This is a genomic window from Streptomyces massasporeus (assembly GCF_014648995.1).
In the GTDB taxonomy this organism is placed as follows: Bacteria; Actinomycetota; Actinomycetes; order Streptomycetales; family Streptomycetaceae; genus Streptomyces; species Streptomyces massasporeus.
The window spans coordinates 113,373-168,492 of sequence record NZ_BMSE01000017.1 but is presented as its reverse complement, the minus strand read 5'-3'; the positions used below and the strand labels follow the sequence as shown (position 1 = coordinate 168,492).

Here is a 55,120-nt window from a genome sequence, read left to right as displayed (position 1 = left end):
GCTGCGAGCAGCGCGAGGTCCCGGCGGGCGACGTGATCGCCTCGTTCGGCAGCCCGTCCGACGAGGTGTACCTCCTCGCGCACGGCAGGGTGGAGAAGGTCGGCACGGGCCCGTACGGGGACGACGAGTCCCTCGGCGTCCTCGCCGACGGCGCCTACTTCGGCGAGGACGCCCTGCTGAACGAGGACGCGATCTGGGAGTACACGGCCCGCGCCCTCACCGCGTGCACCGTGCTGGTGCTGCCCCGCCAGGAGTTCGCGCAGATCGCGGAGCGCTCGGACACCCTGCGCGAACACCTCCAGCAGCGCCGCTCGATCCCCTCGCAGCGCTCCAACAAGTACGGCGAGAAGGAGATCGACCTCTCCGCCGGCCACTCCGGCGAGCCGGACATCCCGCACACCTTCGTCGACTACGAGGCCCGGCCCCGTGAGTACGAACTGAGCGTCGCCCAGACCGTGCTGCGCATCCACTCGCGCGTGGCCGACCTGTACAACCAGCCCATGAACCAGACTGAGCAGCAGATCCGGCTGACGGTCGAGGCGCTGAAGGAGCGCCAGGAGCACGAGCTCGTCAACAACCGCGACTTCGGGCTCCTGCACAACTGCGAGTACGACCAGCGGATCCAGCCGCACGACGGCGTGCCCGGCCCGGACGACTTGGACGAGCTGCTCAGCAGGCGCCGCGGCACCAGGATGCTCCTCGCCCACCCGCGCGCCATCGCCGCGTTCGGCCGCGAGCTCAACAAGCGCGGACTGGTCCCCGAGACCGTCGACATGGCCGGCAACCGCATCCCGACCTGGCGCGGTGTGCCGATCTTCCCGTGCAACAAGATCCCGGTCTCGGACGCCCGGACGACGTCGATCATCGCCCTGCGTACCGGCGAGGCCGACCAGGGCGTCATCGGTCTGCGCGCCTCGGGCATCCCGGACGAGATCGAGCCGAGCCTGTCGGTGCGCTTCATGGGCATCAACGAACAGGCCATCATCAAATACCTGGTCACGGCCTACTACTCCGCCGCGGTGCTGGTACCGGACGCGCTCGGCGTCCTGGAGAACGTCGAGATCGGCCGCTGGCGGTGACACTTCCGGTGCGTCGGCCGTGTCCCCGCCCGTCAGGGCGGGTACATCCTCGGGGTACGCGCCCAACGGCAGCGGAAGCGCCACCGTCCGCTCATTCTCCGAGGCGGTCCCATGGGTGAGTCCCTCACGGCGTCCAGGACGGAGACGACGCTGCCCGCACCCTGCGGGCAGCGCGGCACCGAGCCCGGGCAGAAGGCCGGGGCACCGGAAAGGCGGGGGCCCACCGGGACGCAGCGGGACGGCGGGGCCGCACCGGCCGAAGGGCACGAGGCGGTCATGCTGCTGGAGCGGGCCCGGGCGGAGGTCGATCCGGTGCTGCGGGCCGCGCTCGGCTCACTGCCCGGCCCGATGCGGCGGATCGCGCTCTACCACTTCGGCTGGGAGCAGTCCGACGGCAGTCCGGCGGAGGGCGGCTCCGGCAAGGCGATCCGGCCCGCGCTGGTCCTGGCCGCGGCGGCCGCCCTCGGCGGACCAGAGGCGCGGGCAGGGGCAGCCCGGGCCGCCGCCGCGGTGGAACTGGTCCACAACTTCACGCTGCTGCACGACGACGTGATGGACCGGGACGCCACCCGTCGCCACCGCCCCACCGCGTGGACCGTGTTCGGCGACGCCGACGCCATCCTCGCCGGGGACACCCTCCAGGCGCTGGCCCTGCGGCTGCTCGCCCAGGACCCGCACCCGGCGTCCGTGGCCGCCGCCGCCCGGCTGGCGGACTGCGTCATCGAACTGTGTGCGGGGCAGCACGCGGACACGGCCCTGGAGCGGTGCGCCCCCACGGAGGTCACGCTCGACGGGGTGCTCGCCATGGCGGAGGGCAAGACGGGCGCCCTGCTCGGAAGCGCCTGCGCGATCGGCGGGCTGTACGCGGGCGCCTCGGACGAGGAAGTGGCGGCGCTGGACGCGTTCGGCCGGGAAGCCGGGCTCGCCTTCCAGCTCATCGACGACGTCATCGGCATATGGGGTGACCCGAGCCGCACCGGAAAGCCCGTCGGTGCCGACCTGGCCGCCCGGAAGAAGTCGCTGCCGGTGGTGGCGGCCTTCGCCTCCGGCACACCGGCGGCGGCCGAACTCGCCGGACTGTACGCGCGACCCGGCGAGAAGGGGGACCTGGACCACATCGCCCTGACCGTGGAGCGCGCGGGCGGCCGCGACTGGGCGCAGTGCCAGGCGGCCGACCGGATGGCCCGGGCGATGCAGCAGCTGGCCCGAGCGGTGCCGGACCCGGAGGCGGCGGGCGGTCTGCTGGCGCTCGCCGAGTTCGTGACACGGCGGACCAGTTGACGGCCGGCGCCGGCCGGCCGGCAGCAGTCGACGACCGGCCATGGCAGGCCGCTGATCGCCGGCGTCTGTGACGACCTTCGGGTGACCGAAGGGCACAACCCCGGAGCGCCGGGGCCGTGCGGCTCCTGACCCCGCACGGCCACCGGCCTCCGGTCGGCGGGTCCCGCACTGCCCCACGGTGTGCGGGGCCCGCCCCCTTCCCCTACCGGCTCCCTGCGGATCCGTCGGCTTTGGGCACATGTTCGACTGAATCCCGCCAAGATCCTGCCCGCATCCCTCCGCGGGGGCCGACGCCCCTACGATCAACGCCCGTCGGGTCGAGCGAAGGGGCGGGGCATGGGTGTGGCCATCCGGACGGCGGGCGAAGGGGACAGGGAGCTGATCGTCCGGCTTCTGGACGACGCGTTCCAGGACGACCCCGTGAGCGGCTGGGTTTTCCCGGGCGCGGCGGACCGCCGTGCCAAGCACCCCGCGCTCATGGCCGCCTTCACCGACATCGTGCTCGCGGCGGGCCGCATCGATGTCACGGAGGACGGCTCGGCCTGCGCGCTGTGGCTTCCCGTGCCCGCCGACGAGGGCCATGACGAAGGCGACGCCGGGGACGACGAAGGTCCGGCCCAGGTTCGCGAGGCCGTCGACCCGGACAACGAGCGCATCGAGGCGATCGGCCGGCTGACGGCCGCCGTGCACCCCGCCGGGCGAGCCCACGAGTACCTGTGGATGATCGGTGTGGCACCCGGCCGCCAGGGCGAGGGGCTGGGTACCGCGCTCATCGAGGCCGTCCTCGACCGCTGCGACCGCGAGGGACTGCCCGCCTACCTGGAGGCCAGCAACGTCCGCAGCCGAGCGCTGTACGAGCGCCTGGGCTTCGAACCCGCGGCACCGGCCCTCGACCTGCCGGACGGCCCGGCGATGTGGCCCATGTGGCGCGAACCCAGGCCGCACCTGCCCGCCTAGGCCGTGCCCGCAAAGTGCCCGGCTCTGCCCCCGATCCACCCCCTGTCCCTGCTCCCGATCCCAGCCCCTGCCCCCCGAACCAGCCCCGGGTCCCGCCTCGCAACAGCCCTCCGCGCGGCGGCCGTCGAAACCGGCTCTAGGCCCCGCTCGCCTCGCCCGCCCGGCCCTCCTCCGGCAGCACCGTCGCGACGATCCGCTCCACCAGCCCGTCCGGCACGCCCACCCCGGGCAGGGCGCCGTCCAGCACGCCCGGCAGCGTCAGATGCTCCAGGAGCAGTCCGAGCATGGCCAGGTACAGCACGGCGACGGACTCGTCCCCGCCGGGCAGCCCGGCCGTGCGGTGGAACTCCATGGCCTCCTCCAGGTCCCCGCGCACCGACTTGGTGTACGAGGCGAGCAGTTCGGGGCGCCGGGTGGCCTCGAGGCGTAGCTCCATGAGGGCGAGGTAGCCCGTGCGGTCGCGGGTCGCTCGGGACATGAGGTCGTGCATGAAGGCCGTGACCAGCGAACGGTCCCTCGGCCGGGTCATGAGGTCGGCGACCACGTCGGGGTCGGGCGCGAGCCGTACGTGCAGCCGGGTATCGATCTGGCGGAGCAGGTCGGCGCGTCCGGTGAAGTAGTTGGAGGCGGTGCCCACGGGCACGCCGGCCTCCGCGTCCACCGCGCGGAACGTCAGCCCGCGCGCCCCCTCGCGCGCTAGCACCTCGACACCGGCGTCGACGAGCGCGGCCCGGCGCCCGGGGTTGCTGACCATGCGGAATCCCTTCTCCTACTTTCGGCGGGTCGCCTTAAGCCCTTGCAACCACTACAGGGGGAGTACTACAAATGAAGTCGTTGCAGCGACACCCTACGAAAAGAGACCGGCTTGCGAAAGCTCACGTACTACATCGCCTGCTCCATCGACGGCTTCATCGGTGACCCGAGCGGTGATGGAACGGCGATGATCCGCTTCCTCGACGAGGAGTTCCTCGACTTCTTCCGGCAGGAGTACCCCGAGGCTGTGCCCACCCATGGTCGCCGGGCCCTCGGCATGGACGACCTGCCGAACAAGCGGTTCGACACGATCATCCAGGGGCGCGGCAGCTACGACCTCGCCCTGAAGGAAGGCATCACCAGCCCCTACGCCCACCTGCGCGAATACGTCGCCTCCAGCACCCTGACGGAGTCGCCGGACCCGAACGTCGAGATCATCGCGGACGACCTGGTCGGGAAGGTCCGCGAACTGAAGGCGGAGGAGGGCGAGTTCGGCATCTACCTGTGCGGCGGATCCACGGTCGCCGGTGAACTGCTCGACGAGGTCGACGAGCTCGTCATCAAGACCTACCCGATGGTGTACGGCGCGGGCATGCCGATGTTCGGCTCCGGCGTCACGATCGCGGACTTCGCCCTGGAGTCGGTGCGCACGTTCGGCAACGGCGCACTGGTGCGCACGTACAGCAGGAAGCGCTGAGCTTCCGACCGGCCTACTCTGAGGTCATGGGCAGCGAACAACACGTCTGTCCCACCTGCGGACAGCCAGTGGAAACAGTCGTCCGGCGCCACAAGACGCTGGGCACATGGGTCCCGCTCTGGGTGGCGGGCCCGTGCCACAACCCCGAGTGCGGGGCTTACGACGCGGAAGGCGCCCCCGGCGGCGATACCGGCCACGCCCGCGATACCGGCCACGGCGGCAGCGGTGATGGCGGCCAGGGCGCCCGGCCCCCGGAACGCGACCGGCCCGCCGGCGCCACCAGCCCACCTGCCACGGGCCCGCCCGAACCGGCCCCGGGAGAAACCGCCGCGAAAAAACCCTGAGCCCGTGTCGAGATGCGCGGCCCGGCTCCGACGTTCCCTGTGAAGAGCCGCCCACCAGGGCGGTGAGAGCCGAAGGAGCGGACTCATGAAGTACCTGGTCATGGTGCAGGGCACGCAGGCGGACTACGAAGCCATGCGCGGCAAGGCGTCGGCGGACTCCCCGGCCTGGAGCGAGGAGGAGCTGCAGACCATGTTCGCCTACATGGGCGCCATCAACGACGACCTGTCCGAGAGCGGCGAGTTCGTCGACGGGCAGGGCCTGGCCGAGCCGGCACAGGCCCGGCACGTCACCCTCGGTGACGACGGCAAGGCCGTGATCACCGACGGGCCGTACAGCGAGACCAAGGAGCTGCTGGCCGGCTACTGGGTCCTGGAGTGCGAGAGCCTGGAGCGGGTCACGGAGATCGCCGACCGCGTCGCCCGCTGCCCCCAGCCGGCCGGCGCCCGACTACCCGGTCGTGATCCGCCCGATCATGGACGGTTCCGGGGACATCTGACAACCGCCCGATGCCGACGGACACGCTGGTGCGAAGCACACCCGAGATCGAGGACCTGCTGCGCGGCAACGCGCCGCAGGTACTCGGCGCGCTGGTCAGACGGTACGGGCACTTCGACGCCGCCGAGGACGCCGTACAGGAGGCGCTGCTCGCGGCCGCCGGGCAGTGGCCCGAAGCGGGCGTGCCCGGCAATCCGCGCGGCTGGCTGATCAAGGTCGCCTCGCGGCGGCTCACCGACGCCCTGCGCAGCGATCAGGCCCGTCGTCAGCGCGAGGAGCGGGCGGCAGCGCTCACGCCCCGCGACGCCTTCACGGCGCCGCCGCCCGGAGAGCGGGCACCCCGCGAGGACGACACGCTCTCGCTGCTGTTCCTGTGCTGCCACCCGGACCTTTCGCCGCCCGCGCAGATCGCGCTCACGCTGCGGGCCGTGGGCGGGCTGACCACGGCGGAGATCGCCCGGGCCTGTCTCGTCCCGGAGACGACCATGGCGCAGCGCGTCAGCCGGGCCAAGCAGAAGGTGCGGGGCGTGCGCTTCGGCCGCCCGGACCGCTGGGAACAACGGCTGCCGTCCGTCCTGCAGACCCTCTACCTGATCTTCAACGAGGGTTACACGGCCACCTCCGGCGCCACCCTGCAACGCCGCGACCTCGCGGGCGAGGCCGTGCGGTTGACCCGCACGGTCCACCGGCTGCTGCCCTGCGACTGCGAGGTGACCGGTCTGCTCGCGCTGATGCTGCTCACCGACGCCCGGCGCGAGGCGCGCAGCGGCCCGCACGGCGAGCTGATCCCCCTCGACGAGCAGGACCGCGACCGCTGGGACCGCGCCGCGATCGAGGAGGGTGTCGCGCTCATCACCCGGGCCCTGTCCCGGGGCCGGCCGGGGCCGTTCCAACTACGGGCCGCGATCGCCGCCGTGCACGACGAGGCATCCTCGCCCGAGGCGACCGACTGGGCCGAGATCCTCGGCCTGTACGACGTCCTCGTCGGCCTGGTCCCCGGCCCGGTCGAGCGCCTCAATCGAGCCGTCGCCGTCGCCATGGTCCACGGTCCGCGCGCGGGCCTGACCGAAGTGGATTCCCTGGCCGACGAGTTGAAGGGCCACCGCCTGGACGCCGTACGGGGTCATCTCCTGGAGCGCGCGGGCGAGCCCGAAGCCGCCCGGGCCGCCTACGAGTCGGCGGCCGCGCAGACCCTCAGCCTGCCCGAGCAACGCTATCTCCGGTCCCGGGCGGCGCGGTTGGGCGACTAGCGTGTACGGCATGGGCATACCGGGGGAGCGGCGCCGCACCGTGGGGCGTCTGGTCGTGGTCGTGTGGGCGCTGGTCGTGGCCGTAGCAGGCGGGCTGACGCTGTGGATGCAGGACTCGACGCAGCCACCGGGCCCGTACGTCTGGGAACAAACGGACCCCGGCGACGCGCAGCATCTGCCGCCCTGCCCGACACCCCGGGCCTGCGCGTACGCCACCACCCCCTAGGGGGCTCGGAGATGTGTCAGGAACTCCCTAACCGCCCCGCCCGCCCGTCGCCGGGTCGCGGGTCGTCAGGCAGTACGTGCCGCCCGCCGGGTCGCGCATGACCGTCCAGCCGGGGAATGCGGCCACGAAGGCGGCCCCGAGCTCCTCGTGCCGTGCCCGGGTCGCCGGGACGTCCGCGCAGGCGAGGTCGAGGTGGGCGGAGGCCGGGCGTTCCTCGGCGAGGCGTTGCAGGAGCAGACGGACCGGCAGGCCGGGCGGCGGCTCGACCACGTGGAACTCCGCACGGGAGCCCGGCCGCGACTCCCAGCCGTCGAGCAGCGCGCTCCAGAAGGCGACTTCCCTGTCGAAGGCCGGGGCCGGGACGTCCACGCACACCTGGTCGAGCCGGCTGCCCCGCACCACACCCGGCCGCGACGACTGCCCACGCCACGGGTCCGCGCAGAACAACTGCCCGCCGGGCGAGCGCAGCACGACGAGCGACCCCAGATCGGCCACCACGCCCGCACCGAGCCGCACCGCCGTGGCGGCGAACTCCGGTACGTCGTCCACACAGAAGTCGATGTGCGCACCCCCGGAATCCGGACCGACCGCCTGCACCTTCAGGCACGCGTCGGCGCCGTCGGGCAGCAGGGTGACGAACTCGTCGTGTTCTCCGCGCAGTTCGGACAGGCGGGTGTCCGTGACGGCCGTCCAGAAGTCGCAGGCGGCGCCGAAGGCCTCACGCGGGCGGTCGATGAAGGCGTACGTCCAGCTGATCCTCATGGGCGCGATCGTAGAGGGGCCGCGTGACCGCCACCTGCGTGAACCTTGACCTGCCCTTGCCGCACCGTTCCACGTCCATTGGCCTGCGCTTGTTTGCATTCAGGAATGGACCACATCACGTTCCTCGTGGCGGTCGTCATCGTCACGGCGCTCGCCTTCGACTTCACCAACGGATTCCACGACACGGCGAACGCGATGGCCACGTCCATCGCCACCGGCGCGCTCGCACCCCGTACTGCGGTCCTGATCAGCGGTGTCCTCAACGTCGTCGGTGCCTTCCTGTCCACGGAGGTCGCCAAGACCATCTCGGGCGGCATCGTGGACGACACCCTCGTCTCTCCGGGCATGATCTTCGCGGGACTGGTCGGCGCGATCCTGTGGAATCTGCTGACCTGGCTGGTCGGCCTGCCCTCAAGCTCCTCGCACGCCCTGTTCGGCGGTCTGATCGGGGCCGTGTGGGTCGGGGCGGGCAGCCAGGGCGTCAACTTCGAGAAGGTCGTGGAGAAGGTGCTGGTGCCCGCGGTGGCCTCGCCGATCGTGGCGGGTGTCGCCGCGCTGATCGCCACCTACCTCGCCTACCGGCTCACCGACCGGGCCCGTGAGGACTCCGTCACCAAGGGGTTCCGCATCGGCCAGATCGCCTCGGCCTCGCTGGTCTCCCTGGCCCACGGCACGAACGACGCGCAGAAGACCATGGGCGTCATCACCCTCACCCTGATCTCGGCCGGCGCGCTCGGCCACCACGCCGACCCGCCGCTGTGGGTCATCGCGTCCGCGGGCCTCGCCATCGGCCTGGGCACCTACCTGGGCGGCTGGCGCATCATCCGCACCATGGGCAAGGGCCTCACCGAGATCCAGTCGCCGCAGGGCTTCGCGGCCGAGACCGCCTCCACGACCGTCATCCTGACCTCCGCCCACCTCGGATTCGCCCTGTCCACCACGCAGGTGGCCTCGGGCAGCATCCTCGGCGCGGGGCTCGGCCGACGGCTCGCGGAGGTCCGCTGGGGCGTCGCGGGCCGTATGGCGGTCGCCTGGATGGTCACCCTGCCCGCCGCCGCGCTGGTCGGGGGTCTGGCCGCCGCCGTCGTGCAGAACGGCGGGGACCTCGGCACGGCGGTCGTCGCGCTGGTCGGCGCGGCCCTCGCGGCCGGCATCGTGGTGATCTCGCGCCGCAACCCGGTGCACGCGCACAACGTCAACGACGCGCACGAGGTCAGCGTCAGCACCGAGCCGCCGGCCAAGGTCGGCGCGGCCGCCTGAACGACGGGAGCAGGACATGCATCTGGACTGGACCGCACTCGGCGAGGTCGCCACGGTGAGCGTCGGCGTCACGGTCGCCGTGGTCGTCGTCTTCGCCCTCGGCCTCGCCCGCCTGGAGGGCGCCCGCGCACAGCAGGGCGGCACCTCCGCCCTCGGCCTCGGCCAGGCCACCCTGTGCTTCCTCGCCTGCGCGGCCGTGGTGGCGTACGGGATCTACCTGATCGTCCCTCAGCTCCACTGAGAGCGCGCACGACGAAGGGGCCCGACCGGTTCGCGGTCGGGCCCCTTCACCGTACGAAGGCGATCAGGCCTTCTTGGTCTCCCAGAAGATCTTGTCGATCTGGGCGATGTAGTCCAGCGCCTTCTGACCGGTCGCCGGGTCGGTCGAGCCCTTGGCGGCCGAGAGGGCCTTCAGGGCGTCGTTGACCAGCTGGTGCAGCTCCGGGTACTTCTCGAAGTGCGGGGGCTTGAAGTAGTCGCTCCAGAGCACCGAGACGTGGTGCTTCGCGAGCTCGGCGCGCTGCTCCTTGATGACGGTGGCGCGCGCCTGGAAGTGCGGGTCGTCGTTGGCGGCCATCTTCTCCTGCACGGCCTTCACCGACTCCGCCTCGATGCGGGCCTGGGCGGGGTCGTACACACCGCAGGGAAGGTCGCAGTGGGCACTGACCTTGACCTTGGGGGCAAACAGGCGGGAAAGCATGGAGCATTCCTTCCTCGTGATCGTCTTCTCACAGGGGACATTACTCCGTGAGGGACGGCTTTTCGCGGGTGCCCCCATGGGCTTAGGACAAAAGTCCGGGGTGAGACTGAGACTGGTGGAGGAAGAACCGGGGAGGTGCCGGGTGATGCCGGAGCTGTCGCAGGAGTCCGAGCGGGGGAGGCCGGCCCCGCCCTTCGGGGTGGCCGAGGTGACCGGGCCGTCCATGGTGCCCACGCTGTACCACGGGGACCGGCTCCTGGTGCATTACGGCGCCCGGGTCAGGCCCGGGGACGTCGTCGTGCTGCGGCACCCCTTCCAGCAGGACCTGCTGGTCGTCAAGCGGGTCGCCCAGCGGCGCGAGAGCGGCTGGTGGGTGCTCGGGGACAACGCGTACGCCGGCGGCGACAGCACCGACTACGGCGTCGTGCCCGACGACCTGGTACTGGGGCGGGTCCGGTTCCGCTACCGGCCGCGCAGGTCGGACGGGCGGTCGCCCTGGGCGCTGCTCGGCTGGGCGCTGTCGGCGGCCAGGCCCGTCTTCTCGGGCAGGTCGGGCCGGGCGGCCTCCAGGCGTTTGCGGGCGCGGTAGGCGGCCACGTTGGCCCGGGTCGCGCAGCGGTCGGAGCAGTAGCGCCGGGAGCGGTTGGTGGAGGTGTCGAGATAGGCGTTGCGGCAGGGCGCGGCCTCGCACAGGCCGAGACGGTCCGCGCCGTGCTCGGTCAGGTGGAACGCCAGGCCCATCGCCGCGATCGCCGCGTAGCCCGCGGTGGCGTTCGACGGGTGGTCCGCCAGGTGCATGTGCCACAGGGGGCGGCCGTCGTCGTCACGGAAGTCGTGCCCCGAGATCTGCGGGCTCACCGGGAACTCCAGCAGCAGCGAGTTCAGCAGGTCGACGGCGAGCCTCTCGTCGCCCGAGTCGGCGGCCTCGAAGACCGCGCGCAGCCGGGCCCGGACCGCGCGGAAGCGGGTCACGTCCGCGTCGGTGGCGCGGCGGGCCGCCGACTGGCTGGGCCCGAACAGATCGCGGACGGCCTCGACCGACGTCAGGGCGTCCTTGCCCCGGGCCGGTTCCTCGGTGTTGACGAGGCGCACGGCGTAGTCCGAGTAATAGGCCAGTTCCACTTGTAGTCCTTACGGAGGGGCTTTTTCGTCGGGGGTGTGCATTTGTAACAGCTGATGGTGCTTCCAGGGTATTACGAGGGAGGGGCTCGATGACGGACGCCGACATCACGACGGCCACCGCCGACTGGCACGCCTGGCAGGAGAGCTGGGACCGGCAGCACCGCCCCGCGCGTCCTCGACCTCGCCTGCGGCACGGGCAGCATCACCGCCCGGCTGCTCGCCCGCTTCCCGGACGCCACCAGCACCGGTGTCGACCTCGACCCGGCGCTCCTCGCCATCGCCGAGGGCACCTTCGCGGGCGACGACCGGGTCCGTCTGGTCACCGCCGACCTCAAGGACCCCGACTGGCCGGCGAAGCTGCCGTACGACGCGTACGACGCGTACGACGCCGTCCTGACCGCGACGGCCCTGCACTGGCTGCACCGGGAACCCCTCGCGGACCTCTACGGCCAGGTCGCGGGACTCGTCCGCGCCGGCGGTGTCTTCATGAACGCGGACCACATGATCGACGAGACGACGCCCCGGATCAACGCGGCGGAGCGGGCGCAGCGGCACACCCGCATGGATCAGGCCAAGCGGGACGGCATCCTCGACTGGGCCGGGTGGTGGCAGCTCGCGGCGAAGGACCCCGTTCCCGCCGAACCCACGGCCCGGCGTTACGAGATCTACGGCGAGCATGCGGAGGGCGACCTGCCCTCGGTCCAGTGGCACGCGCGCGTGCTGCGCGAGAAGGGGTTCGGCGAGGCCAGGCCCGTGTGGTGCTCGCCCTCGGACACCCTGCTGCTGGCCGTGAAGCAGCGCGCACGAAGGGGGCGGTACGGAGATTCCGTACCGCCCCCTCGCCGTGCGTACCGTCAGAGCACCTTGGACAGGAACGACTTCGTCCGCTCGTGCTGCGGGTTCGTCAGCACCTCGCGCGGGTGACCGGATTCGACCACCACACCGCCGTCCATGAAGACGAGGCTGTCGCCCACCTCGCGGGCGAAGCCCATCTCGTGGGTGACGACGATCATCGTCATGCCGGACTCGGCCAGGTCGCGCATGACGTCCAGGACGTCACCCACCAGCTCCGGGTCCAGCGCCGAGGTCGGCTCGTCGAACAGCATCAGCTTTGGGTCCATGGCCAGCGCCCGGGCGATGGCGACGCGCTGCTGCTGACCGCCGGAGAGCTGGGAGGGGTAGTTGCCCGCCTTGTCGGCCAGGCCCACCCGGTCCAGCAGCTCCAGGGCGCGCTCGCGGGCCTTGCCCCTGCTCACGCCCTTGACCTGGACCGGCGCCTCCATGACGTTCTCCACGGACGTCATGTGCGGGAACAGGTTGAAGCGCTGGAAGACCATGCCGATGTCCCGGCGCTTGACCGCGACCTCGCTGTCCTTCAGCTCGTAGAGCTTGTCGCCCTTCTGCCGGTAGCCGACCAGATCGCCGTCGACGTACAGACGACCGGCGTTGATCTTCTCCAGGTGGTTGATGCACCTCAGGAAGGTCGACTTGCCGGAGCCGGAGGGGCCGATGAGGCAGAACACCTCGCCGGACTTCACCTCCAGGTCGATCCCCTTGAGGACCTCTACGGGACCGAAGGACTTGTGAACGCCCTCGGCCTTGACCATGGCGGTCATGCGGTGCCTCCCGTCGACGCCGAGCGGTTGGACAGGGACAGCAGGTTCGCCTTGATCTTCTGGAACGGCGTGGCCGGCAGCGACCGGCTCGAACCACGCGCGTAGTACCGCTCCAGGTAGTACTGGCCGATGCTGAAGATCGACGTCATCAGCAGGTACCAGGCCGCCGCCAGGAACAGCATCTCGGCCGGCGCGCCGGAGGTCTGGCCGATGTCCTGAGCCGCGCGCAGCAGCTCGGGGTACTGGACGACCGAGACCAGCGAGGTCGTCTTCAGCATGTTGATGACCTCGTTGCCCGTCGGCGGCACGATCACGCGCATCGCCTGCGGGATGACGATCCGGCGCAGCGTCTTGGAATGGCTCATGCCCAGCGCGTGCGACGCCTCGGTCTGGCCCTCGTCGACCGAGAGCAGACCGGCCCGGCAGATCTCCGCCATGTACGCGGCCTCGTTGAGGCCGAGGCCCAGCAGTGCCGTCAGGAACGGGGTCATGAAGTCCGACCACTCGTCCTTGTAGAACGGCCCGAGGTTGATGTACTCGAAGACCAGGCCCAGGTTGAACCAGACGATCAGCTGCACCAGGACCGGGGTGCCGCGGAAGAACCAGATGTAGAACCACGCGATCGACGAGGTCACCGGGTTCTTCGACAGGCGCATCACGGCGAGCATGACGCCGCCGACGATGCCGATCACCATGGACAGCACGGTCAGCAGGAGCGTCTTGCCGACGCCGTCCAGGATGCGGTCGTCGAAGAAGTAGTCCGGGATCGCGCCCCAGTTGATCTTTCCCTGGGAGAACGCGTAGACGACCCCGACCAGCAGGGCGATGGCGACGACGGCGGAGACGTACCGCCCGTAGTGCCGGACCGGGATGGCCTTGATGGCCTCCGGTCCGGCCGGGGGCGTGTCGGCCGGCGTCTTGTCGATGTCAACAGTCACGGGTGTTGCCTTTCAGTGCCGCTGCGCTGCGGTCACTTGCCGCCGTTGATGGTGGCCGCGTCGATGGAGCCGTCCGTGACGCCCCACTTCTTCATGATCTTCTCGTACTCGCCGTTCTTGATGAGCGCGTCGAGTGCGGCCTTGAGGGCGTCCCGCAGCTCCGTCTGGTTCTTGGCGACCGCGATGCCGTACGGGGCGGCCTCGACCTGCTCGCCGACCAGCTGGAAGTCCTTGCCGCCGCCGGAGGTCTTCACCGCGTACGCGGCGACCGGGAAGTCGGACGAGCCGGCGTCGGCGCCGCCGGCGCGCAGACGGGTCTGGGCCTGCTGGTCGTTGTCGAAGGCCTCGATGGCGATCTTCTTGCCGGCCGGGCACTTCTTCGACTCGGCCTTGGCGAGGTCCTCGGAGACCGTGCCGCGCTGCAGCACGATCTTCTTGCCGCACAGGTCCGACCAGGTCTTGATGCCCTGGTCGTCGCCCTTCTTGGTGTAGATCGACACACCGGCGGTGAAGTAGTCCACGAAGTCGACGCCTTCGCCGACCTTCTTGCCGGTGTCGGAGTCGATGCCCTCCTGGCGGTCCTTGGTGTCGGTCATCGCGGACATGGCGAGGTCGTACCGCTTGGAGCGCAGACCCGTGATCAGCGTGTCGAACGTACCGTTCTCGAACTGGAAGTCGACCCCGAGCTGCTTGCCCATGGCGGCGGCGAGGTCCGGGTCGATGCCGACGACCTTGCCGGAGCCGTCCTTGAACTCGACCGGGGCGTAGGCGATGTCGGAGCCGACCTTGATGACACCCTTGTCGCGGATGGCCTGCGGCAGCTTGTCGGCGAGCGGGGCCGAGGCCGCGGTGTCGCTCGAGCCGGTGTCCTTGGTCTGGTCACCGCATCCGGTGAGCATCAGCGCGCCTGCGACCGCGATCGCACCGACCGCTGCTAGCCGGGAGTGCGCGGCGGTCGTACGACGGGTGGAGCTTGCGGTCATGGTGGGTTCCTCCGGCGGATGGGTGGAGTTGCCGATGGGGCGGGCCGCCGCCGATGGGTTCGGCACGGCCGCGGCACGCCGAAGGGTTCGGCAGTGCCGTGGGTCGACGAGAGCACACCTCTTCGAGTGTCGCGACCTCGTGTGATTACGGCATCTTGCCATTCGGACTGCGCGATTCTGGGGGCCAGCCATGTCAAAATCGGATAACGGGCGACCCCCGAACCGCACCACTCCGGTACATCACGGCCGGACCTTCTATAGGAATCACCCCTTCCGGCAGGAAGATCTTCGGTAAATCCCGGGATTTCCATACGGGGGCCGCAGGCTTCGCCGATGCTTGAGTGGTTGTGGCTCGTTTGTCCAGGTCTTGTCCCGATTTTGGACGAAGCGTCGGGGCGACGTCATGTGACCTTCGCGTTATGGACTCGTCCCCGATGCCGTCCGTCCGGTAAGAAGGGTCTTTACACCCCTCATCCGGGGCTCAGGGCGCGTGTGCGGCGCGCCCGTCGCGTACGCGCCCGTACGTATACACGTACCAGCACGACATGGGCCTACGCGGTGCCCGCCCACCCCTCACCAGGAGTGGCCACCCTCAAAACAATGAAGATTTAAGGGGTAAAACGAAGTGGCAGCGGAGATCGTCAATCCTCGCAGCGAGAGCAAGACCGGCGATACGGAGCACGAGGGCAGTGCGGAGCCCCTCGACTCCTTCGACCCGGCGTTCGCGCTGCACCGCGGCGGCAAGATGGCTGTGCAGGCCACCGTGCCGGTCCGTGACAAGGACGACCTGTCCCTGGCGTACACGCCCGGCGTCGCGAAGGTGTGCAGCGCGATCGCGGAGCAGCCGGAGCTCGTGCACGATTACACGTGGAAGTCGTCGGTCGTGGCCGTCGTGACGGACGGTACGGCCGTGCTGGGCCTCGGTGACATCGGGCCCGAAGCCTCCCTCCCGGTGATGGAGGGCAAGGCGATCCTTTTCAAGCAGTTCGGTGGCGTGGACGCTGTTCCGATCGCCCTGGCCTGCACGGACGTCGACGAGATCGTCGAGACCGTGGTGCGGCTCGCGCCGTCGTTCGGCGGCGTCAATCTGGAGGACATCTCGGCACCCCGGTGCTTCGAGGTCGAGCGCAAGCTCCAGGAGCGGCTGGACATCCCGGTCTTCCACGACGACCAGCACGGGACGGCCGTGGTGACGCTGGCCGCCCTGCGGAACGCCGCGCGGCTGAGCGGGCGGGCGCTGGGGGAGCTGCGGGCCGTCATCTCCGGCGCCGGTGCGGCGGGTGTCGCCATCGCCAAGATGCTGGTCGAGGCCGGGATCGGGGATGTCGCGGTGGCCGACCGCAAGGGTGTCGTGTCGGCGGACCGGGACGACCTCACGCCGGTGAAGCAGGATCTGGCCGGGTTCACGAACAAGGCCGGGATCACCGGGTCGCTGGAAGCGGCGCTGGAGGGAGCCGATGTGTTCATCGGCGTCTCCGGCGGCACGGTCGCGGAGTCCGCGGTGGCGACGATGGCCAAGGGCGCGTTCGTCTTCGCCATGGCGAACCCGAACCCCGAGGTGCATCCCGAGGTCGCGCACAAGTACGCGGCGGTCGTCGCGACCGGCCGGTCGGACTTCCCGAACCAGATCAACAACGTGCTGGCGTTCCCCGGGATCTTCGCGGGGGCGCTGCAGGTGCGGGCCTCCCGTATCACCGAGGGGATGAAGCTGGCCGCCGCGGAGGCGCTGGCCGCTGTGGTCGGAGACGATCTCGCGGCCGACTACGTCATTCCGTCGCCGTTCGACGAGCGGGTCGCGCCGGCGGTCACGGCCGCGGTGGCGGCGGCTGCTCGGGCCGAGGGTGTGGCGCGGCGCTGAGGCCGACCTGACGTTGGTGTGATGTGGCCCCGCCCGGGATCGGGCGGGGCCACATTTTTGCGTTCGGGTGGGGCTGTTCGGGTGGTGCGTCTGCCTGCGGCGGGCTGTGGGGGTGCGCGTCTTCGCCTGACCGTTGGGTGTGGGGCGGGGCCGCGCCGGGGGGTGTCCGTCCTCGGAACGGCGCGATGGACCCTCATGCCGACTGACTGGCGTTGACGCGCCAACCGCTGCGGGCGGACCCCCCGACACGGCCCCTTCTCGCCGTACGCGGGTGCGGGCGCGTCCGGCTTCGCGTCATAGGCGGTGGCCCCAGCAACACCGGTGCCCACCTGGCAAGAGGGCGTGTCTCACAGGGGTGGATGGTTCCTTCGGTTCCTCGGGGAACCTATCGTCAAGGTCATGTTCGCTGTCTACGCCGCCCGAATCGACCGCGACCAGCCGCTGTCCGGCCTGGAGTTGGGAGAGCGTCCCGCTCCCGAGGCCCGTCCCGGCTGGAGTACCGTCACGGTCAAGGCCGCCTCCCTCAACCACCACGACCTCTGGTCCCTGCGTGGCGTGGGCCTCGCAGAGGACAAGCTGCCGATGATCCTCGGCTGTGACGCCGCCGGCGTCGACGAGGACGGCAACGAAGTCGTCCTGCACTCCGTGATCGGACAGAGCGGGCACGGGGTCGGCCCGAAGGAACCCCGTTCCATCCTCACCGAGCGCTACCAGGGCACCTTCGCCGAGCAGGTCGCCGTGCCGACCTGGAACATCCTGCCCAAGCCCAAGGAGCTCTCCTTCGCGGAAGCGGCCTGTCTGCCGACGGCGTGGCTGACCGCGTACCGGATGCTGTTCACCAACGCGGGGGTACGGCCCGGGGACTCCGTGCTGGTGCAGGGCGCCGGTGGCGGTGTCGCCACGGCGGCGATCGTGCTGGGGAAGGCCGCGGGGCTCCGGGTCTTCGCCACCAGCCGGGACGAGGCCAAGCGGAAGCGGGCCCTGGAGCTCGGGGCCGTGGAGGCGCTGGAGTCCGGGGCGCGGCTGCCGCAGCGGGTCGACGCCGTGATCGAGACCGTCGGGGCCGCCACCTGGTCCCATTCCGTGAAGTCGCTGAAGCCCGGCGGCACGCTGGTCATCTCCGGTGCCACCAGTGGCGACCGGCCCTCCCACGCCGAGCTGACCCGGATCTTCTTCCTGGAGCTCAAGGTCGTCGGGTCCACGATGGGCACCAAGGACGAGCTGGAGGACCTGCTCGCGTTCTGTGCCGCCACCGGGGTGCGGCCCGTCATCGACGAGATCATGCCGATGGACCGGGCGCGAGAGGGCTTCGAACGGCTGGCTTCGGGTGAGCAGTTCGGGAAGGTCGTGCTGACGAATCCCTGAGTCCTCCTGAATCTTGCGACGACGGTCGGTCCCGGGTGGGCCGGCCGTTTTCGTGTGTCAACTGCGGTTGACGCGAGCAGGGTGTCAACGTAGGTTGACGCTATGACCGAAGCAACCGATCTGGCCGAACGTGCCGGTGACCGTGATCCACGGGTCGGCCTACGGGCCGTCGCCGCACTGCGTCGGCTGCTGGAGCAGTTGGAAGCCGTACAGGTGCGCAATGCGCGCAATCAGGGCTGGTCGTGGCAGGAGATCGCAGGCGAACTCGGTGTGAGCAGGCAGGCCGTGCACAAGAAGTACGGGAGGCATTGATGTTCGAGCGGTTCACGAAAGACGCCCGCGCAGTGGTGAAGAGCGCGTACGCGCACGTGGACGAGGGTGGTCAGGGCGGGCAGGTCGTGGAGCCGGAGCATCTGCTGCTGGCGCTGCTCGACCGGGAGGGCAGTCGGGGGTCCTTCGCGCTCGCGGCGCTCGGACTCGCTGAGCGGCGGGAATCCGTGCGGGAGGCGTTGCGTGAGGCGCGGCGGCGGGCCGGGCTGACGCAGGCCGACACCGACGCGCTCGCCGGGCTGGGGATCGACGTGGAGGAGATCGTCGCCCGCGTGGAGGAGGCGCACGGGGTCGGCGCCCTGGCCGGTGACCGGAAGGACAAGCGGTGGTGGTCGGGGCGCACCTCCTTCGGCCGGGGGGCCAAGGATGTACTGGAGCGCTCCCTGAGGGTCGCCCTCGCCCAGCGGGACCGGCACATCGGGGACGAGCACATCCTGCTGGCCCTGACGCTGTGCCCCGGTGTGCCGGCCGAGGTCCTCGCCGACCACGGGGTGACGTACGAGTCCCTGGTGCGGGTGCTGTACGGCAGTGGTGGCGAGGCCAAGGCCGGGTGAGGGGCAGGGTCGGGGCCCCTGGTGGGCGACTACGTCTTCTGCGTGCGCAGCAGTGCCCCTATGTGGGCCGCCGCCGTCGACAGGTGGCGGCGGGCGTCGCGCAGCTGGTCGGGGGTGACGCCGTGGTCGCGGGCCGCGTCGCGGATGTCGTCCCGGAAGCGGTCGAGCAGACGGTCCAGGTCGCGGGCGGGGTCGCCGGTGGAGTCTGCGGCGTCCTCGTGCGCCCAGGCCGGTTCGTAGGCGGCTGGGAAGCCCTCCGAGGGCTCTGAGGGTGCCGGCTCGGGGGCGGGCCTGCCGGTGCCGGTCCAGTCGAATCCGAGGTCCTTGCCGAAGTCCTTGCCGTAGTCCTTTCCGAACTCGCCCACCTCCTTGACCAGTTCGGTCAAGCCCTCGCGCAGGCCCGTCGGCCAGTCGCCGCGGGCGAAGTGGTCCTGCACCTGCTCCTGGACGCGGCGGGTGATGCGCTGCACCTGCTCCTGGGCCTGGACCCGGGCCTGCTCCTGGGCCTCCTTCGCCTGGCGGCGGGCGCGCTGAGCGTCCTCGCGGGCGCGGCGGCTCTCGTCCTTGGCGCGCCGGGCCTGCTCCTTCCACTCCTGCCGGGCACGGCGCATCTCCTCCTTGGCGATGCGCCAGGCCTCCTTGTCGCCGTACTGCGAGAAGTCGCCGTAGGGGGTGCCCGTCGTGCCGTCGGCCCTGGTGCCGGTGTCCCGGCGGGCCTCGGTCGCCGCGGCGCGCATCTCGCGTCGCAGGTCGCCGGCTGCTCCACGCACGTCGGCCTGGATCTCCGCGGCCAGTTCCGCGACCGACTCCCGGATCTCCAACTCCAGGTCGGCCAGCTCGCCGCTGCGGTCGGCCAGCTCGGCGCGGCCCGCGTCCGTGATCGAGTAGACCTTGCGGCCGCCCTCGGTGGTGTGGGTGACCAGGCCCTCGGCCTCCAGTTTGGACAGGCGCGGGTAGACCGTGCCCGCCGACGGTGCGTACAACCCCTGGAAGCGCTCCTCGAGGAGGCGGATCACCTCGTAGCCGTGGCGAGGGGCCTCGTCCAGCAGCTTCAGCAGGTAGAGGCGGAGGCGGCCGTGGGCGAAGACGGGGGGCATGTCAGAGCACCTTCTTGTCGGTCGTGCCGTCGGCCGAGGCGGTGGTGGGGTCATCGGCCGGGCCGGAGACGGAATTGTCTCCCGAGCCGCCCTGGGTGCCGCTCCCCGGGGCTGTCGACGCGTCGCCGGCGGCGGGCGCGACGTCCTCTCGCTCGTCGGGGGCGTCCTCCCCGGCGGGCCGGCGCAGCAGGGCGATCGAGCCGGAGACGGTGGTGGCCCGCAGCTTGCCGGTGCCCGCGCCGAGGCGGCCCGTGATCTTGTGGGCGCCCCACTGGCCGTGCACCCGCAGGCCGTCGAGGGCGTTGGAGACGGAGCCGCTCGCCGTGTTGGCCTCGACCTCCGCGTCCGCCGGGTACGGCAGCCGGATCGCGATCTCGCCCGAGACGCTGGTCAGCCGGACGTCCGTCGGGCCGTTCGGGTCGAGGTCGACGATCATCGAGCCGCTGACCGAATCCGCCCGCACGGACGGCCCGGAGCCCTCGACCACCGTGAGGTCGCCGGAGACCGAGTTGAACCGCAGGTCGCCGGTCACGTCCTGGGCCTCCAGGCTGCCGGAGACCGTGTCGGCGCGGACCGGGCCGGAGAGGCCCACGAGCGTCGTGTCGCCGGTGACGCCCTTCACCACCGCCGGGCCCTGGAGCCCGGAGACCACGGCGGCCGCGCCGACCACGCCCACCTCCACGCGGGTGCCGGCCGGGACGGCCAGGGAGACCACCGCGCTGCGGCGCCAGCCCTTGCGGTCCAGCCACTTGAGGAAGCCCTTCCAGGGCAGGTCCTCGTAGGCCACCGTCAGGACGCCGTCCTGCTGGGTCACCACCAGGGGTGGTCCCTCGATCTCGGAGATCTCCAGGCGGGCGGAACCTTCGTCGGTGCCCACCACGTTCACCGTTCCGTTGACGAGGCGTACGTGCAGATCGCTCACGGGCTCGTCGAAGGTGAGCTTGCTCGGTTCCGTGACGGACCACTCGGACATGGTGCAGACCTCCCCGCTTCGACGCGCCATATCGCGTCCTCTCGTATTCACGATATATCGCGGTCCGGGAAAGTCAAGGGACCCGTTCTGGGGATGAGTGGGCGGACAAAAGTACTCAAAACCGGGTGATTCGCCCTAGCGTGTGAGCATGCCGACGGAAGCTGACCGCACCGGTCCCGCGTCTGGGGCGCTGCTGCTGTGCCGGGCGGCGCCCGCAGCCGTCGCCCCCGTCGCCCACCTGTTGCGCGAACCGATGCGGCTCACCCGCGCGGGCGAGGAATGGAGCGTTCTCGTCCCCGAGGGCAGGCCCTGGCGGGACGGTGCCGAGCCCGTCGACCGGGTGGTCACAGGCTGGACCACGGCCCTCGCCGTCGGCGCGCCCTGGCCTGTCCTCGCCCTGTGGTGGGACCCCGACCACGCGGGATTCATCTTCGCGTCCGGCTTCCGCCGCCCGGTCGGCTTCGTGTGGCTCGCGAGCGGCGTCCCGGTGGGGGAGGACGAGGCGATGCGCGCGTTCGCCGCCCGCCTGGGCCTCGACCCCGTCCTGGACGTGCAGGCCCTCGACCGGCTGACCACCCCCGACTCGGCGGCCGACGCCCGCGCCCGCCTGCGCGGCCTGCTCGCGGTCCTCGCGGGCGTGGGTGTCGCCCTGCCCGCCGAACTCGCCCCGGGCGAACCCGCCGACCGCCTCCTGGAGGCCGCCGCCGGACGGCCGGACAGCCTGCCCGTCGAGTGGCCGGGCTGGCGCGAGGCGCTCGCGGAACGCGACACCGTGGACCACAGCCGGCTCGGCCCCTGGATGCCCTGGACGGGCGGCCCCAGGGCCCGCGCCCTGGCGTTGGCGCAGGTGGCGGCGGGCCTGCCGCTCCTGGTACAGGGCTTGCGGCGGCGGGGTGGCGGCTGGGTCATGGCCGGAGCCCTGCTCCTCGCGCACGGCGCACTCGGGCTGACCTACGCCCTCACGCACCCCCGCGACTGACGCGTCCGGTGCGGGGGAGAGAGACCGGATCTACTCGACGCCGTGTGGGACGGTCGACGGCACCGTGTCCTCGACTCGTCGCCGTGTGGGACGGTCGACGGCACCGTGTCCTCGACTCGTCGCCGTGTGGGACGGTCGACGGCACCGTGTCCCCGACTCGTCGCCGTGTGGGACGGTCGACGGAACCGCGTCCTCGACTCGTCGCCGCGTCGGGCAACCGACGCCGACGCGTCCCCTACTCGTCGTCCTCGTCGTCCAGCCGCGCCAGCCACGTGGCCAGCCGCTCCACCGGTACCTCGAAGTCGGGATTGAGATCGACGAACGTCCGCAGCTGCTCGGCGAGCCACTCGAAGGTGACTTCCTCCTCGCCGCGCCGCTTCTCCAGTTCCTCGATGCCACGGTCCGTGAAGTACATGCCCCCAAGGATAAGTGCGCGCAAACGGCCGGGCCGCACCCCCGAAGCGGGGATGCGGCCCGGCCGTACAGGACGCGCGAGGGCGACTTACGCCTCGAACACCTCACGCACCAGCTGCTCCTGCTCCGCCTGGTGCCGCTTCGCGGAACCCACCGCCGGGGACGAGCCGTGCGGGCGGGAGATGCGCCGCAGTCGCTCGCCGTGCGGGACGTCCGCGCCGACCGCCAGGTCCAGGTGGTCGATCAGGTTGAGCGCGATGAACGGCCAGGCACCCTGGTTCGCCGGCTCCTCCTGGGCCCACAGGTACTTCTCGGCGTTCGGGTACTTCTTGATCTCCGCCTGGAGCTCGGCACCCGGCAGCGGGTACAGGCGCTCGATGCGGATGATCGCCGTGTCCGTCACGCCGCGCTTCTGACGCTCGGCCTCGAGGTCGTAGTAGACCTTGCCGGCGCAGAAGACGACCTTCTTGACCGCGGCCGCGTCCACCGACGTGTCGCCGATGACCGGCTGGAACTGGCCCGTCGTGAACTCCTCCGCCTTGGCCGCCGCCGCCTTCAGGCGCAGCATCGACTTCGGCGTGAAGACCACCAGCGGCTTGTGGTGCGGGTTGTGCACCTGCCACCGCAGGAGGTGGAAGTAGTTCGACGGCGACGTCGGCATGGCGACCGTCATGTTGTTCTGGGCGCACATCTGGAGGAAGCGCTCCGGGCGGGCCGAGGAGTGGTCCGGGCCCTGACCCTCGTAACCGTGCGGCAGGAGCAGGACGACACCGGAGGTCTGCGCCCACTTCTGCTCGGCCGACGAGATGAACTCGTCCACGACCGTCTGCGCGCCGTTGACGAAGTCGCCGAACTGCGCCTCCCACATCACGAGCGCCTCGGGGCGGGCCAGCGAGTAGCCGTACTCGAAGCCCATCGCCGCGTACTCGGAGAGGAGGGAGTTGTAGACGTTGAGCCGCGCCTGGTCCTCGGAGAGGTACTGCAGCGGGGTGTACTCCTCGCCCGTGCTGCGGTCGATGATGACCGCGTGGCGCTGGCCGAACGTACCGCGCTGCGAGTCCTGGCCGGCCAGGCGGACCGGGACGCCCTCCAGCAGGAGGGAGCCGACCGCGAGGGTCTCGCCCATGCCCCAGTCGATCGTGCCGTCCTCGACCATCGACGCCCGGCGCTGCAGCTGCGGCAGCAGACGCGGGTGGACGGTGATGTGGTCGGGGATGTTGACCTGGGACTCGGCGATCCGCTTGACGACCTCCGTGGTCACCGCGGTGTTCACGGCGACCGGGAACTCGGCCTGCGGGTCCGTGGACTCGACCGTGCCCGGCTGGGACGTGGCCTCACGGACCTCCGTGAAGACCTTCTCCAGCTGGCCCTGGTAGTCCTGGAGCGCCTGCTCGGCCTCTTCCAGGGTGATGTCGCCGCGACCGATGAGGGACTCGGTGTACAGCTTGCGCACCGAGCGCTTCTTGTCGATCAGGTCGTACATCAGCGGCTGGGTGAAGGCCGGGTTGTCCGACTCGTTGTGACCGCGGCGGCGGTAGCAGATGAGGTCGATCACCACGTCCTTGTTGAACGCCTGGCGGAACTCGAAGGCCAGACGGGCCACACGGACCACGGCCTCCGGGTCGTCGCCGTTCACGTGGAAGATCGGGGCCTCGATCATGCGGGCCACGTCCGTCGCGTACATGGAGGAACGCGAGGACTCGGGGGCCGCGGTGAAGCCGACCTGGTTGTTGATGACGATGTGGACCGTGCCGCCGGTGCGGTAGCCGCGCAGCTGCGACATGTTCAGGGTCTCGGCCACCACGCCCTGGCCCGCGAAGGCCGCGTCGCCGTGGATCGCCACCGGCAGGACGGTGAAGTCCGTGCCGCCCTTGTTGATGATGTCCTGCTTGGCGCGCGAGACGCCCTCCAGGACCGGGTCCACCGCCTCCAGGTGCGAGGGGTTCGCGACCAGGGAGACCTTGATCTGCTCGCCGTCGAGGCCGGTGAAGGTGCCCTCGGCACCCAGGTGGTACTTCACGTCGCCGGAGCCGTGCATCGACTTCGGGTCGAGGTTGCCCTCGAACTCGCGGAAGATCTGCGCGTACGACTTGCCGACGATGTTGGCGAGGACGTTCAGGCGGCCGCGGTGGGCCATGCCGACGACGACCTCGTCCAGGCGGGACTCGGCGGCCGAGTCCAGCACCGCGTCCAGCAGCGGGATGACGGACTCGCCGCCCTCCAGGCTGAAGCGCTTCTGGCCGACGTACTTCGTCTGCAGGAAGGTCTCGAAGGCCTCCGCCGCGTTCAGCCGGCGCAGGATGCGCAGCTGCTCCTCGCGCTCCGGCTTGGTGTGCGGGCGCTCCACGCGGTCCTGGATCCACTTGCGCTGCTTCGGGTCCTGGATGTGCATGAACTCGATGCCGGTGGTGCGGCAGTACGAGTCGCGCAGGACACCGAGGATGTCGCGCAGCTTCATCATCGACTTGCCGGCGAAGCCGCCGACGGCGAATTCGCGCTCCAGGTCCCAGAGCGTGAGGCCGTGCTCGGTGATGTCCAGGTCGGGGTGCTTGCGCTGCTGGTACTCCAGCGGGTCGGTGTCGGCCATGACGTGGCCGCGGACCCGGTAGGAGTGGATCAGCTCGAAGACGCGGGCGGCCTTCGTGACGTCGTCGTCGTGCGACGCGTCGATGTCCTTGAGCCAGCGGACCGGCTCGTAGGGGATGCGCAGCGCCTCGAAGACGTCGTCGTAGAAGCCGTTCTCACCGAGGAGGAGGTTCGCGACGATCCGCAGGAACTCGCCGGAGGCGGCGCCCTGGATGACCCGGTGGTCGTAGGTCGACGTGAGCGTCATGACCTTCGAGATGCCGAGCTTGTTCAGCGTGTCCTGGGACGTGCCCTGGAACTCGGCCGGGTAGTCCATGGAGCCGACGCCCATGATCACCGACTGGCCGGGCATCAGACGCGGCACGGAGTGCACGGTGCCGAGGCCGCCGGGGTTGGTCAGGGAGACCGTCACACCGGTGAAGTCGTCCATGCCCAGCTTGCCGTCGCGGGCGCGGCGGACGATGTCCTCGTAGGCCTGCCAGAACTCGAAGAAGTTCAGCGTCTCGGCCTTCTTGATGCCCGCGACCACGAGCTGGCGGTCGCCGTTGGGCTTGACCAGGTCGATCGCGAGGCCGAAGTTGACGTGCTCCGGCTTGACCAGGGTCGGCTTGCCGTCCTTCTCCGCGAAGGAGTAGTTCATCGACGGCATGGCCTTGATGGCCTGCACCATGGCGTAGCCGATCAGGTGCGTGAAGGAGATCTTCCCGCCCCGGGCGCGCTTCAGGTGGTTGTTGATGACGATGCGGTTGTCGAAGAGCAGCTTCACCGGGACCGCGCGCACGGACGTGGCCGTGGGCACCTCCAGGGAGGCGTTCATGTTCTTCGCGACCGCGGCGGCGGGGCCGCGCAGGACGATCTGCTCGGGGCCCGAGGGGGCCTCAGCGGCGGGCTCGGCCTTCTTCGCGGCGGCCGGCTTGGCGGCGGGCTTCGCGGCCGGGGCGGCCTGCGCCGGAGCGGGGGCCTGGGCCGGTGCCTGTGCGGCGGGCTTCGCCTGGGCCGGAGCCGGGGCGGGAGCCGGCGCGGCGGCGGGCTTCTCGGCCGCCGGGGCGGGGGCCTGGGCGGGAGCGGCCGGAGCGGCCGCCTGAGCGGTGGTGGTCCCCGCGGCCCCCGCGGCCGCGGTACCCGCCGGAGCCGAGGCGGCGGCCGCCCCTGGCTTGTAGTCGGCGAAGAAGTCCCACCAGGCTCGGTCTACCGAATTCGGGTCCTGGAGGTACTGCTGATAGATCTCGTCGACGAGCCACTCGTTGGCACCGAACGACGCGGCAGGGTTCTTCCCCGCTTGGTCGGTGTCGGTCGAGATGCTCGAGTTACTGGGGGACTGTGGCGACACGGCGGCAACCGCCCTCTTCCGCTTCACAAGATGATGGACAGCGGGAATCAAGGCTACGCCCCCTGGACGGGGAAGGTCAGGTCGGGCCGGTGCAACGTCGTGCAAGTCACATCTGGAACTGTGTTTCGGGGCTTGAAATGGCGGGAAACAAGCGTGGTTCCGCTTCAGGAGGGAAGAGCGGGGCAGGGCCCCGGGCGCCGATGGCGCGGGCCTGTGCCTGATCACACGTGTCCGTCAGTGCGGACGCCCGTGGATCTTGTGGCTCCGCTTCGAACTTTACGTCAACTTGGCAGAGATGACAGTCCCGGAAGAGTGACAAGAATCCGGCAACCCCGCTCGGATTCGGCCACTCCGATCCGCCCCCCGTGCAGGTCCACCGCCCAGCGGGCGATCGCCAGACCGAGTCCCGTGCCCCCGTCGCTGCCCGGCCCCTGCGGCCGCTTGGCGCTGCCGCGGTTGAACCGCTCGAAGACGCGGTGCCACTCGGACTTCGGAATGCCGGGTCCCTCGTCCAGAACCTCCAGCTCCAGAGACTCCGGCAGGGCGCCGCGCCGCGCCTTGACCGTCACCCGGCCGTGCGGCGGGCTGTGCTTGACCGCGTTGTCGATGAGATTGGCGACGACCTGGTGGATGCGCTCCGGGTCCGCGTGCGCGGTCAACTCCGGTGGATGGACGTCGAGGTGCAGATGGACGTCGGTACGGGTGTGACTGCCCGAGCCGGTCGCGATGCCCGCGCGGACGGAGGCGACCATGTTGGCCTCCTTCAGCACGCCGGACAGATACGGCCACACCTCGAACCGCCGCTGTTTCAGCGGTACGACGCCGTTGTCCAGGCGGGACAGGTCCAGCAGCGTCTCCACCAGCCGCCCGAGACGCTCGGTCTGCTTCAGCGCCGTGCGCATGGTCTCCGGGTCGGCCTGCGTGACCCCGTCGACGATGTTCTCCAGCACCGCGCGCAGACCCGCGATGGGCGTGCGCAGCTCGTGCGAGACATTCGCCACGAGTTCCTTGCGCTGGCTGTCCTGGGCCTCCAGCTCGTCGGCCATGGCGTTGATCGTCACGGCCAGGTCGCCCAGCTCGTCACGGCGGTTCTCCCGCGTGCGGCGGGTGTAGTCGCCCTGGGAGATGGAGCGGGCCACCGCGGTCATCTCGTCCAGCGGTGCGGTGAGTGAATGGGCCACGAACTGCGTAATGAGAAGCGTGGCGATCATCGAGAAGACCGTGATGAAGCGCAGCTCCGTCTTGGTGTGCACCGCGATCACCGACAGTCCCGTGGTGATCAGCACCGAGATGACGACGAGCGCGCCCAGCTTGGTCTTGATCGAGAACGGGCTCACCCCGCCCCAGGGATCCGGCTCCCCGGGGATTCTCCGTCCGGCCGGCCCACCGCTCATGGCGTCGGGGTCTCCAGGGCGTAACCGACGCCGTGGACCGTGCGGATCCGCTCGGCGCCGATCTTCCGGCGGAGCGCCTTGATGTGGCTGTCGACCGTGCGGGTGCCGGAGGCGTCCGCCCAGTCCCAGACCTCGGCGAGCAGCTGCTCACGGGAGAGCACCGCACGCGGGGTGTTCGCCAGGCACACCAGCAGGTCGAACTCGGTGGGCGTCAGGTGAACGTCCTCGCTGCGCACCCGGACCCGGCGCTGCGCGTGGTCGATCTCCAGCTCGCCGAGGCGCAGGATGCCGGAGCGGGGGGTGGCCGCCGCGATGGCGGCCCGCTCCACCCGGCGCAGCAGGACGTGCACGCGCGCCGCCAGCTCCCGCATCGAGAAGGGCTTGGTCATGTAGTCGTCGGCACCGACGCCGAGCCCGACCAGCATGTCGGTCTCGTCGTCGCGCGCGGTGAGCATCATCACCGGCACCGGGCGGGCGGCCTGCACGCGCCGGCAGACCTCCAGGCCGTCGAAGCCGGGCAGCATGATGTCGAGGATCAGCAGGTCGGGCTGCCACGCCTCGGCCGTGTCGACCGCGGCCGGACCGTCACCCGCCGTTTGCACGAGGAATCCCTCGGCCCGCAGGCGGGTCGCGATGGCGTCCACGATCGTCGCGTCGTCCTCGACCACCAGGACCCGGCGCTGCGCGCCCGGAGTAGCCGTCGCCGAACCGTTGTGGGAGGTCTGTGTCTGCTCCATCGCCCGCCCCTGGGGTGTGCTTTCCCGGAATCAGTGGGGTGATTCCTTCTGACTGGCTATGCCTGCGCATGGTTGCGATTGACGCTTGAATGATCGGCGTCAGAGGAGCAGCGTACGGGGAGTCAGCACGCCTTTGCTATCCAGGGCGGATGCCGAGGTGCACGACGTCCGGAACGCCCCGGGCAACCGGGATCTCTTCGGTACGCACCCGCTGGAACCCGGCATTCCGCAAGGTTTCTTCGAATTCCGGTGACGGTTGGGCGGACCAGACGGCGAGAACCCCACCAGGTCTCAACACCCGTGCACAGCTTGCCAGTCCGGCTTCCCGGTAGAGATTTCCGTTGCCCTCCGTGACGGTCCAGTCGGGTCCGTTGTCGATGTCGAGGCACAGGGCGTCGTACGTGTCGGATGTCTCATTGACGTGTGCGACGAGATCGGCCTCGACGATTTTCGCGCGGGGGTCCGCCAGAGCCTGGGCGGAGAGCGAGGAGAGCGGGCCGTCGCGATGCCATTCGACGATCGCGTGCTCGCGTTCCACCACCGTGATCCGTCCCCAGCGCGGGTCCGCCGCGGCGTGCGCGAGGGAGAAGCCGACGCCGAGTCCGCCGATCAGGACGTGGGGGCGGTCCCGGCCGGCCAGGGCGTCCAGCGCGGCGTCGATCAGCAGCCGCTCCGAGCGGCCGTCGGAGGTGTCCATCAGGAAACAGCCGTTGGCGATGATCTCCAGCCGGTCGCCGTGCCGCCGCAGCACCACCTCACCGTGCGGGCCCTCGCGACGGTCCAGGACCTCGGGAATGTCGTACGAGCTAGGCATGGGGGCATCCTGGCAGGAGTGCACGGAGTGGTGCCCGGCAATTCGCCGGGGGCCGGAGGGGGACGCAGGACGGAGCTTTCGGGTTGCTGTGAATCGGCTTCCGCGTGGCGCAGGTCACAGACAGCGCGGTGTCGGGAGCGAAGGCTGGGACATGACGGAAGGAGTGCCCGTTTTGGAACGCACCGCGCCGCCCCGCGAGCCGGCCACACTCACGCCGCCGGACGCGCCCTTCCCCGAGGTGTCGGGGCTGCTCGACGGGATGCCGCGCCAGCGGGGCCCGCAGGGGACGGCGGTCGGGGTAGTAGGGGAGCCCGCCCCGGCGGCAGCGCCCCGTTCCCGGACGCTCCGCCCCTGGCTGCTGCTTCCCACCCCCACGGGCACGCCGTTCACCTTCGGCTACGCGACGCTCCTCTGCCTCACCTCGCTGATCGCCGCGTACGCGGACCCGGCCCTGGTGCACGCCCTGCTCCAGGGCTCCAGTACGGACATGGCGCACCTGGTGCGCACGCCGGAGCTGGTGCTGATCGGCAGCGCGTTGTGGGTCGCGGGCGGGGTGACCTCGCCGTTCGCCATCGCCTTCGTGCTCGTGCTGACCGCGCTGGAACGGCGGATCGGAGGCCTGCGCACGGCCGGGGTCTTCCTGCTCGGACATGTCCTCGCCACGCTCGCGACCGAGGTGCCCGTGGGGCTCGCGGTGCTGGCCGGGCACCTTCCCGACAGTTCCCTGCACCGCCTCGACTACGGCGTCAGCTTCGGTGTCGCCGCCGGCATCGGCGCCCTGGCCGGTCTGCTGCCGCTGTGGCTGCGCCTGCCGCTGCTGGCCGGATTCGGGTGGATGCTGCTCCAGGACCTGCTCGCCTTCGCCGACCCGATGACGAACTGGGGGCACCTCATCGCCCTGGGTATCGGGCTCGCGACCTGGCCGGTGGTCCGGCGCTCGTATGCGGCCCGCCTTGGCCCGGCCAGGGCCTGACGGCCGGGTCCCTCAGGGCCGAGCGGAGGCCGGCGGGCCGTGCTTCGCGCTGGTCAGCAGGGCCACCACCTCCCAGCCGAGAGCCTCGTAGAGCCCTCGCCCCGCGGGAGTGCCGGCCAGGACGCCGGTCCGCGCCCCCTGGCGGACGGCGGCGTTCTGCAGCGTGCGCATGACGACGCTGCCCAGACCCTTGCGGCGATGGCCGGGGGCCGTCTCGACCTGGTCGACGACGGCGCTCCCGCCCGTCGGGGCGATCTGGCCGCGTGCCGCCAGGGATCCGTCCGGCGCGGCCACCATCACGCGGGTCACCCCGCCGCGCGACCACTCGCGCAGCCGGTAGCCCTCGGGGGCGGCCGGAGCGCCGTCCGGCGCGAGCGGGACCCTCATGAGGAAGCCGGGCTCGGGGTCGATCCACCAGCCGTCGTCCAGCCAGCCGGCGACCACCGACGGATCCCGGAACGCCTTCAGCCACACGCCCTGCCCGGTCACCGCCCCGGCCACCTTGCGCACGGTCGTCTCGTCGAGACCCTCGTCCGTCGCGCCGAACACATGCCGCGTGACGTGCTCGTACGCCCCCACGTCGATGGTCCAGCCCCATGGCTCGGCCAGGGGCGGAGCGGCCCCGCGAGACACGACCCACCCGTTCACCCATGCCTGCACGGTCTCGTCCACGCCCGCCCCCTGTAACGGCTGATTGCCCCTAGTGGCTCTTACGTCCCGGACCTTACGCGCCCTCCCCCTCCCGGCGTCATGAGTGATCGCTGACAGCGAACAGCGGGTGGGGAACATCCGGAGCCGCCCAAGCATTGAGTCGGCATAGCTCAACTTGACTGCCGAAGGGGAGATCATGGCTTCGACGTCCACACCGCTCACCCTGCCCGTGCTGCCGCTCGACGGCGAGGTCGTGCTGCCCGGCATGGTGGTCCCGCTGGACCTGAGCGATTCCGAGGTCCGTGCCGCGGTGGAGGCCGCTCAGGCCGCTGCCCGCACAACACCCGGGAAGCCCCGGGTACTCCTGGTGCCACGCATCGACGGGACCTACGCGAACACCGGTGTCCTCGGCACCGTCGAACAGGTCGGCCGGCTGGCCGACGGCGACCCGGGCGCCCTGATCCGCGGCCGCAGCCGGGTGCGCATCGGCGCGGGGACCACCGGCCCCGGTGCCGCCCTCTGGGTCGAGGGGACCCGCATCGACGAGACCGTGCCGGAGTCGCTGCCCGGTCATCTCGCCGAACTGGTCAAGGAGTACAAGGCCCTCGCCACCGCCTGGCTGCGCAAGCGCGGCGCCTGGCAGGTCGTCGACCGGGTGCAGGCCATCGACGACGTCTCGGCGCTGGCCGACAACTCCGGCTACTCGCCGTTCCTGACCACCGACCAGAAGGTCGAGCTGCTGGAGACCGCCGACCCGGTGGCCCGGCTGAAGCTCGCCACCCAGCAGCTGCGCGACCACCTCGCCGAGCAGGACGTGGCCGAGTCCATCGCCAAGGACGTCCAGGAGGGCGTCGACAAGCAGCAGCGCGAGTTTCTGCTGCGGCGGCAGTTGGAAGCCGTCCGCAAGGAGTTGCGCGAGCTCAACGGCGAGCAGGAGGGCGAGGAGTCCGACGACTACCGCACGCGCGTGGAGGCCGCCGACCTGCCCGAGAAGGTCCGTGAGGCCGCACTCAAGGAGGTCGACAAGCTGGAGCGGTCCTCCGACCAGTCGCCGGAGGGCTCCTGGATCCGCACCTGGCTCGACACGGTCCTGGAGATGCCGTGGAACGAGCGCACCGAGGACGCGTACGACATCCGGGGCGCCAAGGCGGTCCTGGACGCCGAGCACTCCGGTCTCGAGGACGTGAAGGAGCGGATCACCGAGTACCTGGCGGTGCGCAAGCGGCGTGACGACCGGGGCCTCGGTGTGGTCGGCGGGCGGCGCGGCGGTGCCGTGCTCGCGCTCGTCGGGCCGCCCGGCGTCGGCAAGACCAGCCTCGGCGAGTCCGTCGCCCACGCCATGGGCCGCAAGTTCGTGCGCGTCGCCCTCGGCGGCGTCCGCGACGAGGCCGAGATCCGCGGCCACCGGCGTACGTACGTCGGTGCCCTGCCGGGCCGGGTCGTCCGGGCCATCAAGGAGGCCGGGTCGATGAACCCGGTCGTGCTGCTCGACGAGATCGACAAGGTGGGCTCGGACTTCCGGGGCGACCCGGCCGCCGCCCTCCTCGAAGTGCTCGACCCGGCGCAGAACCACACCTTCCGGGACCACTACCTGGAGGTCGAGCTGGACCTGTCGGACGTCGTCTTCCTCGCGACCGCCAACGTGCTGGAGGCGATCCCGGAGGCACTGGCCGACCGCATGGAGATCGTCCGCCTGGACGGCTACACCGAGGACGAGAAGGTCGTCATCGCCCGTGACCACCTGCTCCCGCGCCAGCTGGAGCGGGCCGGACTCGACAAGGACGAGGTGACCCTCGACGAGGGCGCGCTGCGCAAGCTCGCCGGTGAGTACACGCGCGAGGCGGGCGTGCGCACCCTGGAGCGGTCCGTCGCACGGCTGCTGCGCAAGGTCGCCGCCCAGCACGAACTGGGCGAGCGGAAGCTGCCGTTCACCGTCCGGGACGAGGACCTGCGCGACCTGATCGGCCGGCCGCACCACGTGCCCGAGTCCGCCCAGGACCCGGCCGAGCGGCGGACGTCCGTGCCGGGCGTCGCGACCGGGCTCGCGGTGACCGGGGCGGGCGGTGACGTGCTGTTCGTCGAGGCGTCGCTGGCCGACCCGGAGACGGGCGCGGCCGGGCTGACCCTGACCGGTCAGCTGGGCGACGTGATGAAGGAGTCCGCGCAGATCGCGCTGAGCTTCCTGCGCTCCCGCGGCGCCGAACTGGAGCTGCCGGTGGGCGATCTCAAGGACCGGGGCGTGCACATCCACTTCCCGGCGGGCGCGGTCCCCAAGGACGGCCCGAGCGCCGGCATCACGATGACCACCGCCCTCGCGTCCCTGCTCTCCGGCCGGCTGGTCCGCACCGACGTGGCGATGACCGGCGAGGTCTCGCTCACCGGGCGGGTCCTGCCGATCGGCGGTGTGAAGCAGAAGCTGCTCGCCGCGCACCGGGCCGGTGTCACCACGGTGATCATCCCCAAGCGCAACGAGCCCGACCTGGACGACGTCCCGGCGGAGGTGTTGGACAAGCTCGACGTCCACGCCGTCACCGACGTCCGCCAGGTCCTGGAACTGGCGCTCGCGCCCGCCACCGCGGGTGCCACGCCGGAGGTTCCGGTCGCGGCGTGACGGACGTGACCGGATAGAGGAAGGCCCGGGTTCCCGTGAGGGAGGCCCGGGCCTTCACCGTGTGGTGGCCCTGTGGACACGGACGCCCTGACCTGCGGAATACTTGCCGAACTGCGGTGATCACGGCAGGTGGCGGAAAATCCAGGTACCGGCACTCTCACGACCGGGCGACGACCGAGGCAGGGGCTGACGTGCACGAGGGCGGCAACGACGACGGACACCGGGACGCCGGTCTGGCCGCAAGCGGTGTGGACCAGCCTGCCTTCCTGGCGCTGGAACGCGAGCTGACCGTGCTGCTGCGGCGTGCCCGGGCCAGCCAGGGCGAGATGGCCCGCGAGGTCCACCCCGACCTGGAGTCGTCCGCGTACGGCCTGCTCGTCCGGCTGGACGAGTGCGGGAAGCAGCGGGCCACCGAGCTCGCCGCCTACATCGGGGTCGGCAAGGCGACGATGTCCCGCCAGCTGCGCGCCCTGGAGGAACTCGGGCTGGTCGCACGCGAGCCCGACCCCGCGGACGGACGCGCCTGGCTCGTCGCCCTCACCCAGGAGGGGCACGACCGCGTCCGCCGGGTCCGGGAGGCCCGCCGCGCCCGCTACGCCGGCCGCCTGGCCGACTGGGACACCCGCGAGGTCACGGAACTGGCCCGGCTGCTGAACCAGCTCAACCGCGGCATGGAGAAGTAGGCCGGGCGAGCGTCCGGAGCCCAGGGCCCGCCGTTCGGAGCGGGACTTTGCGGACACGGCCTAAAACTCGACGTAGACGGCCGTCGCGTCGTCGTGACGCTTGCTGCGGCCCAGGAAGGTCACCGCGGCGTCCGACCTCTCCAGCGCCCGGACGCGGTCCACCAGGGCCTGGGGGCCCTCCTTGCGGATCAGGTGGAAGCAGTCCGTCCAGTCGCCCTCCTCGAACCGCTCGACCCAGCGGGTCGCGCCGTCCGTCAGCGCGGCCAGGGCACGGACCTGACCGCGGGGCACCGTCCCGGTCACCGCCCGGACCGCCACCGAGGGGTCGGCCGCCGCCGTGAAGAAGCCGCCCTCCATGTTCCGGAGCGTGGCGTCCACCTGCGCGTCCGTCGCCAGCGCCGAACGGGGGAGCAGGGCCAGCCGGTCGTCGAGGACGGGCGTCACCACGCCGTCCGGGGACTCCAGCAGAAGCGCCGAGTCCGACAGGACCAGGTACTCCACCGTGTCCGGATTCCAGCGGGCCACGACCACCGTGGCCTGGGGAGTTCGAGGGTGAGAAAGGTCACAGGTTGCGGCGTGCGCCTCGGAGGTACGCGCGATGGCACGGGACAAGGTGTCGACCAGGGGAACATCCGGGAGTGAAACGGTCAGTTCGGTCAGTGCTCCACCGAGGCGCGCCGTGAACCAGGGGACGGAATGCAGACAGCCGGTCCCGGTCTTCGGCGGCGTGACACCGTCCAGGACGACGACCGAACCGCCCTGTCCCGAGGCCGGTAGCCCGACACTGGCGAAGTCCTCGTTGGGGCGGTCGGCGTCTCCCGGCTCCGAGGCGAGTTCAGTACGCATCCAGCCAGTCTGCACGAGCCCTTCACAACGTCCGCAAAAGACCGGCAATGGTTGCCGGACCGGCGCAGCCGCGCAGGTCAGACGCCAGGTTTGGGATGGAATGATTTGTTCCGGGAAGGCGTGGTGGCGAATACTGCCACCGGCCGTCGCCGTCGTCCAACCGGCGTGCCGCGCAAGGCCGCTGCACAGGCCTGCGGAACTTGCCCCTCAACTCCCCTCCGGGGTTCACTCCTTCGGGTGGCGGGTCAGGTGATGCGCGTGCGCTGCCCACCGGCGCTGGGAGGGTCGGGAAGTGTACCGGGAGTACGCACCAGTTGACGGAGCGTCATCCGGGCCCAAGGGTTCACGAGTCAGGAATGCGAGCACCGGTGCAAAAGACGCGGCCTCGTCGCACAGGCAAGCAGAAGGCCCCCGTTCAGGGCGCCGAGCCGACGCCGTCCACCGGCAAGGGCCGCCCCACGCACGTACGCAACCGGCTGATCGTGGCCGTGGCCGTGGTCGCCGCGGCCATCGCCGGCGCGGGCACGCCGTCCGTCCTCGCGGCCTCCGGGCAACTCCACGACTCCCAGGAACTGGTGACGCTCGCGGAGCAGACGCAGGGCGCGCTCGCCCTCGCGCACTCCCTCGCCGACGAGCGTGACGACGTCACCTCCTACATCGCGGCCGGGCGCCCCAAGTCCAAGGCGCCCTCCGAGCAGCGCAGCGCCCGCGTGGACCGGCAGGTCGAGGAGCTCAGGGCCGACACCGACACGCCCGCCTCACTCCGCTCGGACCTCGACGGCATAGCGGCCGTGCGCCGGGCGGCGCTCACCGGCAAGAGCAGCGCCCTCGAAGCGCACCAGGCGTACTCGACCGCCATCACCGAACTCCACGGCCTCGCGGAGCAGCTGGCCCAGCAGACGCCCCCGCGCGCGGGCGAGGGCGGATACGCCCTGGCCGAGCTGGACTCCGCCGTCCAGCAGGCCGCCGCGGCCCGCGGGCTGCTGCTCGCCGCGCTCAGCGTGCCGCGCGGCACCGGGACGGTCATCGACCCCGTCACCGGCCTGCCGACCGAGACCTCCACCTCCTCGGACGCCGACACCCGGCAGCGCGACGCCCTCAGCGCCGCCGCCCAGCAGGCCCGGCTGCGCTCCGACGCGGCGCTCGCCGACTTCCGCGGCACCGCGCCCAAGCCGGCCCGCGCCTCCTTCGACTCCACGGTCACCGGCACCGAGGTCAACTCCGCCGACAAGTACCTCGCCACCCTGACCGACCAGCCGACGCTCTCCCGCAGCGATCTCACCGCCAGCCCCAAGAAGCTGGACGCGGCCCTGTCCGCCCGCGTCGACCTGATGCGCGGCGTGGAGTCGGCCCTCTACGACCGGCGCACCAAGGACCTCGAGGCGCTGCGCGACGACGACGTCACCGCGCTGGAGATCCGCATCGCCGTCCTCGGCGCCCTCATGCTGCTCGCCGTCGGTGTCGCCACGGGCATGGCCCGCAGCCTCACCCGCCCGCTCGCGGTCCTGCGCCTGGGGTCCAAGCGCCTCGCCGAGGCCGAGGACCCGGCGGTCGAGGAGCCGGTGAAGTTCACCGGCCGCAACGACGAGTTCGCCCAGGCCGTCCGCTCCGTCAACGCCCTGCACGCGCACGCCGCCGCCCTCACCGAGCGGATCACCACGCTGGAGTCCGACCGCAAGCACCTGGTCGGCCAGCGCCAGAAGATGGCCGACGCGCGCGAGGAACTGCGCGGTGAACTCGCCGAGTCCGCCGCCCAGCTGGAGCGGCTGCGCACGGCCATCGGCGGGACGTTCGTCAACCTCGCCCTGCGCACCCTGGGCCTCGTCGAGCGGCAGCTCGCCGTCATCGAGAACCTGGAGGAGCGCGAGCAGGACCCGGACCGGCTCGCCACGCTGTTCAAGCTCGACCACTTCGCCACGGTCATGCGCCGGCACAGCGAGAACCTGCTGGTCCTGGCCGGCACCGAGCACGTCCAGCACGCCGCCGGGCCGGTGCCGCTGGTGGACGTCGTCCGTGCCGCGGTCAGCGAGATCGAGCGGTACGAGCGGGTCCGGATCGCGGCGTTGCCGCCGCACGCGCACATCGCCGGGTTCGCCGCGGACGACCTCTCCCACCTGCTGGCCGAACTCATGGAGAACGCCACCTCGTTCTCCCCGCCCGACCTGCCCGTCGAGATCTCCGGCTGGCTGCTGGAGAACGGCGAGGTCATGCTCTCCGTCCAGGACGAGGGCATCGGCATGACCGAGGACCGGCTGGAGCGCCTCAACTCCCGCCTCGCCGACTTCGACCCCGAGGCGCCCTACGACCAGGAGGGCGAGGACGGTCTCGGCCTCGGCCTGTACGTCGTCGCCCGGCTCGCCCACCGCCACGGTGTGCGCGTCCAGCTGCGCGAGCAGAAGCAGGGCGGTGTCGCGGCGGTCGTTGTCCTCCCGCGCACGCTGTTCGCCGCCGCCCCGCCCGCCGCCGTCCCGGCCTCCGGCCCCCTCGCCGGTACGGCCCCCTCCTACTCCTTCCCGGGCGCCGCCGCCGAGGCCAACTCCAACGTCCTGTCCGGCCGCGCGACCGGCGACGACCCGCTGGTGGCCCTGGCGGAGAAGGCGGTGGCGGTACGGCAGGACGAGGCGGCGGACGCCACCGAGGCCGATCCGGAAACGTCTTCCGACCCGGGGGCAACGCCCGCCGGCCCACCGGCCGCGCCCGCCGAACAGCCTGCGTCGGCCGACCCGGCGCTGTCTGCCGACCCGGTCGGAGACGCCGACGCGGCGACGCACGCCGACGGGGCCGCACAGACCGCACCGGCGCTGCCCGCCGCCACGGACGCCCTTGCAGCCCGGGCGGAGCCCGTCGACACGGGTGCACACGCCGCCCCGGGGACGCCCGCCGACCCGGCTGGGCCCGCTGAACGGCCCACGCACACCGACCCGGCGACGCCCGCCGCCACGGACGCCTCCGCCGCCCCGGCGACGCACGCCGACTCGGCCGGGCCCGCTGACGCCGGCCCCGCGACGCCTGCTGGTCCGGCGACGCCCGCTGGTCCGTCGGCGCCCGCCGCCACGGACGCCTCCGCCACCCCGGCGACGCACGCCGACTCGGCCGGGCCCGCTGACGCCGGCCCGGTGACGCCCGCTGGTCCGGCCGCGCACGCCGACCCGGATGCCCCCGCCGACCACGCGACGCACGCCGCCCCGTTGGAGTCCCCCGCGGAAACCACCATGGAGCTGTGGATCCCGACGCAGCCGGGGGGGCCGGACCCGGCCGGGTCCGACGCCGCGGGTTCCGAGGCCGGGCCGCACGGGTTGGCCGTGGACGGAGACGTGACCCGTACGGGCGGCCCGGACGCGGGCGAGGGGGACAGCCGCGAGCACGAGCGGGCGCCCGACGAGGAGGACCGGGTCACCGACAAGGGCCTCCCCAAGCGCACTCCGAAGATCACCGCACCGACCACCGCCCCGCGCCAGCGCAGCGGCTCCGTCGACGCCGACGCCCTGCGCCGCCGACTCGGCGGATTCCGCCAGGGCGCACAGGCCGGCTACCGCGACGTGGAGGCGGAGATCGCCGACAGGACGGCCTCGCACCAGCGGCCGGCCACCGGCGCAGCAGGACCAGCTGAACCCGAAGAAGCCACGGGGGGCACAGTCGAGGAGGCAAGCAGTTGACCGCTCCCAGTACCTTCGGACTGATCGGACTGAGCAGTGAGGCCCGCAACCTGCACTGGCTGTTGACCAACCTCGTCGAGGAGGTCCCCGGCATCCTCTCGGTCGCGGTCGTCTCGTCCGACGGACTGCTCCTGCTCTCCTCCGACGACCACCGCAACAAACAGGCGAGGGAGGCCCTTCAGGCCCGCGGGACCCGGCGTACGGGCCCGCGCGGCTCCGCGGCCGACCTGGCGACCATCGTCTCCGGCATCGGCAGCCTCACCGTCGGCGCCGCCAAGCTGATGGACTTCGGCGGGGTCCGGCACACGATGATCGCCATGGACGAGGGCAGCCTGTTCGTGATGTCGATCAGCGACGGCTCGCTGCTCGGCGTCCACGGCTCCGCGGACTGCGACATGAGCGTGGTGGCGTACCACATGGCCCTGTTCGTCGGCCGCGCCGGTCACGTCCTGACGCCGGAACTCCGCAGCGAGCTCCGTAAGTCCCTGGAGGATTCCCAGACGACGGGGAGTGCCCGATGAGCAGCACGCCGAAGCATCACCTCCCGGTCCGCGGCGGTGACCGCAAACCCGCCCGGGTCCGCCCCTACTCGCTCACCGGCGGCCGCACCCGTTTCGGCCACGTCCTCCTCGTGGAGACGTTCGTGGCGAGCACGGCCGCGCTCGACGCCCCGGAGGAGCGCAAGGAACTGACGAACGGCCACCTCTCCACCCGCGTCATGCCGGAGCTGCGGGCCATCGTCGAACTGTGCCGCCGGATGCGTACGGTGGCCGAGATCGCCGCGCTGCTGAAGATGCCGCTCGGCGTGGTCCGCGTGCTCCTGAGCGACCTCGCGGACCAGGGAAAGATCCGTGTGTACGGAACGGGCACCGGCCATGGCACGGGCCGCCCGGACCGGGCTCTGCTGGAAAGGGTGCTGAGTGGACTCCGTCGTCTCTGACGCCGCTCACGGCGTCTCTGGTTCCTCCCCGTTCGTCCAGCCGGACGACAGCATGCACGCCTGGGAGACGGACCGCACCCGGGCCCCCATCGCCACGAAGATCGTGGTGGCGGGCGGCTTCGGCGTGGGCAAGACCACGCTGGTCACCTCTGTCTCGGAGATCACGCCCCTGCAGACCGAGGCGCTGATGACCGAGGCGAGCGAGGCGACCGACGACCTCACCGCCACACCGGGCAAGACCACCACCACCGTCGCCATGGACTTCGGGCGCATCACGCTCGACGACGACCTGGTGCTCTACCTGTTCGGCACGCCGGGCCAGCAGCGGTTCTGGTTCATGTGGGACGACATCGTGCGCGGCGCGATCGGCGCCGTCGTCCTCGCCGACACCCGCCGCCTGAAGGACTGCTTCCCGGTCCTGGACTACTTCGAGAGCTCCGGACTGCCGTATGTGGTCGCCGTCAACCACTTCGACGACAGCGAGCTGTTCGAGCCGGAGGACGTGCGGGAGGCCTTGACCATCCCGCAACACATACCTGTCATGATCATGGACGCGCGTCGCCGGATCTCCGTGATCGAGACCCTCCTGGCCCTCGTGGGCCACGCGCTCGACGAAACCCCCGAGTAGAGGACAGCCCGCATGCGGAAGATACTCGTCGTCGGAGCCGGTCAGTCCGGGCTCCAGATCGCCCTCGGCCTCCAGTCACAGGGCTACGAGGTCACCCTGATGTCCAACCGGACGGCGGACGAGATCCGCACCGGCCGGGTCATGTCGACGCAGTGCATGTTCCACACGGCCCTGCAGTACGAGCGCGATCTCCAACTGAACTTCTGGGAGTCCCAGGCCCCGAAGATCGAAGGACTCGGCGTCTCGGTCGCCGCCCCCGGCTCCTGGGCCGAAGGCCCCTCCGCCCGCGCCATCGACTGGCTGGGCAGGCTCGACGGCTACGCGCAGTCCGTCGACCAGCGCGTGAAGATGGCCGGCTGGATGGAGACGTTCGCCCAGCGCGGCGGGCAGCTCGTCATCCACGGCGCGGCCGTCGGCGACCTCGACTACTTCTCCCGCACCTACGACCTGGTGCTCGTCGCGGCCGGCAAGGGCGAACTGGTCCAGATGTTCGGCCGCGACGCGGAGCGCTCCCCGTACAGCGAGCCGCAGCGCGCGCTGGCCGTGGCGTACGTCCACGGCCTGGGCCCGCGCCCCGAGCACCCCGGCACCGAAGCGGTCCGCTGCAACCTCGTGCCGGGTGTCGGCGAGCTGTTCGTCATGCCGACCCTGACGACCTCCGGCCGCGCCGACATCCTGTTCTGGGAGGGCATACCCGGCGGCCCGCTCGACGCCTTCAACGGCGTCAAGGACCCCGCGGAGCACCTCTCCCTGACCCTGGAACTCATGGAGCGGTACGTCCCCTGGGAGTACGCGCGGGCCACCAAGGTCGAACTGACCGACGCCGGCGGCACGCTGGCCGGGCGCTACGCCCCCACGGTCCGCAACCCGATCGGCCGCCTCCCCGGCGGCGGACTCGTGCTGGGCGTGGCGGACGTCGTCGTCGCGAACGACCCGATCACCGGGCAGGGCTCCAACTCGGCGTCCAAGTGCGCCGCCGCCTACCTCTCCTCGATCACCGAGCACGGCGACAAGCCGTTCGACGAGGAGTGGATGCGGGCCACCTTCGACCGCTACTGGAACACCGCCCAGCACGTCACCAAGTGGACCAACGCGATGCTCGCGCCGCCGCCGGAGCACATCCTGAACCTCATCGGCGCCGCCGGTGAGCTCCAGCCGGTCGCCGACCGCTTCGCCAACGGCTTCAACGACCCGTCCGACTTCGAGAACTTCTTCTACGACCCGGACAAGACGGGGGCCTACCTGGCCGAGGTGTCCGGCACGGGCGCCGCGTAGTCCCCTCCTTCGTAGCCCTCGTCCGACCCGTCCGTGGCGCCCTCGGGGAGCTTCGGCGGCTCGTAACGCCGCAGGGGCTCCCCGCCCGGGTCCGGTCGTACGGCACCGAGGACCGGGTTGGCCGCGATCGGTGACACCTTCACCTTCGCGCCCGGCCGGGGAGCCTGGACGACCATGCCGTCCCCGAGATACAGCGCGACGTGCGTGGCCTTCGGGAAGTACACGACCAGGTCGCCCGGGCGCAGCTCGTCCAGGGGGATCCGCTCCAACCGCTTCCACTGCTCCTGGCTGGTCCGGGGGATGGGCGCCCTCGTCTCGGCCCAGGCCTGCGAGGTCAGGCCCGAGCAGTCGTACGTCCTCGGGCCCTCGGCGCCCCACTCGTACGGCTTGCCGAGCTGCCGCACGGCGTAGTGCACGGCGCGGCGGCCCTCGGCGGAGGGGGTGGAGGTGCGGACAGTGGTGGTGCTTCCCCGGCCGGCCCTGTTCTTGCCGTTGTCCTCGGCGTCCTCGTCCCCGGCCTCGTCGGCCTCGTCGGCCTCGTCGGCCTCGTCTTCGGCGCCCAGTGCGCCCGATGCCATGAACTCCTTCTGCGCTTTCGCGATGCCCTTCTGCTCGAACTCGGCGAGGTCGGTGAGCTGCTCGCTGCTCAGGGAGGCGAGCAGTTCCTCGACGTCGTGGAGGCGGGCGCGGACCTCGTCCCGTTCCTTCTTGCGCCGCTCGGTGAGGGCGAGCTGCCGGTCGAGGGCCGTGCGGGCCTTACGGGCCACTTCGCGGGCCTTGCGTTCGTCGCCGGTCAGCCGGCCGATGGTGTCGGCCCGTTCCTGGGCGAGCCGGCCGATCACATGGCCCTGCTCGATCGCGTGCTGCGGGTCGCGGGCCAGGAGCAGACGTACGTACGGGGAGATGTCGCTGCTGCTCTGATACTGCTGCCGGGCCAGCCGGCCGGCCGCGCCCCGGCTGTCGTGCAGGGAGAGCCGGGCGCGGGCGAGGGCGCGGTCCAGGCGGTCGGTCTCGGCGCGCTGTTTCTTCAGCTTCTCCTCGGTGCCGTTGTAGGCCTCCGTGGCCTCCTCGGCCTTCCTGTACAGCTTCTGAAGATCTGTCAGGAGAGCGGCGATGCCGCGCGCTTCCGTGCCGCGCTCCTCCATGTCGTGCTGTGCCGTGTCCGGCTCGGGGACTGCCCTGGCCGGGACTGGTGCCAGGACGGTTCCGGCCGCCGTCGCCGCGATGCAGACCAGACGCAGAAGACTTCCTGACATGCCATCACCTCCGTTGCGGGGGCGGCGTGGTGCCGCCGGACAACGTGAGGATCAGGCGTGTGCGTGCGGTGCGCGCGGTGGGTGTGCGCGGTTCGGCGCAACGGGGTCACCCGTCGGCGTCGTCCGGCTTGCCGGGCGGCGTGGCGTCTGGCTTCGACCACGGCCAGTTGAGCCGGCGGGGCGGGATGCCCTCAGGGGCGTACTCGTACTTCCAGCGGTTGGACAGGCCGACCTTGCCCGGTCCCCGGGGGACGCGGCGGTAGACGAGCACGGTGTCCGGTCCGCCGTCGGGGTCCGGGACGGGGATGCGGTACGTCTTGGGCGGGTGGCCGGTGATGCCCAGGAGGACGGGCAGGACCCTGCCGTCCATGGGGCCGCCCTCGAAGGGGGTGTCTTCGCTCTTCACGGGATCAGTGTCAGACATCCTCGGTGAGCGCCAGGACCAGGGCGTCGGTCTGCGGGTCGCGGCGGGCGGTCACCGTCAGCATCGCCACGAACTGCTCGACGAGCCAGTCGCGAAGCTCCTCGGCGGGCGGCTGCTTGTCCTCGTCGAGCCAGATGAGCGACGACGCCTCCACGGCGGTGATCCACATGCGGATCGTCATGCGCAGGCGCGGGCCGGGTCCGGTGACGCCCAGGTGGCTGAGGATGTGCTCGGCGGCGACGCGGCGGACTCCGTCGACGATGGCGGTGGTGCGCGACGTCTCCACGACGCTGCCGCCCTGGAGGAGGGCGCTGAAGCCGGTGTCGTGCTCGTCGACGAAGGTGAGGTAGCGGTCGAGGGCGCGGGACAGGCGGGGGAGGAGGGGGCCCTCGCGGGGTTCGTCGAAGCAGTGCTGGAGCTCGTCGGCGGCGGAGCGCAGGGCGGCCTCGTAGAGCTGTTGCTTGCCGCCCGGGAAGTACCGGTACACCAGGGGGCGCGAGACTCCGGCCGCCTCCGCCACGTCGTCGAGGGACACCTCCTCCGGGGCGCGGTGGGCGAAGAGGTTCAGCGCGGAGGTGAGCAGCTGACTGCGGCGTTCCTCGACGCTGAGTCGCCGGTAGGCGGGGGTGGGGGCGGCTGGTGTCATGCCTCGCAGCTTGACGTGCTCCCTGGCCTAAAGTCCAGGGACGTCGGCCTGGGTCGCTGACCCTTCCGAGGGCTTCCTGCTTCACCGCGCTGTGCGGGCACGTGTGCCCGTCTTACCGGCGCTCCACAGGCGTTTCGTGTCTCCGCCCGTCCGGCGGCGACGATACGGCGTCCTTCGAAGAGGACGTTGTGGTCGCGGTCGTGCACGGTGCCGCACGTGCTACATGTCCACTGCCGAACGTGCAGGGGTTTGGGGCCGTCGCGGAATCCGCAGGCCGAGCAGACTTGAGAGGAGGGGAAGGTACGGTCCACCTTGGTGAAGGTGCGGCCGTGCTTGACCGCCTTGTACTCCAGCATGTTCACGAACGCGGACCATCCCGCGTCGCGCACGGACTTGGCGAGCCGGGTGCGGCCGAGACCGGACACTGCGAGGTCTTCCACGTACACCGCCCGTCGGACAGGGCAGCGAAGGCGGACAAGCCGAGGTCGATCCCGGTGTCGGTCTCCAGCTCGGGCAGGATGTCCGGCTCGGTGTCCACGACGAAGCTGGGGAAGTACCGGCCGCAGCTGTCCTTGGTGACGGTCAGAGAGGTCGGTGCGGCCGGAAGCCGCCGGGACCACTTGACTTTGAGGTTTCCGACCTTGGCCACGTACACCGTGCCGTCGTCCCGAAGGGAGAAGGCGTTGGTGGTGAGGCGGATCGACTGCCGGGTGTCCTTCTTCGACTTGTACCGGGGCGGGCACACCTTCCGGCCCTGCCGCTTGCCGCTCAGGCTGTCGAAGAAGTTCTTGTAGGCGGTGTCCAGGTCCCGAAGAGACTGCTGCAGGACGACCGCCGACACGTCAGCCAGCCAGGCGCGTTCCTCGGTGCGCTTGGCCTGGGTGATGCGCAGACGCGACAGCTCCGCCGACTTCACGTACGGCAGCCCCGCCGCGTGAGCTTGCGTGCGGTCGCGCAGGCAGTCGTTCCACACCACGCGGGCGCACCCGAACGCCCTCGCCGGCGCACGGCACTGGGCGGCGTCCGGGTAGGCCCGGTAGTGGTAGCGGAGCTGCATACGGATCACCGTATGGACGCTTCGCGCCCGCTCGCGGCGAAAGATCACATCCAACCGGAATTGCACGCTATGTGAGCAAATGTGTTCGAGGACTTCGAGTCGAGTCTCTCCATCGCGTCGGACAGCCGCTCACTAGTCACCCTGCATGGACATGATGGAGTCGGGGGCCTCTACGCCAGCAGCCCCGACGACTTCCACAGGCGGCGTCCGACGCCCCGCAGCACCCCGATGTCGTCGAGGAAGTCGGTCAGGCGCTTGGAGCCGTTCTGCATGACCTCCCGGCGGTGGCCGCTCGCGCGGACCTGGGCGAGCGCCTCCCGCTTGTCCAGGCCCACGTTGGTGTAGACGTCCGGGTTCACGAAGGCCACCGAGAAGACGCGGGCGAACTCGCCGGAGGTGACGCGGGTGAACTCCTGGGACCACTTGGGAGCCGTCACCATCTGGCGGCGGAGTTCCTCACGGGCGTAGCGGACGTGGCGGGCCTCCTCCACGACGTGGATGCGGGTGACACCGCGGACCAGGGTCTGGACACGCTCGTCGGGGAACGTCAGACGCTGCATCCAGTCGAGGACCTCCTCGCCCAGCAGCGTGGCCGTGAAGGAACCGGGGGTGGTGGAGATGGTCTTGAACAGGCGGCCCAGGTGCTGGTGCGCTCGGCTGACCGGGTACCAGGGCGTGTCGCCGTGGGAGATCAGGCGGGCGAACATCTTGGAGTGGCGGCACTCGTCCTCGATCTCCGTGAGTGCGTAGCGCACATGGGCGCTCGTCGCCGCCTTGTCGTAGATGTGCCGGACCAGCAGCTGCATCAGGATGATCTCGAACCAGATGCCCAGGGAGGCCAGGGCCGCGGCCTCGTGCTGGGAGAGCAGGATGCGCTGTTCCTCGCCCATGCGCTTCCAGAGCGGGGTGTCGTAGAGCGAGACCAGCTCCGGGGGCCAGAACCACTTGCCCTCCTCGAAGGGCGCGTCCCAGTCCAGCTCCTTGTCCGGATCGAAGGAGTGCTTGGCGGAGGAGTCGAGCAGCCGTTGGGCCACCTGCTCCCGGTCCTTGAGCAGGCCGAGGGCATCGCGCAGGCCGTCGAGCGCGTCGGCTTCCGTCAGGGTCGTCATGGCTGCCCACCTCGTTGTGCACACGTCACTGTTCCTCTTATGAGACTGCCTGTCAGCAAGCTCGTCAATCCCCCGCGCACTACTTGTTGACCCGGTGTCTACCTCGTGTGAGCCTGCGGGCATGCCGACCTTCGACCTGTACGCCATGGAACCGGAAGAGCCCCTACGACAGGTGCCGGCGAGCGGCGCGGCCCGTTTCACCTGGGAGTACGACGACGGACGCGACCGTCTCCTGGCCCTCTATCAGAAGGGCAAGGACAAGCAGTGGGACGGTCAGAAGCGGATCGACTGGGAGCTGGAGGTGGATCCGTACGATCCGCTCGGCACCCCGGACGAGGCGATGTCCCTCTACGGGACCAGGCACTGGGCGAAACTGACGGAGAAGGACAAGGGCGAGCTGCGCAAGCACTACGCCTCCTGGCAGTTCAGCCAGTTCCTGCACGGCGAGCAGGGCGCGATGATCTGTGCCGCGCGGATCGTCGAGTCCGTCCCCGATCTGGACGCGAAGTTCTACTCGGCGACCCAGACCATGGACGAGGCCCGGCACGCCGAGATCTACGGCCGCTTCCTGCACGAGAAGATCGGGATGCTGTACCCGATCAACGACAACCTCCAGTCCCTGCTGGACGACACGCTGCGCGACGCCCGCTGGGACATGCCGTACCTGGGCATGCAGGTGCTGATCGAAGGCCTCGCGCTCGCCGCCTTCGGCATGATCAGGGACACGACGGACAAGCCCCTGCCCAAGCAGATCCTCGCGTACGTCATGCAGGACGAGGCCCGGCACGTCGCCTTCGGGCGGATGGCCCTGCGCGACTACTACCGGCAGCTCACGGACGCCGAGTTGAGGGAGCGTGAGGAGTTCGTCATCGAGGGCTGTTACCTCATGCGCGACCGGCTGCGGGGCGTGGAGGTGCTGGAGAACTTCGGCATCCCGAGGGCCGAGGCGGAGGAGTACAGCGAGCAGTCCGAGTTCCTCACCCTGTTCCGCAAGCTGCTGTTCAGCCGCATCGTCCCCTGCGTCAAGGACATCGGCCTGTGGGGCAAGCGCCTCCAGCAGGCCTATGTCGACATGGGCGTCCTGGAGATGGGCGACGCCAGCCTCGACCTGCTGATGTCCGAGGACGAGGAGATCGCCGAGAAGCTCGACGCCGAGCGCTTGGCGGCGGAGGAGAAGGCGCGGGTGGCGGAGGTGACGGGGGCGATCGACGCAGGTCGGGCGGCTGGTTGAGGCGCCGTCAGAGTACGCAGCCCAGGCCCTCCGGCACCTCGCCGAGCTGCGGTGTCGCCCCCTGGGGCGGGAACGAGGTCCGCAGGGTGAAGGCGTACGGTGTCGGGCCGTGCGTGCGCAGGTGCAGCACGCGGGACTCCGCCTCGGCGACCGTGGGGCGGTGGCCGGCCGGGACCCACCAGAGGGCGACCATGGCCTCCTGGACGCGTTCGAACCACTCGCGGCGGCGGGCGAGCATCTCCCGGTGCCGCCCCTGGTACATGTAGGCGGTCAGGGCGTTCGTGTCGCGCCACACCGACATGTTGATGATCAGCCAGGAGTCGCCGAAGACGGGCACGTCCGTGGCGTCGTCGCCGCCCTCGCCCTGGAGGCGCCAGACGAAACCGTCGGCCCCGTCCGCGTCCGCGTTCACGGGGTCGAGGTTGTCGACGAAGTCCTTCAACTGCGGGGAGTCCAGAGGGGCCTTGAGGCGGCCGAGGTTGACCTGGGCGAGTTCGTACGCGGGCTCAGTCATGAACCGAACGGTAGGTCGGGCGTCCCCGGTCCCGGTAGCCCCGTCTCAGCAACCGGGCGGTCGTGTCCGATCGCGTCAACCGGACGGCTGCTCAGGGGACTTCAGCACCGCCTCCATCACCGCCCGGGCGATCGGCGCCGCGCCACCGCCCCCGCTGATGTGCCCGCGGTTCGTCTCCGCGTCCTCCACCACGACCGCGACCGCCACCCGCGGCGCCAGATCGCGATCGCCCTGCGCCCAGGAGACGAACCAGGCGTACGGAGTCCCGGAGTTGCCGAGGCCGTGCTGGGCGGTGCCGGTCTTGCCGCCGACCTTGGCGCCGCGGATGGCGGCGTTGCGGCCGGTGCCGTTCTCCACCACGTCCCGCATCATCGCCCGCAGCCGGACGGCCGTGGACGGGTACATCGCCTGGCGGATCGCCCGCGAGCCCGCCGTCGCCAGGGTGCTGCCGCCCGGCCGGGTCGTGCGCTCCACCAGGTAGGGGTCCCGCACCTGACCGCCGTTGGCCACCGCCGCCGCGACCATCGCCATCTGCAGCGGTGTGGCGCGGGTGTTGTACTGGCCGATCGACGACAGGGCCAGCTGCGCCTGGTCGGGGCTGGTGTCGAAGGTGGACCGGGCCACCGGGAAGGGGACCCTCAGCTCTCCGTTGTTGAAGCCGAAGGCGTGCGCCGTGGCCATCATGTCCGCCGCACCCACCTCCACACCGAGCTTGGCGAACACCGTGTTGCAGGAGAAGGTGAAGGCCTCCCGGACGGAGGCGTTCGCGCAGCCCTTCGACGCGTTCGTCATGCGGGTGCGCGTCCCCGGCAGCCGGTAGGGGTCGGGGGTGTCGGTCGGCGCCTCGAGGTCGGTGACCACACCGGCGTCCAGCGCGGCGGCCGCGGTGACCACCTTGAAGGTCGAGCCCGGTGGATACGTCTGCCGCACCGCCCGGTTGAGCATCGGGCGGTCCTTGTCGGCGGTGAGTCGCGACCAGGCCCGGGCCGCCGCCGAGCCGTTGCCCGACAGCGGCTGGGGGTCGTAGGACGGGGCGGACACCAGGGCCAGGATCCGGCCGGTCGACGGCTCCAGCGCCGCCACCGCCCCCCTGTGGCCCGCGAGCCCCTCGTACGCGGCCTTCTGGGCGGCGGGGTGGAGTGTCGTGACGACGTCTCCGCCGGCGTTGCGCGCCCGCGTGAAGTCGTTCCACAGCGGGAACGGGGCGAGCATCGGATCCGCGCCCGACAGCACGCCGTCCTCGCTGTTCTCCAGGAGCGTCGTCCCGTACAGCTGGGAGGCGAAGCCGGTGACCGGGGCGTACATCGGGCCGTCCGTGTAGGTCCGTTCGTAACGGAGGTGCTCGCGGGTGTCCCGGGAGCCGGTGACGGGCCGCCCACCGACCAGGATGTCCCCGCGGGGCTGCTCGTAGCGGGTGATGTCGGGGCGCCGGTTGCCCGGGTTCCGGTCGTACGACGGGGCCTGGACGACCTGGACCCGGGCGGCGTTCAGCAGCAGTGCCACCAGCAGCAGGGCGCAGAAATACCCGGCGTGCCGGATGTGCCGGGTCACCGGGCGTCCTGCCCGTCGTAACTCCGCCGGGCCGAGTCGCTCACCCGCACCAGCAGCGCCACGATCGCCCAGTTGGTGACCACCGACGAGCCGCCCTGCGCGAGGAACGGCATCGCCATGCCGGTCAGCGGGATCAGCCCGGTCACCCCGCCCGCGATCACGAACACCTGGAGCGCCACCAGCGAGGCCAGGCCGACCGCGAGCAGCCGGCCGAAGGGCTCGCGCTGCGCGAGGCCCGCGCGAAAGCCGCGCTCCACCAGCAGGCCGTAGAGGAGGAAGACGGCGGCGATGCCGGCCAGGCCGAGTTCCTCGCCCGCGGTGGCCAGGATGAAGTCCGACTTCACGGCGAAGCCGATGAGGAAGGAGTGGCCGAGCCCGAGGCCCGTGCCGAGCATGCCGCCCTCCGCGAAGGCGAACAGCGACTGGGCGAGCTGGTTCGCGCCCTCGCCCGCCTCGATGGAGGCGAAGGGGTGCAGCCAGGTCTCGATCCTGCTGTGCACGTGCGGCTCCAGCCGGCCGACGGCGACCGCGCCCAGCGCGGCCAGCAGCAGGCCGACCGCGATCCAGCCGGTGCGGCCGGTGGCGACGTAGAGGAGGACCACGAACAGGCCGAAGAACAGCAGCGACGTGCCGAGGTCGCGCTCCAGGACCAGCACCCCGACGCTCACCAGCCAGACGGCGACGATCGGGCCGAGGACCCGGCCGGTGGGGAGCTGGAGCTTCCAGATGTGGCGGCCCGTGTACGCGAGGGCGTTGCGGTTCGCCGCCAGGTACGCGGCGAAGAACACCGCCAGCAGCACCTTCGCGAACTCGCCCGGCTGGATGGAGAACCCGGCGATCCGGATCCAGATGCGGGCCCCGTTCACCGCCGGGAACAGGATCGGCAGCGTGAGCAGGATCAGCGCCGCGACCACGCAGACGTACGTGTAGCGCTGGAGCACCCGGTGGTCGCGCAGCAGCAGGACGACCAGGATGAACAACGCCACGCCCAGCGTCGACCACACCAGCTGGGCCGGTGCCGCCCGGTCGCCCGGGGTCTCCAGGTCGAGCCGGTAGATCAGCACCAGCCCCAGCCCGTTCAGCAGCACCCCGATGGGCAGGAGCAGGGGGTCGGCGTACGGGGCCCGCAGGCGTACCGCCAGGTGGGCCAGCAGCGCCAGGACGCCGAGGCCGGCGCCGTAGCCGGCGGCGCCGGGCGGCAGCGCTCCGTGCCGGGCGAGGCCCACGGCGCAGTAGCCGTACACCGACAGCAGGACGGCCAGCACGATGAGGGCGAGTTCGACGCCCCGGCGCCGGGGGAGGCGGCGGACGGCGGGCGCGGGCGGGTCCGCCGTCGCCACGGTGATTCCGGCCTTGCTCATGTCCGGAACCTACCCAAACCGTCCGCCTTGTGTGCCTTTGGGTGACGGAGTGTCAGCACCAGCGTGGCGCGGGGCCGATGTTGTCGATGTACCGGGCCGCGCCCCAGGCCCACGTGCCGTCCGTCAGCAGGTACCAGAGCGGATTGCCCTGTACGGTCTCGCCGCCCGTCTTGCAGAAGATCTTGACCTTGTCGCCCCGGTGGGCGTACCGGATGATCTGCGAACCGCGGTTGGGGGCGCTGCGCAGCGCCAGGGTGTCCGCCGTGACGACGCCGCGGTAGAGGCTCGCGTCGTCGTTGTGGCTGTTGTTGCCGCCGTTCCAGCTGTTCGGGTCCTGGTTGCCGTTGCCGCCGTTGCCGCCGTTGCCGCCGGAGCCGCCGTTCCAGCCGTTCTGGCCCTGGTTGCCGTTGCCGCCGGAGCCGCCGTTCCAGCCGTTCTGGCCCTGGTTGCCGTTGCCGTTGCCGCCGTTGCCGTTGCCGCCGTTGCCGTTGCCGTTCCCGCCGTTCGGGTCCTGGTGGCTGGTGCCGTTCCCACCGTTCGGGTCCCAGTCGTCGTGCGCGGCGGCGGGCGTGATGGTGGCCGCTGCGGCGAGGAGCCCGGCGACGGTGGCTATGGAGAGACGGGTGCGCAGGGACATGGGGGTTACCTCCATGTGGGGGCGAAGATGCCGAAGCTGACTAATCGCCACATTAGGAGCGCCCAGAGGGTGCCGCCCTTCACGCTGGGCCATAGGAGGACGCGCCCCGGGCGCTCACTCCGCCGCGAGTTCCAGCGTGGCCACCGCCCCGCCGTCCGGCGCGTTCGCGAACTCCAGCCGTGCCCCCAGTACCTCGGCCTGCCCCCGCGCGATGGTCAGCCCCAGCCCGTGCCCCCGCGTACCGCCCTCCGTCCGGAACCGCTGCGGCCCGTGCGCGACGAGGTACTCCGGGAACCCGTCCCCGTGGTCGCGAACGGTCACCACCGGGCCGTCCACGGTCAGTACCACCGGCCCCCGGCCGTGCTTGTGCGCGTTCGCCACGAGATTGCCCAGCACCCGCTCCAGCCGTCGCCGGTCCGTCTCCACGGACACGTCCCGTACGACCCTGACCTCCGTGTCGCTCCCCGCCGCCCGCACCGCCCGCTCGGCCAGCGGCCCCAGTTGCTCGGTGTCCAGCTCCACCCGCTCCCGGCCGGTGTCCAGCCGGGAGATCTCCAGCAGGTCCTCGGTGAGGGTGCGCAGCGCCGCCACCCGGTCCCGGACCAGCTCCGTCGGACGGCCCGGTGGAAGCAGTTCGGCCGCCGCGTGCAGCCCGGTCAGCGGCGTGCGCAGCTCATGCGCGACATCCGCCGTGAACCGCTGCTCGGCGAGCAGCTTGCCCTGGAGCGAAGCCGCCATGGAGTCCAGGGCGGCGGCGACCGCGGCCACCTCGTCCGGCGGGCCGGCCTTGGTGCGCGGGCCCGTGCGGGGGTCGTTCACGCGTGCGTCCAGGTCGCCCGCGCTGATCCGCCGGGCCACCAGCGCCGTCGTGTGCAGCCGCCGCGTCACCCGCGTCACCGCGAACGCGCCGACCAGCAGTGTCGCCCCGATCGCCAGGCCCGACGACCACAGGATCGCCCGGTCGAGGCCCTCGATCGTGCGGGCCTGCTGGGAGTAGTCGACCGCGACGGCCAGCGCCCGTTCGCCGTCGACCGGACCCGCCGCCCACATGGTGGGGCGTCCCGCGCGGTCGGCGACCATCGTGCCGCGGTCGCCGGCCACCGCCAGGTCCCGCAGCTCCCGCGGCAGCTCCGGCGGGTCCACCCCGGCGCCCCGCCCCAGGGTGTCCCCGGCCTCGTACCGCTCCGTCGCCTGCGTCAGCCGCTGCAACGCCTGGTCACGGGCCTGGCCGACGGTCTGGTTCGTCACCTGCACATGCACCAGGACGCCGAGCAGGGCCGCCAGCGCGCAGCACATCACCGCGATGAAGACGGCTGCCTTCACGGCCAGCGTCCCGGACCACTGGGGGAGTGCCGGTCTCATCCGCCACTCGCCGAGGGGGAGACGGACGGGGAGGAGGACGAGGAAGGGGCGGGGGAGCCGGACGGGGATCCGAGCGGGGTTCCGGTCGGGGATCCTGAGGAGGCTCCGGAAGAGGATCCGGTGAGGGAGGAGGCCGACGGGTGCCGGGAGTGCTTGCGCGGACCGGTGCGCAGCATCTCGTCATGGGTGAGGAGCATGGCCCGCTGGTCCCGGTCCCAGGTCCACTGCAGGCGGTACTCGTAGCCCGCGACCTCCGACGGCGAGCGGATCACCAGGGAACGCCCGGCCAGCTCGACCCCGCTCAGCGCGTCCTCCCACCCCATCACCTGCACCAGTCGGTGCTTCTCGACGGTGTACACGCGGACCGCGGTCGTCTTCCCGGGCAGCAGCGGGAAGCCCAGCGTCAGGTCGTCGTGCCCGTCGCCGGTCAGATCCCGGTAGTACGGCGTCAGCACCGGGCACTTCCCGTGCCCCGGGCCCTTCGTGCAGTCGGCCATCTCGCGCTTCGTGTCGCGGTAGGGGGCCTTGGCGCCGTCGTAGTCACCCGGGTTCCGGGCGATCTCGGCCCGGACGATGGAGACCGGGTTCACCCGGCGGATGTCGTCGCCGGGGACCTTCACCCCCTTGATCACCTCGGTGTTCACCTCGCCGATCTCGAAGGCCGGGCTGGACGCCGGCGTCAGCTCCGGCCAGAGCCGGGCCGGACCCTCCGCCGTCGGGGTCGATCCCGCGCCCTCCAGCCCGCCGGCGTCCCCGCAGCCCACGGCGGCGGCCAGCAGGAGGGCGACGACGGCGAGGCGACGGGCGGCCCGTCCGGGGCGGCTGAGGGGCACTGCACTCCTGGCGTTTCATGGTGATCACACGGTGGGCACACGGCGGACGTGACCGTCGGCGGCGTGCACCTGTCGGCCGCGTACACCTTATTCGTAGGGAAGTCCCATTTGCGCGAGAGGGCGCCCGTACGCGCACGGCCGTACCTGTGCCGTGCTACTCGGTGAGTTCCTCCAGCAGCCGTGCCGTGGCCAGCCCGGCCCGCAGGTAGTCGACGAACAGGTCGTTGTGCAGCGCCCAGGGCGAGCGGCGCGCCCGGATCAGCCGGATCGCCTCCTCGGCGGAGCGGCCCTGGCGCATCAGCGCGTGCGCGACGACGAGACCGGAGCGGTTGTACCCGTGGTAACAGCGGACCAGGACCCTGCGGCCCTCGCCCAGCGCCTCGCACGCGGCCTCGGCCAGCCGGATCACACCGGCGAGCTGCGTCCCGTCCAGCGGCCCGTCGGGGATCGGCCACACATGGTGCCGGACACCCGGATCGGGCCCGTGCCCCGGCAGCCGCAGCAGCGTCTGCACGAGATCGAACTCGTTCCCTACGACGGCGAACTCCAGGTGGCCCAAGGCCCCCGTGTACTCGTGACCGCCCATCCAGAGCCCGGGTACGACCTCGCTCCACGGACTCTCCGGAGCGGGTACGTCGGGTTTACTGCGGGTACGCAACGGCGCCTCCCCACCACTACCGCCCGGGGGTCCGCGGGCAGGCCCAACTCCTCTCAAAGGTAGCCGGGTTCTTGCCCCCGCAGCACCCCGCCTGTTCCCATGGACTGGGGTGATGGTGCATGAACGGACTGCGCGTCATACCGACCTGGTGGCACGGCCGGGAGCGGCTCTACGTCTGCCTCCCGGACGGCAGGAACATCGCCTGGTACGACCGCGAGGCGGCCCGGGTGAACCTGCTCGGCCAGGACCGCGAGGACGACGCCCTGCGGGCGCTCGGGCCCTTCATCACCGGCCCTGTGACGGTGGGGCCGCCCCCGGTGCCGACCCCCGCCGAACTGTCCCGCCTCGCCCTCCACCCCGACGACGACCTGGCCCCCAACCGCCCCGGCGAGGCCCTCCTCGTCGCCCTCGACCGCGACCCCGGCCCCGCGCACCGGCTGCGCCCCGACCCGCGCCGCAGGGCCCTGGCGGCCGAGCAGACGGTCGGCGACGCCCTGGACCGCCTCGACGGCGCGGGCTGGCACGCCCTGCACTCCGTGCCGCTCCCCGGCGGCGACCGCATCCACCACCTGCTGATCGGCCCCGGCGGCCTCTACGCCCTGCACACCCTCCACGCCCGCAGGCAGCGCGTCCGGATCACCGACCCCGTGATCACCCTCGGCCGCCGCGACCCGTACCCCCTCCTGCGCCGCATCCGCTCCGACGCCGACCGCGCCTCCTACGCCCTGACCGCGGAGGTCCGCCCGGTCCTCGCCCTGGTGGACCCGGCGGCGGTGTCGATCCCCACGGCCCCCAGGGAGGTCCACGTCCTGACGTCCACGGAGGTGGAGGGCCTGTCCCGGCGGGGCGGCATCCTGAAACCGGCGGACGTGGAGGCGCTGCACGCGATGGCCCGTGACCGGAACACGTGGGTGCGGGTGTGAGAGGCGGCCGGGCCGGTCGGGCGGGACGTGGAACCTGACCGCCGGGGGCGGGGCGGCGGGGCACGGCAGCTGTCTGCTGGGGCCGGCCGGGTGGAATACGGCACGCGCGCCTACTGCGAGGCCCGTCGCGAATCCGCCGACCGTCGGGCAACGGCAGCTGTCCGGCTACGGCAGTGATCCGGCCGCCTCCGTGTCCAGCAGCGGAGCGAGCAGGTCGCCGTAGTCCTGGATCCTCGGGGCGATGTCGACGGCCTGGAAGTCCAGCCGGCCAGGTGAGCGGCACTCCTCGATCTCGTCCCAGGTCACCGGGGCCGAGACGGTCGGTTCCGGGCGGGCCCGGAGGGTGTACGGGGTCGCCGTCGTCTTGCGGGCGGCGTTCTGGCTCCAGTCGACGAAGACC

Annotated in this window: 53 protein-coding genes and 3 pseudogenes (2 of these 56 only partly in view); 26 read left to right on the top strand and 30 right to left on the bottom strand. The window is 71.3% G+C overall.

Going from position 1 to position 55,120, the window contains the following annotated elements; genetic code table 11:
• From IE153_RS30820 to IE153_RS30810, 3 genes are all read left to right on the top strand, one after another.
• Window positions 1–1,079, top strand: partial view of a family 2B encapsulin nanocompartment shell protein gene (locus IE153_RS30820; RefSeq protein ID WP_189593028.1) — the 3' portion only. The gene continues 328 nt to the left of window position 1, outside the view; the window shows 1,079 of its 1,407 coding nt (coding positions 329–1,407); its start codon lies beyond the left edge, outside the window; it ends in the stop codon at window positions 1,077–1,079.
• Window positions 1,080–1,190: 111 nt separating this feature from the next.
• Window positions 1,191–2,360: a family 2 encapsulin nanocompartment cargo protein polyprenyl transferase gene (locus IE153_RS30815; RefSeq protein WP_189593027.1), complete on the top strand. Its 1,170-nt coding sequence runs from the start codon at window positions 1,191–1,193 to the stop codon at window positions 2,358–2,360.
• A 336-nt stretch (window positions 2,361–2,696) separates the two neighbouring features.
• Complete coding sequence (locus IE153_RS30810) at window positions 2,697–3,317, top strand: GNAT family N-acetyltransferase (RefSeq protein WP_189593026.1); 621 nt, start codon at window positions 2,697–2,699, stop codon at window positions 3,315–3,317.
• A gap of 136 nt (window positions 3,318–3,453) precedes the next feature.
• Here IE153_RS30810 and IE153_RS30805 read toward each other — a convergent pair whose 3' ends face one another.
• Window positions 3,454–4,071: a TetR/AcrR family transcriptional regulator gene (locus IE153_RS30805; protein ID WP_189593025.1), complete on the bottom strand. Its 618-nt coding sequence runs from the start codon at window positions 4,069–4,071 to the stop codon at window positions 3,454–3,456.
• Between the two features lie 111 nt (window positions 4,072–4,182).
• Here IE153_RS30805 and IE153_RS30800 point away from each other — a divergent pair, with 111 nt between their 5' ends.
• From IE153_RS30800 to IE153_RS30785, 4 genes and pseudogenes are all read left to right on the top strand, one after another.
• On the top strand, window positions 4,183–4,767 hold the full coding sequence (locus tag IE153_RS30800) for a dihydrofolate reductase family protein (protein WP_189593024.1): 585 nt from the start codon (window positions 4,183–4,185) through the stop codon (window positions 4,765–4,767).
• Window positions 4,768–5,196: 429 nt separating this feature from the next.
• A pseudogene (locus IE153_RS30795) lies at window positions 5,197–5,608 on the top strand (YciI family protein).
• 10 nt (window positions 5,609–5,618) lie between these two features.
• Window positions 5,619–6,857 (top strand): RNA polymerase sigma factor, encoded by a 1,239-nt coding sequence (locus IE153_RS30790; RefSeq protein ID WP_189593023.1) that lies wholly within the window; start codon window positions 5,619–5,621, stop codon window positions 6,855–6,857.
• 10 nt (window positions 6,858–6,867) lie between these two features.
• Window positions 6,868–7,083: a hypothetical protein gene (locus IE153_RS30785; protein WP_189593022.1), complete on the top strand. Its 216-nt coding sequence runs from the start codon at window positions 6,868–6,870 to the stop codon at window positions 7,081–7,083.
• Between the two features lie 27 nt (window positions 7,084–7,110).
• Here the strand turns inward: IE153_RS30785 and IE153_RS30780 are convergent, their stop codons facing one another.
• The gene (locus IE153_RS30780) at window positions 7,111–7,845 is read right to left on the bottom strand and encodes a VOC family protein (protein WP_189593021.1); all 735 of its coding nucleotides are present in this window, start codon (window positions 7,843–7,845) and stop codon (window positions 7,111–7,113) included.
• Between the two features lie 105 nt (window positions 7,846–7,950).
• Between IE153_RS30780 and IE153_RS30775 the strand changes: the two genes are divergently transcribed.
• On the top strand, window positions 7,951–9,105 hold the full coding sequence (locus IE153_RS30775; RefSeq protein ID WP_189593020.1) for an inorganic phosphate transporter: 1,155 nt from the start codon (window positions 7,951–7,953) through the stop codon (window positions 9,103–9,105).
• Between the two features lie 16 nt (window positions 9,106–9,121).
• Entirely contained in the window at window positions 9,122–9,346 is a 225-nt protein-coding gene (locus IE153_RS30770) for a hypothetical protein (RefSeq protein WP_189593019.1), read from the top strand.
• 63 nt (window positions 9,347–9,409) lie between these two features.
• Here IE153_RS30770 and sodN read toward each other — a convergent pair whose 3' ends face one another.
• Window positions 9,410–9,805: a superoxide dismutase, Ni gene (sodN, locus tag IE153_RS30765; protein WP_007491258.1), complete on the bottom strand. Its 396-nt coding sequence runs from the start codon at window positions 9,803–9,805 to the stop codon at window positions 9,410–9,412.
• On the opposite strand from sodN, the pseudogene sodX reads away from it, so the two are divergent.
• A pseudogene (sodX, locus tag IE153_RS42930) lies at window positions 9,717–10,202 on the top strand (nickel-type superoxide dismutase maturation protease); the annotation flags it as partial. The gene sodN and the pseudogene sodX overlap by 89 nt on opposite strands.
• 65 nt (window positions 10,203–10,267) lie before the next feature.
• Here the strand turns inward: sodX and IE153_RS30755 are convergent.
• Window positions 10,268–10,927, bottom strand: a complete 660-nt coding sequence (locus tag IE153_RS30755) for a CGNR zinc finger domain-containing protein (protein WP_438817950.1) — start codon at window positions 10,925–10,927, stop codon at window positions 10,268–10,270.
• 89 nt (window positions 10,928–11,016) lie between these two features.
• Here IE153_RS30755 and IE153_RS30750 point away from each other — a divergent pair.
• Window positions 11,017–11,722 (top strand): annotated as a pseudogene (locus IE153_RS30750) (class I SAM-dependent methyltransferase); the annotation flags it as partial.
• Window positions 11,723–11,781: 59 nt separating this feature from the next.
• Here the strand turns inward: IE153_RS30750 and IE153_RS30745 are convergent.
• From IE153_RS30745 to IE153_RS30735, 3 genes are read right to left on the bottom strand one after another with little or no spacing between them, the layout of a single operon-like run.
• Window positions 11,782–12,543, bottom strand: coding sequence for an amino acid ABC transporter ATP-binding protein (locus IE153_RS30745; protein WP_031103312.1), 762 nt, complete (start codon window positions 12,541–12,543; stop codon window positions 11,782–11,784).
• On the bottom strand, window positions 12,540–13,481 hold the full coding sequence (locus IE153_RS30740) for an amino acid ABC transporter permease (RefSeq protein WP_189593017.1): 942 nt from the start codon (window positions 13,479–13,481) through the stop codon (window positions 12,540–12,542). The genes IE153_RS30745 and IE153_RS30740 overlap by 4 nt, the downstream gene beginning before the upstream one ends.
• A gap of 32 nt (window positions 13,482–13,513) precedes the next feature.
• Window positions 13,514–14,464 (bottom strand): ABC transporter substrate-binding protein, encoded by a 951-nt coding sequence (locus IE153_RS30735; protein WP_189593016.1) that lies wholly within the window; start codon window positions 14,462–14,464, stop codon window positions 13,514–13,516.
• A 625-nt stretch (window positions 14,465–15,089) separates the two neighbouring features.
• Between IE153_RS30735 and IE153_RS30730 the strand changes: the two genes are divergently transcribed.
• From IE153_RS30730 to IE153_RS30715, 4 genes are all read left to right on the top strand, one after another.
• Window positions 15,090–16,322: an NAD(P)-dependent malic enzyme gene (locus IE153_RS30730; RefSeq protein ID WP_189593015.1), complete on the top strand. Its 1,233-nt coding sequence runs from the start codon at window positions 15,090–15,092 to the stop codon at window positions 16,320–16,322.
• Window positions 16,323–16,721: 399 nt separating this feature from the next.
• On the top strand, window positions 16,722–17,687 hold the full coding sequence (locus tag IE153_RS30725; RefSeq protein ID WP_030851724.1) for a zinc-binding dehydrogenase: 966 nt from the start codon (window positions 16,722–16,724) through the stop codon (window positions 17,685–17,687).
• Window positions 17,688–17,789: 102 nt separating this feature from the next.
• Window positions 17,790–17,999 (top strand): helix-turn-helix domain-containing protein, encoded by a 210-nt coding sequence (locus tag IE153_RS30720; protein WP_031103307.1) that lies wholly within the window; start codon window positions 17,790–17,792, stop codon window positions 17,997–17,999.
• Window positions 17,999–18,571, top strand: coding sequence for a Clp protease N-terminal domain-containing protein (locus IE153_RS30715; RefSeq protein WP_189593014.1), 573 nt, complete (start codon window positions 17,999–18,001; stop codon window positions 18,569–18,571). Before IE153_RS30720 ends, IE153_RS30715 begins: the two co-directional genes overlap by 1 nt.
• Window positions 18,572–18,600: 29 nt before the next feature.
• On the opposite strand, the gene IE153_RS30710 is transcribed toward IE153_RS30715, so the two are convergent.
• Complete coding sequence (locus IE153_RS30710; protein WP_189593013.1) at window positions 18,601–19,668, bottom strand: PadR family transcriptional regulator; 1,068 nt, start codon at window positions 19,666–19,668, stop codon at window positions 18,601–18,603.
• A gap of 1 nt (window position 19,669) precedes the next feature.
• Entirely contained in the window at window positions 19,670–20,641 is a 972-nt protein-coding gene (locus IE153_RS30705) for a DUF4097 family beta strand repeat-containing protein (protein ID WP_189593012.1), read from the bottom strand.
• A gap of 148 nt (window positions 20,642–20,789) precedes the next feature.
• On the opposite strand from IE153_RS30705, the gene IE153_RS30700 reads away from it, so the two are divergent.
• Window positions 20,790–21,620, top strand: coding sequence for a hypothetical protein (locus IE153_RS30700; protein WP_189593011.1), 831 nt, complete (start codon window positions 20,790–20,792; stop codon window positions 21,618–21,620).
• 235 nt (window positions 21,621–21,855) lie between these two features.
• Here the strand turns inward: IE153_RS30700 and IE153_RS30695 are convergent, their stop codons facing one another.
• The 5 genes from IE153_RS30695 to IE153_RS30675 all read right to left on the bottom strand — a co-directional run bounded on the left by IE153_RS30695 (window position 21,856) and on the right by IE153_RS30675 (window position 28,895).
• Window positions 21,856–22,035, bottom strand: coding sequence for a DUF6104 family protein (locus IE153_RS30695; protein ID WP_003992906.1), 180 nt, complete (start codon window positions 22,033–22,035; stop codon window positions 21,856–21,858).
• A gap of 87 nt (window positions 22,036–22,122) precedes the next feature.
• A complete protein-coding gene (locus IE153_RS30690; protein ID WP_189593010.1) occupies window positions 22,123–25,950 on the bottom strand; it encodes a multifunctional oxoglutarate decarboxylase/oxoglutarate dehydrogenase thiamine pyrophosphate-binding subunit/dihydrolipoyllysine-residue succinyltransferase subunit in 3,828 nt (1,275 codons plus the stop codon).
• Between the two features lie 281 nt (window positions 25,951–26,231).
• Window positions 26,232–27,344 carry a HAMP domain-containing sensor histidine kinase gene (locus IE153_RS30685; RefSeq protein ID WP_142159625.1) on the bottom strand — a complete coding sequence of 371 codons (1,113 nt, stop codon included), beginning with the start codon at window positions 27,342–27,344 and terminating at the stop codon, window positions 26,232–26,234.
• Window positions 27,341–28,081: a response regulator transcription factor gene (locus IE153_RS30680; protein WP_030851757.1), complete on the bottom strand. Its 741-nt coding sequence runs from the start codon at window positions 28,079–28,081 to the stop codon at window positions 27,341–27,343. The genes IE153_RS30685 and IE153_RS30680 overlap by 4 nt, the downstream gene beginning before the upstream one ends.
• 136 nt (window positions 28,082–28,217) lie before the next feature.
• Window positions 28,218–28,895: a spermine/spermidine synthase domain-containing protein gene (locus IE153_RS30675; protein ID WP_189593009.1), complete on the bottom strand. Its 678-nt coding sequence runs from the start codon at window positions 28,893–28,895 to the stop codon at window positions 28,218–28,220.
• A 172-nt stretch (window positions 28,896–29,067) separates the two neighbouring features.
• Here IE153_RS30675 and IE153_RS30670 point away from each other — a divergent pair, with 172 nt between their 5' ends.
• A complete protein-coding gene (locus IE153_RS30670; protein ID WP_189593008.1) occupies window positions 29,068–29,868 on the top strand; it encodes a rhomboid-like protein in 801 nt (266 codons plus the stop codon).
• 12 nt (window positions 29,869–29,880) lie between these two features.
• Here IE153_RS30670 and IE153_RS30665 read toward each other — a convergent pair whose 3' ends face one another.
• Window positions 29,881–30,540, bottom strand: a complete 660-nt coding sequence (locus IE153_RS30665; RefSeq protein WP_189593007.1) for a GNAT family N-acetyltransferase — start codon at window positions 30,538–30,540, stop codon at window positions 29,881–29,883.
• Between the two features lie 175 nt (window positions 30,541–30,715).
• Between IE153_RS30665 and lon the strand changes: the two genes are divergently transcribed.
• Together lon and IE153_RS30655 are read left to right on the top strand one after the other, a co-directional pair.
• Entirely contained in the window at window positions 30,716–33,130 is a 2,415-nt protein-coding gene (gene lon / locus IE153_RS30660) for an endopeptidase La (protein ID WP_189593006.1), read from the top strand.
• 191 nt (window positions 33,131–33,321) lie between these two features.
• Window positions 33,322–33,813 carry a MarR family winged helix-turn-helix transcriptional regulator gene (locus tag IE153_RS30655; protein WP_189593005.1) on the top strand — a complete coding sequence of 164 codons (492 nt, stop codon included), beginning with the start codon at window positions 33,322–33,324 and terminating at the stop codon, window positions 33,811–33,813.
• A 60-nt stretch (window positions 33,814–33,873) separates the two neighbouring features.
• Here the strand turns inward: IE153_RS30655 and IE153_RS30650 are convergent, their stop codons facing one another.
• Window positions 33,874–34,659 carry a protein phosphatase 2C domain-containing protein gene (locus tag IE153_RS30650; RefSeq protein WP_189593004.1) on the bottom strand — a complete coding sequence of 262 codons (786 nt, stop codon included), beginning with the start codon at window positions 34,657–34,659 and terminating at the stop codon, window positions 33,874–33,876.
• Window positions 34,660–35,027: 368 nt separating this feature from the next.
• On the opposite strand from IE153_RS30650, the gene IE153_RS30645 reads away from it, so the two are divergent.
• Genes IE153_RS30645 through IE153_RS30625 form a run of 5 tightly spaced genes read left to right on the top strand, consistent with a single transcriptional unit; the run spans window position 35,028 to window position 41,158 of the window.
• A complete protein-coding gene (locus IE153_RS30645) occupies window positions 35,028–38,315 on the top strand; it encodes a nitrate- and nitrite sensing domain-containing protein (RefSeq protein ID WP_189593003.1) in 3,288 nt (1,095 codons plus the stop codon).
• Window positions 38,312–38,836 carry a roadblock/LC7 domain-containing protein gene (locus tag IE153_RS30640; RefSeq protein WP_189593002.1) on the top strand — a complete coding sequence of 175 codons (525 nt, stop codon included), beginning with the start codon at window positions 38,312–38,314 and terminating at the stop codon, window positions 38,834–38,836. Before IE153_RS30645 ends, IE153_RS30640 begins: the two co-directional genes overlap by 4 nt.
• Window positions 38,833–39,255 (top strand): DUF742 domain-containing protein, encoded by a 423-nt coding sequence (locus tag IE153_RS30635; RefSeq protein WP_031110388.1) that lies wholly within the window; start codon window positions 38,833–38,835, stop codon window positions 39,253–39,255. The genes IE153_RS30640 and IE153_RS30635 overlap by 4 nt, the downstream gene beginning before the upstream one ends.
• On the top strand, window positions 39,236–39,883 hold the full coding sequence (locus IE153_RS30630) for a GTP-binding protein (RefSeq protein WP_189593001.1): 648 nt from the start codon (window positions 39,236–39,238) through the stop codon (window positions 39,881–39,883). The genes IE153_RS30635 and IE153_RS30630 overlap by 20 nt, the downstream gene beginning before the upstream one ends.
• Before the next feature lie 12 nt (window positions 39,884–39,895).
• Window positions 39,896–41,158 carry a styrene monooxygenase/indole monooxygenase family protein gene (locus tag IE153_RS30625; RefSeq protein ID WP_189593000.1) on the top strand — a complete coding sequence of 421 codons (1,263 nt, stop codon included), beginning with the start codon at window positions 39,896–39,898 and terminating at the stop codon, window positions 41,156–41,158.
• On the opposite strand, the gene IE153_RS30620 is transcribed toward IE153_RS30625, so the two are convergent.
• The 6 genes from IE153_RS30620 to IE153_RS30600 all read right to left on the bottom strand — a co-directional run bounded on the left by IE153_RS30620 (window position 41,122) and on the right by IE153_RS30600 (window position 45,650).
• Complete coding sequence (locus IE153_RS30620) at window positions 41,122–42,414, bottom strand: C40 family peptidase (RefSeq protein WP_189592999.1); 1,293 nt, start codon at window positions 42,412–42,414, stop codon at window positions 41,122–41,124. The genes IE153_RS30625 and IE153_RS30620 overlap by 37 nt on opposite strands.
• Before the next feature lie 106 nt (window positions 42,415–42,520).
• Entirely contained in the window at window positions 42,521–42,820 is a 300-nt protein-coding gene (locus tag IE153_RS30615) for a DUF8847 domain-containing protein (protein ID WP_189592998.1), read from the bottom strand.
• Window positions 42,821–42,830: 10 nt separating this feature from the next.
• Window positions 42,831–43,484, bottom strand: coding sequence for a TetR/AcrR family transcriptional regulator (locus IE153_RS30610; RefSeq protein ID WP_189592997.1), 654 nt, complete (start codon window positions 43,482–43,484; stop codon window positions 42,831–42,833).
• On the bottom strand, window positions 43,481–43,840 hold the full coding sequence (locus IE153_RS42925) for a zinc ribbon domain-containing protein (RefSeq protein ID WP_435811864.1): 360 nt from the start codon (window positions 43,838–43,840) through the stop codon (window positions 43,481–43,483). The genes IE153_RS30610 and IE153_RS42925 overlap by 4 nt, the downstream gene beginning before the upstream one ends.
• Before the next feature lie 2 nt (window positions 43,841–43,842).
• A complete protein-coding gene (locus IE153_RS30605; RefSeq protein WP_438817949.1) occupies window positions 43,843–44,541 on the bottom strand; it encodes an RNA-guided endonuclease InsQ/TnpB family protein in 699 nt (232 codons plus the stop codon).
• A 170-nt stretch (window positions 44,542–44,711) separates the two neighbouring features.
• Window positions 44,712–45,650 carry an AurF N-oxygenase family protein gene (locus IE153_RS30600; protein ID WP_031108281.1) on the bottom strand — a complete coding sequence of 313 codons (939 nt, stop codon included), beginning with the start codon at window positions 45,648–45,650 and terminating at the stop codon, window positions 44,712–44,714.
• Between the two features lie 121 nt (window positions 45,651–45,771).
• Between IE153_RS30600 and IE153_RS30595 the strand changes: the two genes are divergently transcribed.
• Window positions 45,772–46,881 carry a ferritin-like domain-containing protein gene (locus tag IE153_RS30595; RefSeq protein WP_189592996.1) on the top strand — a complete coding sequence of 370 codons (1,110 nt, stop codon included), beginning with the start codon at window positions 45,772–45,774 and terminating at the stop codon, window positions 46,879–46,881.
• 7 nt (window positions 46,882–46,888) lie between these two features.
• Here the strand turns inward: IE153_RS30595 and IE153_RS30590 are convergent, their stop codons facing one another.
• From IE153_RS30590 to IE153_RS30560, 7 genes are all read right to left on the bottom strand, one after another.
• Window positions 46,889–47,395: a DUF3291 domain-containing protein gene (locus IE153_RS30590; protein ID WP_189592995.1), complete on the bottom strand. Its 507-nt coding sequence runs from the start codon at window positions 47,393–47,395 to the stop codon at window positions 46,889–46,891.
• A 75-nt stretch (window positions 47,396–47,470) separates the two neighbouring features.
• Complete coding sequence (locus IE153_RS30585; RefSeq protein ID WP_189592994.1) at window positions 47,471–48,946, bottom strand: penicillin-binding transpeptidase domain-containing protein; 1,476 nt, start codon at window positions 48,944–48,946, stop codon at window positions 47,471–47,473.
• Window positions 48,943–50,307, bottom strand: a complete 1,365-nt coding sequence (locus tag IE153_RS30580; protein WP_189592993.1) for an FtsW/RodA/SpoVE family cell cycle protein — start codon at window positions 50,305–50,307, stop codon at window positions 48,943–48,945. Before IE153_RS30580 ends, IE153_RS30585 begins: the two co-directional genes overlap by 4 nt.
• 52 nt (window positions 50,308–50,359) lie before the next feature.
• On the bottom strand, window positions 50,360–50,944 hold the full coding sequence (locus IE153_RS30575) for an SH3 domain-containing protein (RefSeq protein ID WP_189592992.1): 585 nt from the start codon (window positions 50,942–50,944) through the stop codon (window positions 50,360–50,362).
• Between the two features lie 114 nt (window positions 50,945–51,058).
• Window positions 51,059–52,306 carry an ATP-binding protein gene (locus tag IE153_RS30570; RefSeq protein ID WP_189592991.1) on the bottom strand — a complete coding sequence of 416 codons (1,248 nt, stop codon included), beginning with the start codon at window positions 52,304–52,306 and terminating at the stop codon, window positions 51,059–51,061.
• Entirely contained in the window at window positions 52,303–53,139 is an 837-nt protein-coding gene (locus IE153_RS30565; protein WP_189592990.1) for a hypothetical protein, read from the bottom strand. The genes IE153_RS30570 and IE153_RS30565 overlap by 4 nt, the downstream gene beginning before the upstream one ends.
• Before the next feature lie 154 nt (window positions 53,140–53,293).
• Entirely contained in the window at window positions 53,294–53,797 is a 504-nt protein-coding gene (locus IE153_RS30560) for a protein-tyrosine phosphatase family protein (protein ID WP_189592989.1), read from the bottom strand.
• Between the two features lie 119 nt (window positions 53,798–53,916).
• Between IE153_RS30560 and IE153_RS30555 the strand changes: the two genes are divergently transcribed.
• A complete protein-coding gene (locus IE153_RS30555; RefSeq protein WP_189592988.1) occupies window positions 53,917–54,720 on the top strand; it encodes a nuclease-related domain-containing protein in 804 nt (267 codons plus the stop codon).
• A gap of 165 nt (window positions 54,721–54,885) precedes the next feature.
• Here the strand turns inward: IE153_RS30555 and ligD are convergent, their stop codons facing one another.
• On the bottom strand, window positions 54,886–55,120 hold the 3' end of the coding sequence (gene ligD, locus IE153_RS30550) for a non-homologous end-joining DNA ligase (RefSeq protein ID WP_189592987.1). Its footprint extends 647 nt past the window's final position; only the last 235 of its 882 coding nucleotides appear in the window; its start codon lies off the right edge, out of view — the gene reads right to left on this strand; the stop codon is at window positions 54,886–54,888.

Excerpts from the sequence above, each read along its gene's own strand:
- IE153_RS30635 (WP_031110388.1), top strand. The coding sequence starts at position 38,833 with ATGAGCAGCACGCCGAAGCATCACCTCCCGGTCCGCGGCGGTGACCGC.
- IE153_RS30570 (WP_189592991.1), bottom strand. The coding sequence starts at position 52,306 with ATGAGACCGGCACTCCCCCAGTGGTCCGGGACGCTGGCCGTGAAGGCA.
- sodN (WP_007491258.1), bottom strand. The coding sequence starts at position 9,805 with ATGCTTTCCCGCCTGTTTGCCCCCAAGGTCAAGGTCAGTGCCCACTGC.
- IE153_RS30725 (WP_030851724.1), top strand. The coding sequence starts at position 16,722 with ATGTTCGCTGTCTACGCCGCCCGAATCGACCGCGACCAGCCGCTGTCC.
- IE153_RS30805 (WP_189593025.1), bottom strand. The coding sequence starts at position 4,071 with ATGGTCAGCAACCCCGGGCGCCGGGCCGCGCTCGTCGACGCCGGTGTC.
- IE153_RS30575 (WP_189592992.1), bottom strand. The coding sequence starts at position 50,944 with ATGTCCCTGCGCACCCGTCTCTCCATAGCCACCGTCGCCGGGCTCCTC.
- IE153_RS30790 (WP_189593023.1), top strand. The coding sequence starts at position 5,619 with ATGCCGACGGACACGCTGGTGCGAAGCACACCCGAGATCGAGGACCTG.
- IE153_RS30675 (WP_189593009.1), bottom strand. The coding sequence starts at position 28,895 with ATGCCTAGCTCGTACGACATTCCCGAGGTCCTGGACCGTCGCGAGGGC.
- IE153_RS30705 (WP_189593012.1), bottom strand. The coding sequence starts at position 20,641 with ATGTCCGAGTGGTCCGTCACGGAACCGAGCAAGCTCACCTTCGACGAG.
- IE153_RS30720 (WP_031103307.1), top strand. The coding sequence starts at position 17,790 with ATGACCGAAGCAACCGATCTGGCCGAACGTGCCGGTGACCGTGATCCA.
- IE153_RS30695 (WP_003992906.1), bottom strand. The coding sequence starts at position 22,035 with ATGTACTTCACGGACCGTGGCATCGAGGAACTGGAGAAGCGGCGCGGC.
- IE153_RS30715 (WP_189593014.1), top strand. The coding sequence starts at position 17,999 with ATGTTCGAGCGGTTCACGAAAGACGCCCGCGCAGTGGTGAAGAGCGCG.
- IE153_RS30680 (WP_030851757.1), bottom strand. The coding sequence starts at position 28,081 with ATGGAGCAGACACAGACCTCCCACAACGGTTCGGCGACGGCTACTCCG.
- IE153_RS30775 (WP_189593020.1), top strand. The coding sequence starts at position 7,951 with ATGGACCACATCACGTTCCTCGTGGCGGTCGTCATCGTCACGGCGCTC.
- IE153_RS30555 (WP_189592988.1), top strand. The coding sequence starts at position 53,917 with ATGAACGGACTGCGCGTCATACCGACCTGGTGGCACGGCCGGGAGCGG.
- IE153_RS30625 (WP_189593000.1), top strand. The coding sequence starts at position 39,896 with ATGCGGAAGATACTCGTCGTCGGAGCCGGTCAGTCCGGGCTCCAGATC.
- IE153_RS42925 (WP_435811864.1), bottom strand. The coding sequence starts at position 43,840 with ATGCTGGAGTACAAGGCGGTCAAGCACGGCCGCACCTTCACCAAGGTG.
- IE153_RS30770 (WP_189593019.1), top strand. The coding sequence starts at position 9,122 with ATGCATCTGGACTGGACCGCACTCGGCGAGGTCGCCACGGTGAGCGTC.
- lon (WP_189593006.1), top strand. The coding sequence starts at position 30,716 with ATGGCTTCGACGTCCACACCGCTCACCCTGCCCGTGCTGCCGCTCGAC.
- IE153_RS30590 (WP_189592995.1), bottom strand. The coding sequence starts at position 47,395 with ATGACTGAGCCCGCGTACGAACTCGCCCAGGTCAACCTCGGCCGCCTC.
- IE153_RS30810 (WP_189593026.1), top strand. The coding sequence starts at position 2,697 with ATGGGTGTGGCCATCCGGACGGCGGGCGAAGGGGACAGGGAGCTGATC.
- IE153_RS30650 (WP_189593004.1), bottom strand. The coding sequence starts at position 34,659 with ATGCGTACTGAACTCGCCTCGGAGCCGGGAGACGCCGACCGCCCCAAC.
- IE153_RS30605 (WP_438817949.1), bottom strand. The coding sequence starts at position 44,541 with ATGCAGCTCCGCTACCACTACCGGGCCTACCCGGACGCCGCCCAGTGC.
- IE153_RS30700 (WP_189593011.1), top strand. The coding sequence starts at position 20,790 with ATGCCGACGGAAGCTGACCGCACCGGTCCCGCGTCTGGGGCGCTGCTG.
- IE153_RS30735 (WP_189593016.1), bottom strand. The coding sequence starts at position 14,464 with ATGACCGCAAGCTCCACCCGTCGTACGACCGCCGCGCACTCCCGGCTA.
- IE153_RS30780 (WP_189593021.1), bottom strand. The coding sequence starts at position 7,845 with ATGAGGATCAGCTGGACGTACGCCTTCATCGACCGCCCGCGTGAGGCC.
- IE153_RS30620 (WP_189592999.1), bottom strand. The coding sequence starts at position 42,414 with ATGTCAGGAAGTCTTCTGCGTCTGGTCTGCATCGCGGCGACGGCGGCC.
- IE153_RS30580 (WP_189592993.1), bottom strand. The coding sequence starts at position 50,307 with ATGAGCAAGGCCGGAATCACCGTGGCGACGGCGGACCCGCCCGCGCCC.
- IE153_RS30815 (WP_189593027.1), top strand. The coding sequence starts at position 1,191 with ATGGGTGAGTCCCTCACGGCGTCCAGGACGGAGACGACGCTGCCCGCA.
- IE153_RS30745 (WP_031103312.1), bottom strand. The coding sequence starts at position 12,543 with ATGACCGCCATGGTCAAGGCCGAGGGCGTTCACAAGTCCTTCGGTCCC.
- IE153_RS30610 (WP_189592997.1), bottom strand. The coding sequence starts at position 43,484 with ATGACACCAGCCGCCCCCACCCCCGCCTACCGGCGACTCAGCGTCGAG.
- IE153_RS30710 (WP_189593013.1), bottom strand. The coding sequence starts at position 19,668 with ATGCCCCCCGTCTTCGCCCACGGCCGCCTCCGCCTCTACCTGCTGAAG.
- IE153_RS30785 (WP_189593022.1), top strand. The coding sequence starts at position 6,868 with ATGGGCATACCGGGGGAGCGGCGCCGCACCGTGGGGCGTCTGGTCGTG.
- IE153_RS30595 (WP_189592996.1), top strand. The coding sequence starts at position 45,772 with ATGCCGACCTTCGACCTGTACGCCATGGAACCGGAAGAGCCCCTACGA.
- IE153_RS30685 (WP_142159625.1), bottom strand. The coding sequence starts at position 27,344 with ATGAGCGGTGGGCCGGCCGGACGGAGAATCCCCGGGGAGCCGGATCCC.
- IE153_RS30600 (WP_031108281.1), bottom strand. The coding sequence starts at position 45,650 with ATGACGACCCTGACGGAAGCCGACGCGCTCGACGGCCTGCGCGATGCC.